39 protein-coding genes and 1 pseudogene (1 of these 40 running past the window's edge) are annotated in these 57,671 nt (G+C 67.5%); 8 read left to right on the forward strand and 32 right to left on the reverse strand.

Features of this window, described 5'->3' with window-relative positions; genetic code table 11:
- From DIE12_RS18360 to DIE12_RS18405, 10 genes and pseudogenes are all read right to left on the reverse strand, one after another.
- Nucleotides 1–264: pseudogene (locus tag DIE12_RS18360) on the reverse strand (c-type cytochrome biogenesis protein CcsB); the annotation flags it as partial.
- Between the two features lie 183 nt (nucleotides 265–447).
- Entirely contained in the window at nucleotides 448–1,128 is a 681-nt protein-coding gene (locus DIE12_RS18365) for a cytochrome c (protein ID WP_124487383.1), read from the reverse strand.
- A 43-nt stretch (nucleotides 1,129–1,171) separates the two neighbouring features.
- Nucleotides 1,172–2,557 carry a cytochrome C gene (locus DIE12_RS18370; protein WP_185500384.1) on the reverse strand — a complete coding sequence of 462 codons (1,386 nt, stop codon included), beginning with the start codon at nucleotides 2,555–2,557 and terminating at the stop codon, nucleotides 1,172–1,174.
- A 149-nt stretch (nucleotides 2,558–2,706) separates the two neighbouring features.
- Nucleotides 2,707–4,431 (reverse strand): c-type cytochrome, encoded by a 1,725-nt coding sequence (locus tag DIE12_RS18375; protein ID WP_185500385.1) that lies wholly within the window; start codon nucleotides 4,429–4,431, stop codon nucleotides 2,707–2,709.
- A complete protein-coding gene (locus DIE12_RS18380) occupies nucleotides 4,428–5,246 on the reverse strand; it encodes a hypothetical protein (RefSeq protein ID WP_124487384.1) in 819 nt (272 codons plus the stop codon). The genes DIE12_RS18375 and DIE12_RS18380 overlap by 4 nt, the downstream gene beginning before the upstream one ends.
- Before the next feature lie 27 nt (nucleotides 5,247–5,273).
- A complete protein-coding gene (locus DIE12_RS18385) occupies nucleotides 5,274–6,098 on the reverse strand; it encodes an outer membrane lipoprotein-sorting protein (RefSeq protein WP_409333456.1) in 825 nt (274 codons plus the stop codon).
- A 42-nt stretch (nucleotides 6,099–6,140) separates the two neighbouring features.
- Nucleotides 6,141–6,467 carry a hypothetical protein gene (locus tag DIE12_RS39065; RefSeq protein WP_409333457.1) on the reverse strand — a complete coding sequence of 109 codons (327 nt, stop codon included), beginning with the start codon at nucleotides 6,465–6,467 and terminating at the stop codon, nucleotides 6,141–6,143.
- Nucleotides 6,468–6,660: 193 nt separating this feature from the next.
- Entirely contained in the window at nucleotides 6,661–14,949 is an 8,289-nt protein-coding gene (locus tag DIE12_RS18395) for an Ig-like domain-containing protein (RefSeq protein ID WP_185500386.1), read from the reverse strand.
- A gap of 17 nt (nucleotides 14,950–14,966) precedes the next feature.
- Entirely contained in the window at nucleotides 14,967–16,499 is a 1,533-nt protein-coding gene (locus tag DIE12_RS18400) for a multicopper oxidase family protein (RefSeq protein WP_260426259.1), read from the reverse strand.
- Between the two features lie 85 nt (nucleotides 16,500–16,584).
- Nucleotides 16,585–18,153 carry a multicopper oxidase family protein gene (locus DIE12_RS18405; RefSeq protein WP_124487386.1) on the reverse strand — a complete coding sequence of 523 codons (1,569 nt, stop codon included), beginning with the start codon at nucleotides 18,151–18,153 and terminating at the stop codon, nucleotides 16,585–16,587.
- Nucleotides 18,154–18,883: 730 nt separating this feature from the next.
- Here DIE12_RS18405 and DIE12_RS18410 point away from each other — a divergent pair.
- The 4 genes from DIE12_RS18410 (at nucleotide 18,884) to DIE12_RS18425 (ending at nucleotide 27,897) form a co-directional block, all read left to right on the forward strand.
- Nucleotides 18,884–19,708 carry an IclR family transcriptional regulator gene (locus tag DIE12_RS18410; RefSeq protein WP_124487387.1) on the forward strand — a complete coding sequence of 275 codons (825 nt, stop codon included), beginning with the start codon at nucleotides 18,884–18,886 and terminating at the stop codon, nucleotides 19,706–19,708.
- 273 nt (nucleotides 19,709–19,981) lie between these two features.
- On the forward strand, nucleotides 19,982–21,349 hold the full coding sequence (locus DIE12_RS18415; protein ID WP_124487388.1) for an MdtA/MuxA family multidrug efflux RND transporter periplasmic adaptor subunit: 1,368 nt from the start codon (nucleotides 19,982–19,984) through the stop codon (nucleotides 21,347–21,349).
- Nucleotides 21,350–21,364: 15 nt separating this feature from the next.
- Nucleotides 21,365–24,484 (forward strand): MdtB/MuxB family multidrug efflux RND transporter permease subunit, encoded by a 3,120-nt coding sequence (locus DIE12_RS18420; protein ID WP_124521323.1) that lies wholly within the window; start codon nucleotides 21,365–21,367, stop codon nucleotides 24,482–24,484.
- Nucleotides 24,485–24,588: 104 nt separating this feature from the next.
- Nucleotides 24,589–27,897 (forward strand): efflux RND transporter permease subunit, encoded by a 3,309-nt coding sequence (locus DIE12_RS18425; protein ID WP_124521325.1) that lies wholly within the window; start codon nucleotides 24,589–24,591, stop codon nucleotides 27,895–27,897.
- A gap of 69 nt (nucleotides 27,898–27,966) precedes the next feature.
- On the opposite strand, the gene DIE12_RS18430 is transcribed toward DIE12_RS18425, so the two are convergent.
- The 4 genes from DIE12_RS18430 to DIE12_RS18445 form a co-directional block, all read right to left on the reverse strand.
- Complete coding sequence (locus tag DIE12_RS18430) at nucleotides 27,967–28,929, reverse strand: AraC family transcriptional regulator (protein WP_124487390.1); 963 nt, start codon at nucleotides 28,927–28,929, stop codon at nucleotides 27,967–27,969.
- Between the two features lie 31 nt (nucleotides 28,930–28,960).
- A complete protein-coding gene (locus DIE12_RS18435; protein WP_124487391.1) occupies nucleotides 28,961–30,055 on the reverse strand; it encodes a porin in 1,095 nt (364 codons plus the stop codon).
- An 88-nt stretch (nucleotides 30,056–30,143) separates the two neighbouring features.
- Entirely contained in the window at nucleotides 30,144–32,348 is a 2,205-nt protein-coding gene (locus DIE12_RS18440) for a molybdopterin cofactor-binding domain-containing protein (protein WP_124521327.1), read from the reverse strand.
- Entirely contained in the window at nucleotides 32,332–32,772 is a 441-nt protein-coding gene (locus DIE12_RS18445) for a (2Fe-2S)-binding protein (RefSeq protein ID WP_124487393.1), read from the reverse strand. Before DIE12_RS18445 ends, DIE12_RS18440 begins: the two co-directional genes overlap by 17 nt.
- A gap of 276 nt (nucleotides 32,773–33,048) precedes the next feature.
- Here DIE12_RS18445 and DIE12_RS18450 point away from each other — a divergent pair, with 276 nt between their 5' ends.
- Entirely contained in the window at nucleotides 33,049–33,432 is a 384-nt protein-coding gene (locus DIE12_RS18450) for a VOC family protein (protein WP_409333458.1), read from the forward strand.
- Nucleotides 33,433–33,536: 104 nt separating this feature from the next.
- On the opposite strand, the gene DIE12_RS18455 is transcribed toward DIE12_RS18450, so the two are convergent.
- Nucleotides 33,537–35,042 carry an NYN domain-containing protein gene (locus DIE12_RS18455; protein ID WP_124487394.1) on the reverse strand — a complete coding sequence of 502 codons (1,506 nt, stop codon included), beginning with the start codon at nucleotides 35,040–35,042 and terminating at the stop codon, nucleotides 33,537–33,539.
- A 252-nt stretch (nucleotides 35,043–35,294) separates the two neighbouring features.
- On the opposite strand from DIE12_RS18455, the gene DIE12_RS18460 reads away from it, so the two are divergent.
- Nucleotides 35,295–35,924, forward strand: a complete 630-nt coding sequence (locus DIE12_RS18460) for an SDR family oxidoreductase (RefSeq protein WP_124487395.1) — start codon at nucleotides 35,295–35,297, stop codon at nucleotides 35,922–35,924.
- A gap of 107 nt (nucleotides 35,925–36,031) precedes the next feature.
- On the opposite strand, the gene DIE12_RS18465 is transcribed toward DIE12_RS18460, so the two are convergent.
- Complete coding sequence (locus DIE12_RS18465) at nucleotides 36,032–36,583, reverse strand: peroxiredoxin (RefSeq protein WP_124521329.1); 552 nt, start codon at nucleotides 36,581–36,583, stop codon at nucleotides 36,032–36,034.
- Between the two features lie 279 nt (nucleotides 36,584–36,862).
- Here DIE12_RS18465 and cdpA point away from each other — a divergent pair, with 279 nt between their 5' ends.
- Both cdpA and DIE12_RS18475 read left to right on the forward strand, forming a co-directional pair.
- Nucleotides 36,863–38,602, forward strand: coding sequence for a cyclic di-GMP phosphodiesterase CdpA (gene cdpA / locus DIE12_RS18470; protein ID WP_193759872.1), 1,740 nt, complete (start codon nucleotides 36,863–36,865; stop codon nucleotides 38,600–38,602).
- A 27-nt stretch (nucleotides 38,603–38,629) separates the two neighbouring features.
- A complete protein-coding gene (locus tag DIE12_RS18475) occupies nucleotides 38,630–40,141 on the forward strand; it encodes an HDOD domain-containing protein (RefSeq protein ID WP_124521331.1) in 1,512 nt (503 codons plus the stop codon).
- Nucleotides 40,142–40,219: 78 nt separating this feature from the next.
- Here the strand turns inward: DIE12_RS18475 and DIE12_RS18480 are convergent, their stop codons facing one another.
- The 16 genes from DIE12_RS18480 to hpnI form a co-directional block, all read right to left on the reverse strand.
- Nucleotides 40,220–41,014, reverse strand: coding sequence for an ABC transporter substrate-binding protein (locus DIE12_RS18480; RefSeq protein ID WP_044849131.1), 795 nt, complete (start codon nucleotides 41,012–41,014; stop codon nucleotides 40,220–40,222).
- 355 nt (nucleotides 41,015–41,369) lie between these two features.
- Entirely contained in the window at nucleotides 41,370–42,428 is a 1,059-nt protein-coding gene (gene astE, locus DIE12_RS18490) for a succinylglutamate desuccinylase (protein WP_124521333.1), read from the reverse strand.
- Nucleotides 42,412–43,752 (reverse strand): N-succinylarginine dihydrolase, encoded by a 1,341-nt coding sequence (gene astB / locus DIE12_RS18495; protein ID WP_124487399.1) that lies wholly within the window; start codon nucleotides 43,750–43,752, stop codon nucleotides 42,412–42,414. Before astB ends, astE begins: the two co-directional genes overlap by 17 nt.
- A gap of 14 nt (nucleotides 43,753–43,766) precedes the next feature.
- Complete coding sequence (gene astD / locus DIE12_RS18500; protein ID WP_124521335.1) at nucleotides 43,767–45,230, reverse strand: succinylglutamate-semialdehyde dehydrogenase; 1,464 nt, start codon at nucleotides 45,228–45,230, stop codon at nucleotides 43,767–43,769.
- A gap of 7 nt (nucleotides 45,231–45,237) precedes the next feature.
- Nucleotides 45,238–46,269, reverse strand: coding sequence for an arginine N-succinyltransferase (astA, locus tag DIE12_RS18505; protein ID WP_124521337.1), 1,032 nt, complete (start codon nucleotides 46,267–46,269; stop codon nucleotides 45,238–45,240).
- Nucleotides 46,266–47,318, reverse strand: coding sequence for an arginine/ornithine succinyltransferase subunit alpha (aruF, locus tag DIE12_RS18510; protein ID WP_124521339.1), 1,053 nt, complete (start codon nucleotides 47,316–47,318; stop codon nucleotides 46,266–46,268). The genes astA and aruF overlap by 4 nt, the downstream gene beginning before the upstream one ends.
- Before the next feature lie 30 nt (nucleotides 47,319–47,348).
- Nucleotides 47,349–48,581, reverse strand: coding sequence for an aspartate aminotransferase family protein (locus DIE12_RS18515; protein ID WP_044849125.1), 1,233 nt, complete (start codon nucleotides 48,579–48,581; stop codon nucleotides 47,349–47,351).
- 954 nt (nucleotides 48,582–49,535) lie between these two features.
- Complete coding sequence (locus DIE12_RS18525) at nucleotides 49,536–50,579, reverse strand: GlxA family transcriptional regulator (protein WP_124487403.1); 1,044 nt, start codon at nucleotides 50,577–50,579, stop codon at nucleotides 49,536–49,538.
- 19 nt (nucleotides 50,580–50,598) lie between these two features.
- Nucleotides 50,599–51,399 (reverse strand): ABC transporter ATP-binding protein, encoded by an 801-nt coding sequence (locus DIE12_RS18530; RefSeq protein ID WP_124487404.1) that lies wholly within the window; start codon nucleotides 51,397–51,399, stop codon nucleotides 50,599–50,601.
- Between the two features lie 20 nt (nucleotides 51,400–51,419).
- Nucleotides 51,420–52,133: an ABC transporter permease gene (locus tag DIE12_RS18535; protein ID WP_044849122.1), complete on the reverse strand. Its 714-nt coding sequence runs from the start codon at nucleotides 52,131–52,133 to the stop codon at nucleotides 51,420–51,422.
- The gene (locus tag DIE12_RS18540; protein ID WP_044849121.1) at nucleotides 52,130–52,819 is read right to left on the reverse strand and encodes an ABC transporter permease; all 690 of its coding nucleotides are present in this window, start codon (nucleotides 52,817–52,819) and stop codon (nucleotides 52,130–52,132) included. The genes DIE12_RS18535 and DIE12_RS18540 overlap by 4 nt, the downstream gene beginning before the upstream one ends.
- Nucleotides 52,820–53,084: 265 nt before the next feature.
- A complete protein-coding gene (locus DIE12_RS18545) occupies nucleotides 53,085–53,642 on the reverse strand; it encodes a lipoprotein (protein ID WP_044849120.1) in 558 nt (185 codons plus the stop codon).
- Between the two features lie 88 nt (nucleotides 53,643–53,730).
- Nucleotides 53,731–54,771: an HpnL family protein gene (locus DIE12_RS18550; RefSeq protein ID WP_124521341.1), complete on the reverse strand. Its 1,041-nt coding sequence runs from the start codon at nucleotides 54,769–54,771 to the stop codon at nucleotides 53,731–53,733.
- A complete protein-coding gene (gene hpnK, locus DIE12_RS18555) occupies nucleotides 54,768–55,652 on the reverse strand; it encodes a hopanoid biosynthesis-associated protein HpnK (protein ID WP_124487405.1) in 885 nt (294 codons plus the stop codon). The genes DIE12_RS18550 and hpnK overlap by 4 nt, the downstream gene beginning before the upstream one ends.
- Before the next feature lie 3 nt (nucleotides 55,653–55,655).
- The gene (gene hpnJ / locus DIE12_RS18560; RefSeq protein ID WP_308234889.1) at nucleotides 55,656–57,098 is read right to left on the reverse strand and encodes a hopanoid biosynthesis associated radical SAM protein HpnJ; all 1,443 of its coding nucleotides are present in this window, start codon (nucleotides 57,096–57,098) and stop codon (nucleotides 55,656–55,658) included.
- Nucleotides 57,099–57,265: 167 nt separating this feature from the next.
- A protein-coding gene (gene hpnI, locus DIE12_RS18565; protein WP_124521343.1) for a bacteriohopanetetrol glucosamine biosynthesis glycosyltransferase HpnI crosses the window boundary here: on the reverse strand, nucleotides 57,266–57,671 show its end. Its footprint extends 770 nt past the window's final position; the window shows 406 of its 1,176 coding nt (coding positions 771–1,176); its start codon lies off the right edge, out of view; its stop codon occupies nucleotides 57,266–57,268.

The following is a 57,671-nucleotide window of genomic DNA, read 5'->3' on the forward strand; positions in this document are numbered from 1 at the left end:
CAGCCGCGCGGGCTTCCAGCGCCAGCCGAGCACGACGAGCGCCGGCACGGTGCCGATCATCACCGCCTTGTCGTAGTCATTCATGTGTTCGTTGTAATGCACGAACGCATGGCCTGCGCCCGCCACGAGTGCCAGGGCGAACAGCCAGTCGATGACCGACCGGCGTGCGAGGAACGGACGGTCGTCGCCCGGCCCGCACGCGCGAACCGCGGCCGGCGCGCGAAGTCGTCGAGGCAGCCGATACAGTGACGCGGCAACGGACATCATGCCGCCGCGTGACGATTGAATGGCTTTCATGAGCGTCACCAGGATGGAACCATCGGATGCAAATAAAAAGAGGCGCCCCGCCCCGGGGGAGACGAGACACCTAAACGATCGCCGCCGGCGCCGCTCGTCTGCCCGCCCCGCGGCACCTGCCGCATGTGACGCCGGTTCGGCGCCGGCGGCTCATTGCTCGACCGACGGGCTCGCCGGGCTCGCCGGAGCGTCGGCTTCCGGCGGAAAGGCCTCGACATAGGCCGCGACCGCGCGCATTTCCTGCTCGGTCATGTTCGCGCACACCCCCTTCATCACCGCACCGCGTGGGCGCGTGTCGGTTTCCCGGAAAACCCTCAGCTGCTTCAGCACGTAGTCCGCGTGCTGGCCGGCGAGCCGGGGAAACCCGGTCATGCCCTCGCCATGCTGGCCATGACAGCCGACACAGGCCGACACGCCCTTGTCCGGCAGTCCCGATACGAAGATCGCCTTCCCCGCGTCGAGCAGCAGCCGATCGCCGACCTCGCCGAGCACCGCCGGCTGGCTCGAGAAATAATCCGCGAGCTGGTCGATCTGCGCATCGGTCAGATGCGTGAAGCCCCACATGTAGCGCTTCGCATTCGGATCGGCGCGCGCGTGATGCTTGAAGTCGGTCAACTGGTCGACGAGGTATTCCTTGCGTTGCCCGGCGAGCTTCGGAAACATCGGCGATACCGACACGCCGGTCGCGCCATGGCAGTTCGAGCACACCTGCAATGCAATGGTCTTGCCCGACACGGCCGGATTGTCGACTTCCCGCGACCGCTCCAGGTCGTGACAACCCGATGCCGCCAGCACCAGCGCAAGCCAAGCGAAATGGGTCACCTTGTTCATGTCAGCGCTCTCCCTGCCGCAATGTCCGTCGCCCCGCCGGGTGTCAGAATGAAGCCAGCCATAGATAGATGAACAGCGTGTCGTTGTCCCTTGCATTGCGTCCGTTGCCGTCGTAGTTGGTCGTCGCGCCGAGGAACTTGGTGAAGTGCGTGTACTGGATACCGATTCGCACGTGCTGATCAGGTATCCAGAATATTTCCGGCGTCCACCCCTGCGTATTCGGATGGAAGTTCGCGCTCGCCGCATAGGCGGCGCTGTCCGCAGTCCCCGTCGTATTGAAGAACGACAGGCTGACGCCGTACTTCGACTGGTAGATGTACGACGCCTTGAGCCGCAACGAATTCAGGTTCGCCGCCGTGTTGTCGCTCACGACGAAGTTGTTCGGATCGTGAATGTTCTCGCGCACGTAGCGCGCCTGCGCGGTGATCGTGTGCGGCTCCAGCAGGTACTGGTACTGCGTGTCGAAACCGTAGTCGCGATAGCGCGTCACGCCCGTGCCGAAGATCGGGAAACTGTTCGGGTCGTTCGGATAGACGTTGACGCTCAGCCCGAACGCGCCGACCATCAGGCTGTGCGGCCCCCATTCGCGCGTCAGCGCGATGCGCGCATACGGGTTGTAGCCGCGCAGATAGACCTGCGGGTGGTCCGGGTTGCCCGCGTGGTTACCCTTGCTCAGGAACGACCAGATGCCGTCGGCGGTGCTGTAGGCGGTCAGCTCCGCATAGACCGTCTTGTTCCAGTACAGGTACCCGCCCATGCCGACGACCTGCATCGCGAGACCGCCCTCGATGATCGGCGTGACCGGAACGCCGGCCACCGGGCTGATCGCCGAGCCGATGTACGGATAGCTCCAGGCCGGCGCGGTATTGAATACATCCTGCACGGTCGGGTTGTTGTGGAGCGTCAGGCCGAGGATCAGATCGTTGGCCGGAGACATGATCCGGTCGACGAAGCGAAAGTCGGTGTTGTCCGATGCCCACCAGCCTTTCCATTTTCCGTTGGCATCCTGATGATCGTAGTTCGCATAGGTGAACTGTGCGAACCCGCCGAGATGGTCGGTGATCTTCCCGGCGAGGAACACGCTCGCGAAGTCGAAGATCGGCAGGCCGTTCTTCGGCGTGACCGGATTGCCGCTGGCGTCGCTGTTGGCTCGCGTCTTGCTCATGTCGGCGACGGCCATCGCCGCGAGCGGAATCGTGCGCTCGCCCAACGTATAACCGTTCAGCTTGAACATGCGCCCGTACGGCGTCAGTTCGGGAAACTGGCCGCCGGCGTGACACGCGACGCAACTTTGCCCGGTCTGGCGCGCGAAGATCGGCAGCGCCTGCCCGACGGACGCGTGCAGCAACGCGAGCGCCACGATCACGATCATCCAGCCGCGATGCGCCCGGCGATGACGCGTGTCATGCCCGACAAGAAACGTTGTCATGGCGGTTTCCCTCCTCACGCCGTGTGGCCCGCGCTGCGCCGGAACGTCGCGCGATGCCTTCATTGTGCGAAGCGTCCGCGAGACCCGGCATGGGGAGATTTCCTCCATTCGCGGTCTGATTCCTACTCCATCTCGACGCGCGCGGCCGCTCAGGGAACGATCCAGCCTCCGTCGGCGGCAAGCTTCGCGCGATCCGGCCCGGCGAACCGCGCGATATAGCCGCCCTTCGACGCGAAGCGCTGCCCGGGCGCGAGCGTCAGGCGCGGGTAGTAGCCGGTCAGGATGCGACGTTCGAGCATGTCCTCGATGCGCTCGACGAGATACTCGCCCACGAACGCATCGACCAGATGCTTCAGCGTCTCGGCGAGCAGGCCGCATGCGAGATACGTGTCGGCCTGCACCTGCGGCGCGACCATCGGGATGTGCCGGATCGTGAACCAGCCGAACGCGTAGTCGACGCGCACGCGCCGCCCTTCGGGCAAGTCGAACGGATAGGCGACGCGCGTCACGCCGCGCCAGCGCGTCGGCAGCGGCGTGCTGTCGAGCCCGCCGAGCAGCCCCGACATGAACACCGTGTCCGACGCGGGCGGCACATGCTCGAGCGCCGCGAGGTCGGGTGGCCGCAGCCACAGCACGAGTGCATCGTCGCGCGGCATCCCGTGCAACGCATGTGCGACATCCTCGTGAGGCGCAAGCGCACGGTTCGACACCGCGATGCCGTGCGCCTTCAGCGCGGCGGCCAGCGCCTGTGCGCCCCGCTCGCCGTTGTCGCCCGCGCGATAGACCTGCCTGACCGTCTTCACCGGCCGTGCACCGGCTTCGTCCAGGATGCGCTTCGCGATCAGGTCCGACTCGAGCAGCACGCCGCGCGAGAAGTACACGGAATAGAAATCGTGATCGGTCTCGACGGGCACCTCGACGTTCGGAAACAGGCACGGCACGGCCTGCTGTTCGCAGAAGTCGTGAACGGGCGCCCAGTTCCTGCCGCCGAGCCCCGACACGACGGCCAGGACCGGCTGTCGCGCGAAATACTGCCTGAGCTGCTCATGCCACGTGTCGGGCGGGCCGGTGAGCGACCAGACGTGCAGCTCCCAGCGCCGATTGACCATGAACATCATTTTTCGCGTCGAGCGCAGCGGCGGCGTCGCGCCGATCGGAAACGCGTTCTTGTCCGCGAAGTAGTGCTGCAGGACGTCGAGCATGCCCGCCCGCTTCACCGGGTCCGCATCGGACGTGACGATCGTCGCGAAATGCAGCACCGTGTCGGTCACGCCCGACGGCCGGCGGCGATCGAGGCGCTTCAGATAGGCCGTCAGCGCAGCCATGTCGGCATCGCCGAGCGCGTACTGCGGCATCAGCCTGCCGAGCGGCTGGCCATCCGGGGCGGTCCCGTCGCGCACGGCCCGCGCGAGCCGTTCCTCCGTGTACGGTTCGCGATCGGTGCGCATGCCGGCAACGTACGGGATGTCGAGATCCTCGTCGGTTTGCGCGCGCGGATGCGCCAGATAGCGCCACGTGATCGGCGGGACCGTGTTGTTGCCTTCCTTCGAACCGAGGCCGCTGCGCCGGTGGCAATTGATGCAGGCGGCCGCCGCGCCGCGCAGGCGCACGCCGTCCGGATGCACGGCTTCGAGCGGCGCGCCCGAACCGAGGATGCCGCGCTGGTAGATCGCCTCGCCCGCGTCCGCCCGCGCGACGGGCACGGGCACGGGCGCGACCGGCGCGACGGGCTCGGCGGGCGCCACCTCGTCGCAGCGCGCGTAACCGGCGGGCGCGCACAGCGCGGCCAGCAACATCCAGCGCGCCAGCCGGCGGCTCACGGCAAGCGGACGCGCCGCCACGAGGACGCGCAGCCGCCGCCGGATGCCGTTCATGGCCGTGCCGTCGGCAGGCCGGCACGCGGCGGCGCCGGCGACACGCTCGCATCGATCGCGACCGAACGGCGTCCGCCCGGCGACGCGGGCCGCGTGAAGATCGCATCGTCGAGCGGCGGATTCAGCGACACCTTGTCGATGACCAGCGTGTCCCTGTTCGGGGAAGCCGCCGTACGGCTTTCGATCCTGAACGGGATCTGCAGGCCGTCGACGCCCTTGAAATCGCTGTAGCTCACTTCGACGGTGACCAGGCCGCGCGGGCCGCGCAACTGACGGTCGATCTTCACGTCCAGGAACGTGCGGCCATCGATCCACACATGGCGAACCGCGCCGGAAGGCAGCGTCACCGCGAGGCGGTATGCATCGTGGCCGCCGATCTGGTCGACCCCTTCCAGCGCCACGCCGACGCCCTTCGCGTCGTGATCGATCAGCGGCCCGTCGATCACCTGCTCGTCACGCGCCGACCTGATCTCGTCGCCCGAATACGGCCGCGGACTCGCGCCCAGCTTCCAGCCTTCCCGGCCGTCGAAGACGCGCACACTCTTCTCGTTCAATACCGTCAGCTCGAAGCGCGTCTTGTTTGGCCGCTTCATCGCGAGGACGAACGGCATGTCCCGCACGGGGGCGTTCGCGCTGTCGACATGGCCGAACCAGACCATCGTCCGGACCTTGCGCCATGCGTCGAGCCCGCCCCGCGCGGCGACATTCTTCTCGACGATCTGGTCCGCGGTGAGACCCTGCCCCGGTACCTGCTTGCACGCGCACAAGGCTGCCGCCATGCAGGCGGCGAGCACCCACGATTCGATTCGCTTCATGGCCTCGGTCCTCGCCCAATCGTCCGGCTAGCGGCTCGACACCCTGGCCGCCCCGAGCTGCGGCTTGCCGAACGACGCATCGTCCACCGGCTGATTCACCGCCACGTGATCGATCGTCAACTTGTGCGTGCCCTTCACGCCGGCAACGGCCGTCTCGAGCGTGTGCGGCACGACGATTCCCCCCTCCTTGCGGAAGTCGCGGAAGAACACGGAGACGCCGTGCGTCCTGCCGTCGAGCACGCGCGGCTCGCCGTCGATCTTCAGCTCGAGGAACGTGGCCGCATCGATCCACACGCGACGCTCCGCGCGCTCTTTCGTCGTCACTTTCAACACGTAGGCGCGATGCCCTTCCACCGTTTCCGAGCCGATCAACTGAACCGTGCTGCCCTTGCTCGCGTAATCGACGAGCGGCCCGTCCAGTTCCGCGGACTGCGCCGCCGACTTCGCCTCGGCCGGCGTATAGGGCTCGACTTCGTCACGGCCGAGGAACGGCCGGACTTTCCAGCCCTGCGCACCGTCATAGACCTGGAACGCCGTCTGCCCGTTGAAGCGGACTTCGAAGCGACTCTTGTGCGGACGCTTCATCGTCATCACGAACGGCAGCGCGGTGTTCTTCTTGCCGCCGGCCTCCATCAGCCCCGACATCGTCAGCGTGTTGACCGTGCGCCACGCTTGCAGCCCGCCGCGCGCCGCCACGTTGCGCTCGACGATCTGCGCGGCGCTCGCTTGCCCCGCCGATGCTGCCTTGGCCTGGGCGGTGCCTGCCGCCGAGGCCGCGATCGAGTCGGGCGCCAGCGCAAGCAAACCCGCCAATGAGACCGCCCCCATTGCTACCGAAAGAAACCGGGTCATGAGTCTTCTCCTGTTCCCGTGCCGCGCATCGCGGCCGCATCGTCATTCGACCAGCAGCCCGTCGATATGCAACGATCCGATGATCACGTTCACGCGTTCGCCGACCTTGACGACGTTGCCCTTGTTCGAAAACACCATCCAGTATTCCCGGCCGGCTTCGAGCCGGCCGCTTTGCCGCAACTGGCCAATCTTGTCCATCACCGGCACCTCGAGCAGCGCGTGACTCGTCTGCCCGTACAGATACGGTGTCGCGCTCCTGTCGGCTAGCCGCTTCGCCGCGGCCGGATCGGTCACGCGGTAGCTGAAACGAATCAGGTTGTCCGATGTGATGCGGTGCACCTTCAGGTTGTCGATCCCCCTCGTCATCATGTAGTAGGTTCTCGCGCGCCGCGGAAGGTCCGGCCGGTATGGCGAATGCTTCGCACCGGCGCCGGGCGTAGCGGGCGCGCCCTGCTGCGCCGCGGCCGGCTCTGCGACGGCTGCGGCGGCGAGGCAGGCGGCGACGGCGTAAAGCGCCGCTCGCCTGCACGGCAAACGTGAACGGATCATGGCCCCCTCCCCTTCAAGGTCGATTCAGCGCCGCGCCGAACCCAAGCGGATTGTTTGGCAAGCCGCCCACGACACCGGCCGGCGCGGTCGGCGCCGCCAGCGGAGCGATCGGCAGGCCGCCCACGGCGCCGGCCGGCACGTTCGGCACCGCGAGCGGAGGGATCGGCAGGCCGCCCACCACGTCGGTCAGCACCGTGCCGAGCGCCAGCGGATCGATCGGCAGACCGCCCACGATGCCGGACGGCAGGAACTCGACCGCACCGATGTCGTACTTCCCCTGTTGCGGACGCGTCGTGCCGAAGAAATCATGATTCGGCGCACCCGCCTGCGTTCCCGCGTTGATCGCGGGCGAACCTGCGCGCGGCGAGTAGTTGCCGAGCAGCACGCCATACCCGGCGCTACCTGACGCGATCGACATGTTGAACAGCGACAGCGGGCCGTACGACATGTTGATCCACTGATTGCCCTCGTCCGGCACCGCCGATGGCAGCAGGCTGAACAGCGGGTTCGGAAGCACCGTGTCCGAGATGCCGGGCGGCACCGCGAAGCCGTTTCCGCCTCCTTCCGGCGGCACGCGCGCGCCATTGCAGTACTGGCTCACGACCGACGGGTTGGCCCCGCTGTTGTTCGCGCCCGGGTAGTCGCCCGCATCGGTCAGGATCGAGTACTGCGGGCTCAGCTTGAGACCCGACTGATGGTTGCCCGGGCCCGTGTCGCCATACGCACCGATGTCCCAATAAACCGCGTTCGGATCGCAATAGCCCGTCGCATGCCCGGCCTGGTTCAACGTCGGGTTCAGCGCAACCGTGTTCTGCAGCCCGGGTATGTTCGGATTCACTCCGGACACCGTGATGAAGAACGTACGGTTCTGCCAGAACACGTTGTTGGTCAGGATCGGGTTCGAGAACGTCGTGCAGTTCGGCAGACCCGCCGGACACGCGACGCCGGGCGCGGTGAACGCGGCGATGAAGTTCGCCGTATGCCGCGCGGTCTCGAGTCCGGCCGGCTGGTACGTCGACGTCGTGATCGGATTGCACGTCGTTTGCGCGCCGACCGTGGTGCAGTTCGGCGGCCCGACGTTCGCCTGGGTGGCCGCATCCGTGTTGAACAGCACGCCGGCGGACGCCGTCGCGTCGTTCGACATCACGGTGTTGTTGACGAAGCTCACGCGCACCGCGTCCTGCAGCGACACGCCGCCGCCGCCCCAGCCCGCCACGTTGTTCGCAATGATGTTGTTGATGACGCGAACCGTGTACCAATTCGCCGCATTGTCGGGGCTGCGCTCCACGTCCGTGCCGTTCACCTGCTGCAGCCGCAACCCGCCGCCCTTGCCGCTCTCCGCCGTGTTACCCATGATCAGGTTGCCGTCGATCACGAGCCGCGGCCCGATACCGTCGGACAGTTGCGGTGCGCAGTCCACGTCGACCGTCGAGTTTTCGCAGAAGGTGCCATCCGGCGGTACGCCCTGGGCGATGATGCCGCCGCCGTAGGTGGGCAGTGTCGGGTTGTTGCTCTGGTTGAACAGCACCCAGTTGTGCGAGATGTCGCCGGCATAGCTGAAGCCGAAGTGCGCGACGCCTCCGCCGTCGCCGCTGCTCATGTTGCCGCACACCCAGTTGTAGTTGAAGTGATAGTTGTCGGCGCCCGAGCAGAACACCACGCCTCCGGCCGACGACGGCGTGCTCGAATTGATTTCGTCGCCGTACGCCGCGTTCGACGTCACCGAGTTGTGATGCACGTTCACGGCCTTGTTGAAGCCGAACGGAAGCTGCGTGATGCCGTCGGCCGCGATCGTGCCGTCCGGGACCTCGACCTGGCCGACCGAGATGCCGCCGGAAAGCGTGCCCGCGTTCGCGAACACCCGGTTGTTCGACACCTCCATCAGATGGTTCCAGCCGTGCAGGAAAATCCCGCCGCCGCCTTGCGAGCTGTTCGTGACCGTGATGCCGTCGATGCGCGACGGATTGCACAGGAAGTTGCTCGGGTTATTCCGGCAATCCGGCGGGTTCGGCTGGAACCGCGTCGGGCCCGTGAGCGGCACGCAAATGCCGTTCGCGGTGCAGTTCGGGTCGGGTTGCGGCACGCCGCCCACCAGCACGTCCCGCACGCCCTTGCCGAGCACCGTGATGCCCGCGCCTTCGTACGCGCCCATCAGCGTCGGCTCGAGCAGCATTTCGCCAAGGTTGCCGTTCAGGTTCGAGTCCCACCCCACGGTCGGCTCGAACGGGATCGGGTCCACCTTGCGCTGCATCGCCGTCGGGCACGTGTACGTGCCGGTCGGATCGAACGGGTTCGATGCCGAGATCATCGCGCCGTTCATTGCGACACCGAACAGGCAGTCGACCTTCCTGCGCCACGCGTCCATCTTGCCCGACGGATGCGTGTTCGCGTTGATCACGACCGACGGGGCGCCGACGCCCTGCAGCCGCACCGGCTTCCACATCACGACCATTTCGTTGTAGGTGCCCGGACCGACGATGATCAGGTCGCCCGGGGTCGCGTTGTCGATCGCGGTCTGGATCGCGTCGTTGGTCGCGTTCTCGCCGTTCACGTAAGTCGGCGCCTTGCCGCCCACCGTCACGGTGACCGTATCGATCGTGTTCTTGCCGCTGGCGGTCGTGACGACCAGTTCGCCGCACGACGCCGGCGTCAGCACGCCGCGCTGGTCGACGGTGCAACTCGAGCCGATCAGCGGCGTGACGACGACATGGATCTCCGAGTCGGTCCACGACTGCACTGAAGCTACGTGGCCGCCGATCGTGACCTTCCCTTGCGTCGCACCGAAGCCATAGTGGCGCTTGACGAATTTCTGGTTGAACGGCGCGGCGGTCGCGGCTGGCCCGTTGTACGCGTTGTTCGGCACGACCTGGTCGCCGAGCGCCTTGATCGTCAGCTGGTGACCGACCGTGCTGACCCACGGGCCCGCCCCTCCGCCGCTCGAGTCGCCGGTCACGCTGGCGATCGCGGGCGTGCCGTCCGGGTACGCACAGTCAGGCGGGTTGTAGCCGGACGCAAACGCCTGCACCGGCACCACCGGCGTGTCCATGTACTGGGTCTGTCCGGGCATGAACGGGATCTCGTAGCAGAACTGGCTGTATGCCGGGTTGAACATCGGATCGCGGATCGTCTTCCCCGGATGCGCCGGGTCGGGCATGTCCGGATCGTTCATGCACGCGACCATCATCGTCGGCGCGTAGCCGGTCGGGTTCGGCGGGTTGACCTGCCACGTCGAATAGTTCAGCCCGTTGAAGATGCCCCACGAATCCGAATACGTACGCGCCACTTCATTGCCGGCGAAGTCCTTCATCGAGATCGGCACGTTCGGCACCGCGAACTTCTCGCCGAACTGCGGCGAGTACGGATCGAACTCGGACGAGAAGTCGTCGAGCATGAAGCCGGTGTAGTGCGCGGCGACATGCGTCGAGCTGAACAGCCAGAACTTCGCGAGCACCGACATCTCGTTCGTGAGCGTGACTTCCTTGCGGTCGCACAGGTGCCGCGAGGCACCCGCGAACGGCGCGACCTCCTTCGAGCCCGGGAACAGGCTGATGTAGTCCGGCACGATGCGCAGCGCGCCGACGCACGGCCAGAAGGTCTCGACACTGCCCGTGTCGCCTTCGTGCCGCGGTGTCGAACCGAGATCGGACGTCGGGTTCTGCGCATTGTTCGGGTTGAAGGTCGAATTCATCGCCGCCTGGTCGGGCAGGATGAAGATGTTGCCGAGGCCGCCGAACTGCTGCGTCACCGGGGCGATGTAGTTGTCGCCGATCAGGATGTTCTTGTCCTCCTCCTTCACGAGCTCGTAGCCCGGCGGCACCACCACCTCGACGACGTATTTCCCGGTCGGCAGCATCTTGGTTCCGTCGCCCGACGGATTCGCCACGCAGATCGTGCAGTTCGTGCCCGTCGGCAGGCCCGTCGACGGATCGCGCGACGTCACGCTCGGGAACTGGTACATCCCGTCGTAGGGCGCCGGCTGCACCTGGTTGAACGCATGCATGCCGTCATAGCACTTGAACTGCGAATTCGCAGGCAACGCGCGATGCGTCGGGTCGAGCCACTGAGGGCTGTTCTTCAACGTATAGAAGAACGGGTCGCTCGCCTCCTGCCCCGGGCAGTTCATGTTCGGAATGCCGTCGGAGCGGAAGCCCTGCGCCCAGTCGTCCCAGCTGCTCGTCTTCGTCGTGTCGACGAGCGCGAGCGTCGTCGTACCGTCCGTCGCCGTATCCTCCCGGTACAGGTTGACCGTCACGTTCGGAATGTTCGGCGTCCAGCTCGTGTGAATCAGCAGCGCCGGGTCGTCGAACGGCCGCGTCGACGCGTAGATCACCTCGCCCTTGATGCCGCCGTTCTCGGTCGGCCCGTACGGCTTCTTGCCGAACTCGATGAACGAATTCTGGCCGGAGAAGCCCTGCCAGCCTTCGGTCGTCACCCACGGCGGGTCGATCCGCGCGGTCGACGGGTTCGTGCCGGACTGGTCGGTGCAATCCGCGTCGTTGCAATACTTGGCGCCCGGCACGCGCAGGTTCGTCGGCAGATGCGCGGTCGAGGATTCGATCGTGTTGGCGAAATTCGCCGCGATGTTCGAGTTGCCGCCGCCAGGCGTGCCGTCGACCGGGCCGCCCGCGTCATACACCACGTGCACGCCCGTCTGTTTGTAGCGCGTCGTGTCGGCTTCGGCCACGTACCAGTTGAACAGCGGGAACACTTCGTTGAATCCGGCGAAGCCGTTCAGGTCCGTGTTGTTGAAATTCGAATAGCTCCCGTCGCGGAAACGGATGTTGGTCGGCACGAGCGTGAGCCCGGGCTCGCTGTCCTGCGACACGCCGTCGCCGTTCTGGTCGAAGAAGGTCCGCGTGTACAGATTCGTGTGCCACTGCAGCACGGGGATATCGCCGAGGTCCTTGGACTGTCCGCCCTTCAATTGCGTCGCCGTCGCCAGCCCGTCGACGATCTGGTCGTTCCACTGATCGAAGACCGTGATGCGGAACGTGCCGTCGGGCAGGCCGCTGATCTTGAACGTGCCGTCGGGATTGCACTTGGTAAAGGCGATGTCCTCGCCGTCGGTATCGCCGACGCTCACGTAGCACTGCGTGAAGCCGAGCGAATCGCGCGAGCCCGAGCCGTACAGGTTCTCGTTCGGCGGACGGCTGTAGTGCAGATTCGTGATCCGGCCGGCGACCGAGTTGTTGCAGATCGCGCCGGCGCATACCACCGGCAGCCGGTCGTTGATGATCTTCGGATTCGCGAAGCCGATCGACACGTGGAAGCCCGCGGGCCCGAACTCCTGGAAGTACGACGGGCCGCCGACCTTGATGAACGCGTCGTGCGCCTTCTGTCCGTCCAGCGTGTTGGTCTGCAGCCATTCCTCGCCGCGGCCGGTCCGGTCGGCGCCCGGCGTCGCGACGACGCCATAGCGTCCCGGCATCAGGTTCGCGATGACCGCCTGGCCGACCAGCGGCGACAGCGTCTTGCCGTCGGACTCGTACTTCGGGCAGGTCGGGATCATGCCGACGAGGCCGTCGGTCGACGTCGTCGAAATCGGGCAGGCGTTCAGGCCCGTGGCGGGATCGCGGGTGCCCTGCAGCGAGTTCGACAGCGGCATGTTGAACATGTCGTAGGTCATCTGCCCGGTGGCGTCGCCGGTGCCGCCGGCATCGTCGAACAGCTTGATCTCGAACCCGCCGAGACCCGGCTCATGCGCGCTGCCGAAGGCATCGTTGCCGCCGCTCACGTCCACTTCGCCGTTGACGGGCGCGTCGTCCTCGAACACGAATACCGAGATCTTCGCGGTCTGCAACGGCGTCTCCTGCACGAGCACGTTGACGTTCTTCTGGGCCGGTGCGATCGGCGCGCCGCCCATCGTATGACCGCAGGTGCCCGTGCCCGGCGCGAAATCCGCGCCGCCGGGGCCCGACGGGCAATCCTTTGAAATGTCGAACTGCCGCATCGCGCCGGTGGGGTTGTTCGGATCGACGGGTTTCGGGGCGCCCCCGCCATTCGAGAAACTGTTACCGGCATCGCCCGGCAGGATCGAGATGTAGTAGTGCTTGGTTGGATCGAGCGACACCTGGCTCGGATCGACCGGCACCTGCTGCGCGGCACTCGTGCGGCATGCGCCGTCGCCGATGTCGCACACCGCGGGCACGTGCGTGTTGGTGGCGGGATCGAACACCGTCTGCCCCGACTCGCACGCAACCGTGCCGACGCAACCCGCCGCGACCACCGGCATGTAGCTCGTATGGAAGCTGGTGCCGAGACTCGGCACCGGCAGCGGCGGACAGTTCGCGGGGCGCGGTGTCGTGTTCACCTGGCAGGCCGGGTCGATCTGGAACGTGCGGTCTTCCTCGATGATCCAGCGGTAGTCGGTGAGCTGCACGGGCGTCTTGCCCGGTGCCGTGCTCGGCCCGTCCAGCACCTTCACGGCGAGCCCGCTGCCGCCCTTGAACGTGACGGCAACGTTCGCCGGGGCGCTCGCCGTGTTCTGCGAGTTGACCGCCGTATACTTGAAGGTCACGCCCGCGGTCGCGGCGCCGACGGGCGGCGCGCTCGGCGTCACGGAGAACGAACCGTCCGCATTCAGCGTGACGGTGCCGCCGCTGACGCTGCCCGGCACCACTGCCGCGGTGAGCGGCAGCCCGCTCGGGTCCGTGTCGTTGACGAGCACGCCCGGCGCGCCGATCTGCAGCCGCGACGCGATGTTGCTCGTGTAGCTGTCGTCGTGAGCGACCGGCGGCCCGGACAGGCAGCCGGCGGCTTGCGTGCACGCGGCCAGCGTCACCATCGCGGTGACCGCGGGATTACCGTTCGCCTGATACACGAAGCTGTCCGACGTCGCACCGGCATTGGGCACGTAGCTGAACGTGCCGTCCGGGTTCAGCGTCACCGTGCCGTTGGCCGGCTTGGTCACGAGCTGCACGCCATAGACGCCGACGTCATTGGCGATCACCCCTTTCCCGGGGTCCGCCACGGTCAGCGTGTTGCCCGCCACGAGGAAGTACTTGTCGGGATTGGCGACGACGTTCTGGCCGCCTCCGCCTGCCGACGGAAGCGCGCCGTTGTTGATGCTGAGATATGCCTGCATGCCGCCGTCGCGCTGGTTGTTGGTGGACAGGCTCAGTTGCCGGTCGAACACCGGCAGCGCGGGCGCATTCAGGCCCGGCGCGGTCATCATCACGTCGTAAGTCTTGCCGGCCGCCAGGAACACGGACGACTGCACGCGCGGATTGCCGGGCAGCGGATTGCCGTCCTCGGCGACGAGCGTGAAGCCGGAGACCTGCGGGGTGCCGGTTTGCGCGCCGACCACCGACGGCACGTGCATCCGCAGGCCCGCGTTGACGAAGCGCAGGAGCACCTGGCCGGTCGACACGGAAGCCCTTGCGGGGAACGACGAGCGGTCAGGATGCGTACGATCGAAAGCGACGCCGTTGATCAGGTAATAACGCGGATCGTAGTTCACGGCCGGCGGATAGCAGGTACCGAACGATGAGGAGTGCGAATCCCCGCAGCCACCGGAAAGGCCGGACCATACCTTGGTTTCGCTGAAGCCGGTCGTCGCCACGGCCGCGGCGACCGCGGCGTTCTGCACCGGATCGATTTCGCTCAGCACGAGCGGGATGTCGGCATCGTATGGCACGCCCGGATATGCGACCGGTCGCGACGTTGCGGACGCCGGCGGCGTGCGCACCACCAGCACGCCGTAAAGGCCCATCGGCCCCTGGATCGACGGATGGGAGCCCGATTCGATCAGGTAGGTGCCGGGGCGCAGGTTGTTCCACGTCAACGCCGTCGTCGCGCCGTGCGCCACTTCGGTCGAGAACGACTGAACCCGCGGCCCTTGCGCGGGCGGCGTAAACGTCGCACCGCTGCCGGTGCCGGCGATCGGCCAGGTCGTCGAGGTCTGGGTCGGATGCACGGGGCTCGGGGTCGACGTCGCCGTCTTGCCGAGACCGCCGCCCAGCTGGCCGACGATCACGAGCGACGTCGGCACGGAGGCCGGCAGACTGTTCGTGAGGTTGATCGTCAGCGACGCGCCGGACGGCACGGTGATCACCACCGGCGACCAGCCCGATCCGGCGCCGGGATTGGCCGCCGCACAGGTTGCCGGCGCCACGGCGGCGGCCGAGCACGTGTAGCCCCACATCGGCACGATCTCGCCGTCGGGCATCGTGGCAGTCACGGCCTTCGCCGTCAGGTTCACGGTCTGGGCGAGCGATGCCTCGCTCGCTGCCAGCAGCATCGACGCGGCGAGGCTCGCCTTGGCCAGGCGGAGAAACGTCGCCTTGAACTGGATGAATCGCATTTCCGTTCTCCCCGCCTCTAGTTGCCTTCGTTGATCACGAAGACTTGTGGATCGACGAGCATCATCATCATCATTCCGCCCGGGAAGATGTTGTTCGTGGTGATCTCGCGTTCATTGTGCGAATGCCACATGAATGCAAAGCCCGCTTCGCTTCCCGGCGGATTCGCGATCGTGCCGCTCGGCGGCGTCGTGCCGGTCGGCGAGGTCGCGCGAATCGTCGCATCCGGTCCGAGATAGGGACTGCCGCCATACCACGCACCGTTCGTCAGGATGTGCGAGTCGGGCAGCGTGACCGGTCCGCCGCTGCCGACGTTGCCGAACGGATGCGCTTCGAGCGCCTTGTTGTGGTCCGCGCACCATTCGTAGTAGTTCGGCGCCGTCGGGTCCGCGGTGTAGTAGCCGTTCGCATCGGGAATGCAGACGCTGCCGTCGCCGGGCTTGTGCCCGTAGACGTCCCAGTTGAGCCCCTTGCCGGTCCAGTAGAAGATGCCGTCCAGGGTTTCGCCCGGCGTCGTGGTCGTGGTGAACAGCAGCGGGCCCGCGACCTTGGTCGCGTCCGTCTTGGCAAGCAGCAGGTTGCCGTCACGCGCGAGCACGCGGACGTGGTTGCCGTGCTCGTGGAACGGATGCTGCCAGCGGCCCGTGCCGATGATCCGCAACAGCACCAGCTCGCCGGGGTGCATGTGCGGATTGCCGTTGTAGGGCTGATGCGGATACTGCATCGCATAGTTCGGATCCATGTCGTCCGGCATCGAGCGGCCGTTGATCATGAAGTACGCGGGATGATAAGGCTCGGTCTCGACGGTCATGCAGCCCGTCGGCAGCGTGCACGTCTTCGCGGCCTCCTGCTCGGCCTGCGTATGGATGCGCGGATCCATTTCGGAGAACTGAAAAAGATACTCACGGTCGTAGCACGCCGAAACATGGTTGTATGCCGCCGCCGCGTTGCGGTAGTCCGGCTGGCCGTCGGGCAGCGTCGCGGCGACTGCGCGGCATCCGGCCGGCACGGCCAGCACGCCCGGCGCCGAGGTCGGCAATACGATGATCGCGCCATAGAGGCCCATCTCGATCTGCAGGTCGCCCCGTGTGCCGCTGTAGTAGGCATGCGTGCCGGGCGTCGCCGCGACGAAACTGTAGGTGACCGTGTTGCCGTGCGACGCCTCGCGCGTGAGCAGCCCGGGCACGCCGGTGAGCGCGGCCGGACACGAGCCGTCGGGATTGAGCGCCGCCGCGCACACCTGGAATCCCTGAAACAGGATCGACGTGTTGCCCGCGGCCGCGGGCAGGTTGTTCGTGAGCGTCACCGTGATCACGTCGCCCTGCCGCACGATCAGCGTCGGCCCGGGAATCTGCATGCTCGGGCAGTTCGCCCCCGTGATGCCCGCCGGCGAGAATCCCGCCGGCGCCGTGCGGCAGCCGTAACCCCACGAATAGACGCTCGTGCCGTCCGGCTGGCTGATGCGGCTCGCTTCCGCGCTCAGGTCGAAATGCGTGCCGGTGATGCCCGGCGCGGCGGCCAGAACCGGCCCGCAGAGCAATGCGGCAAGCATTGCCACGGCGAGCCGTACGAGCCGTCCGGCACCCGTGCACATAGCGGTCCGGATGTCATGAGTGAAGTGGCCCACGATATTTCTCCTAGATGCAGGACTTCGTAGCCGGGTTGAGCGCGGCCGGGCAGATGCGGACCTCCGTCATCAGCCCCCCGAAGTTCTCGGCGTCGTTCGACAGGTGATCGAGATTCGGCGTGTAGAGGTAGTAGACCGACCCCGGCGCGTACTTCGTCGTGTCGCTCGCATCGAGAATCACGTCGATGGATTCGCCGCCGCCGAGCGTGATCGAGTTCGTGTAGTAGGTCATGTCGTTGCCGGCCATGTCGCGCAGCAACCGGGCGTTGACGCCGATCACGTGCATCCTCACGCCCAGCGACGCGAGCGTCTGGAATTCGGTGACGTCGAGATCGGAAATCCTGAGCAGCGCGCGGCCGCCGGCCGGGATATTGATGATGGTCGGCAGCGGCTGGGAAACATGGGCCGTGCCGTCGGCCACCGGGGTCTGCATCGGCCCCTGGGTCACCGTGTCCGGATAGCTGCGCCCGTTCAGCATGAAGTACTTGTCCTTCATGTCGGTGAACGGTTCCGGGTTGAACGTCATCCCCACGAAATGGAAGTTCGGATCGAAGCCGTGGATCTGCACCGGATACTCGACGTCGTATGCAGTCGAACCGTCGCCGTCGTTGTACGCGTAGAGCGTCGGCTTGCCGCTCTTGTCGTTGACGTGCAGCACGCCATTCGAAGGCGGCAGCGGCGTCGAGCACAGAATGTCGTTGCCGCACCGCGTACGAAGATCGCCTTGCTGCGCCACCAGCGCGGCGTACAGCGAATGGCCGGACGGCACCCGGTTCTGGCGCGGCCGCACGAAGATCTGGCCGACCATCCCCATCTGGAGGTGCTCCGGCGGCGTGATGTGGCAGTGCCAGAAGTAGGTGCCGGCATCGGGCGCGAGATAGTAATAGGTGAAGCTGGCGCCGATGTTGATCGCCACCGACGCATCCGGCACGCCGTCATAGAACGACGACGCATTCGGATAACCGTGGAAGTGCACCGTGTGCTGCTCGAACAGGTCGGGGCGCATGATCATGCCGACGTTCGTGAGCGTCAGGAAGAACTCGTCGTCCTCGTCGATCGCCATCTCGGGCGCCGGCATGTTGCCGTTCATCACGCCGATGTCCATGATCGGGCGCGGATCCACATGGCCGGTCAACTGGCCCGGCGGCGACGATTCCGGGTCGGGCACGAGGCCGACCGCGCCGTTGTAGGTCGGGTCGGTTCTCGGATCGCCGACCGTGTTGAACACCGATGCGAATTCCGTACCGGCGCGGCCGGCCTGGATGTCGGCAATGCCGGACAACGGGCCGAAGGCAAACAGGTACGTCTGCGTGCCGTCGGCCATGGTGGCGTACCCGTCACCGCCCGAGATCTGCTGACACTTGATGGCGCCGTTGACGATACCGGTCGGCGTGGAGTTCAGCCCGGTGAAGGACGGTCCGGTGTAGGCGGGTTCCGCACCGCCGGCCGGCAGCGCCGTCGGATGGGACGGCGTGGTGAACGGACATTGAACGCGAAACGTTTGGGCAAACGAGGGAACGGCGCACATCAGGAGCAACAGTGCCGCCACACTGCTGCAACACGCGCGGGTACTGAACATATGACCTCCATCCAAGGGGTCCGCCAGCGACACGCGCTGGACGTCATGCTCTGCTGCAGACGCGGGCCGCGAAGCTTTCACGGCCCGTACCGGCATTCTGCGGACGCGCGCGCAAGGTCGGGATGGGTCACCCTCCTACTTTTGCATAGGGGGTCCCCGGCGAACGGGGAGCATCATTTGCCGCACGATCGGCGCACACCGCGCGGGCATGCCGGCGGCGCGGCCAGCCGAAAATCGAAATGACGGAAACGAGGGTCCGGCGCCGAACGACGCGGCGATTCGGGGGAGGATGGCTGGCGACGCGGTAGACTTCGCTGTGGCGCAACCGCGGCGTTCGGGCCCTGGTGGCGGGCTTGCCGGCCTGCGACAGGAAAACGACGGGCAAAAAAAAGCGCCACGGAGACCGTGGCGCTAAAAAAGTTCTAGCCATTCCGAGGGCCGTGCTAGAACCTGAGAGACTGCGCGAAACACCGTTGCCGGTTAAACTCCTGAAACGATGTTTCGAAAACGTGAGACATTCTTTCCGTTTCCGCCCGACAAGTCAAGCGGTATTTGCACCGGTTTGTTCACTTTCCGGCAATGCTCGTTTGAGCACTTTCCTAATAAACCAAGGGTGAACCCGTAAAATCGCATCGAATGAACGATTCACCCATGGAACATGCATCTTTTGACAATCATCCTACAATACCAACAAAATGAAATCGAGTTTCGGAAATAGAGAGAATCCCTCGTGTCGACATCTGTAACGCCTCCCGCGCCCCGAGACCGCGAATCGTCGCCGGACGAGATCACCGCGCTCGCGCGCGGCCTCGCCGTGCTGCGCCGCATCGCGGCCGCCGACGCCCCGGTCAGCAACCGCGAGCTGACCGAATTGACGGGCATCCCGAAGCCGACCGTGTCGCGCATCACGGCGACGCTCGTCAGCGCCGGCTTCCTGTTCCAGCTGCCCGACAGCGAGCGCTTCGTGCTGACCGCGTCGGTGCTGGAGCTGAGCCACGGCTTCCTGCGCAACTTCGACATCCGCGCGCGCTCGCGGCCGTTCATGATCGAACTCGCCGAGCGCACGTCGCTGTCGGTGCACCTCGCGGTGCGCGACCGGCTCGACATGGTCGCGATCGACGTGATCCGGCCGCGCTCGGCCGTGCTCGTCACGCGCCTCGAGATCGGCTCGCGGATGGACATCGCGCGCACCGCGGTCGGCCGCGCGTATCTTGCGGCGCTGGAGGACGACGAGCGCCGCACGCTGCTCGACGCGCTGCGCGCGACGGCCGGCGACGACTGGCCGCACGTATCGGCGCGCCTGACCCCCGGCCTCGAGGACGCGATGCGCGCCGGCCACGCGATCGCCATCGGCGAATGGCGCGAAGGGCTGAATGCGGTCGCGGCCGGGTTCGTCGGCCCGTCGGGCCAGCGCTATTCGGTGAACTGCGGCGGCGCATCGAGTCAGTGCCCGCCCGAATGGCTGCAGGAACACGTGGTGCCCGCGCTGCACGAGTGCATCGCGAAAATCACCCGCGAGATCGGCGGCGCGCCGGCCCGGCGCAGCGCCGTGTAATCGATCCGTCATCGCCCCGTCGCGTTCTGTAACGACCGTAACCCGTTGAAAGATAGACGACTGGACTGTAACGGGGACGGGACGTAGGATCATGCCCATCGTCGCGCCGCATTCGCGGCGCGCACCGCTCTTTTCTTTTTCCGCGCAGACCGGAAGGGCCCGGACCGAGCCGGCCTTCCGGCACCGCATGCCCCTGCGCCGCCCAGGCCCGTTTTCCAGCCCGGTTTCGAGCCCGTTTCCCGGCCTGCCGAGCCGTCTTCCTGACAGAACCCGATGGACAATCAACAAAAGCCCACGCCCCCTTCGAAGGATCCCGCCTCCCCCGCCGCGCGCCGACCGCGCCGCACGCTGGTGATCGGGACGCTCGCGGTCGTCGTCATCGGCGGCCTGCTGTGGTGGCACCCGTGGAACCGCACGCAGGCCGACGCGCAGGCGGCGGCCAGCGCGGCCTCCGGCGCGAGCGCAGGCGGCGGCCATCGCGGCCGCGGCGGCCCCGCCGCGATGGCGAACGTTCCGCAACCGGTATCGGTCGCGACCGCGACGCAGGGCGAGATGCCGATCGTGCTGTCCGCGCTCGGCACCGTGACGCCGCTCGCGAGCGTGACGGTCAAGACGCAGTTGTCGGGCTACCTGCAGTCGGTCGCGTTCCAGGAAGGCCAGATCGTCAGGAAGGGCGACCTGCTCGCGCAGATCGACCCGCGCCCGTACCAGGTCGCGCTCGAGAACGCCGAAGGCACGCACGCGCGCGACTCGGCACTGCTCGCGACGGCCCGCCTCGACCTGAAGCGCTACCAGACGCTGCTGTCGCAGGATTCGATCGCGTCGCAGACGGTCGACACCCAGGCATCGCTCGTCAAGCAATATGAAGGAACGGTGAAGACCGACCAGGCGGCGATCGATTCCGCGAAGCTGAACCTCGCGTACGCGCGCATCACGGCGCCGGTGTCGGGCCGCGTCGGCCTGCGCCAGGTCGACCCCGGCAACTACGTGACGCCGGGCGACACGAACGGGATCGTCGTGATCACGCAGCTGCAGCCGATGAGCGTGATCTTCACGACTTCGGAAGACAACCTGCCGCAGATCGTCAAGCAGGTGAACGCGGGCCGGAAACTGTCGGTCACCGCGTACAACCGCAACAACACGGTGCCGCTCGAGACGGGTTCGCTCGCCACGCTCGACAACCAGATCGACACCAGCACCGGCACGGTCAAGCTGCGCGCGACCTTCGATAACAAGGAAGGGCTGCTGTTCCCGAATCAGTTCGTGAACGCGCGGCTGCTGGTCGACGTGATGCGCGATGCGACGATCGTGCCGACGGCCGCCGTGCTGACGGGCTCGATCGGCCAGTTCGTGTACATCGTGAAGCCCGACAACACGGTGACGGTGCGCAAGGTCACGATCGGCCCGGTCGACGGCGAGCGCACGAGCATCGTCAGCGGCGTCGCGCTCGGCGAGCGCGTGGTCACCGACGGCTCCGACCGGCTGCGCGAAGGCGCGAAGATCACGATCCCGGCCGACAAGCCGAAAGGCGCGTCGGGCGCGCACGGCGCCGGCGCGGCGTCCGGCGCATCGGGCGCGGCCGCCCGCCGCGGCGGACACAAGCACGGCGCGTCGCAGGCAGCGGCCCCCGCGGCCCAGTAACGCGCGGGCCGCTCGATGAATCCCTCCCGCCTCTTCATTCTCCGGCCGGTCGGCACCGCCCTCCTGATGGCGGCGATCATGCTGGCCGGTCTCGTCGCGCTGCGCTTCCTGCCGCTCGCCGCCCTGCCCGAGGTCGACTACCCGACGATCCAGGTCCAGACCTTCTATCCGGGCGCGAGCCCGGAGGTGATGACGTCGGCGGTCACCGCGCCGCTGGAGCGGCAGTTCGGCCAGATGCCGTCGCTGAACCAGATGTCGTCGCAAAGCTCGGCCGGCGCGTCGGTGATCACGCTGCAGTTCTCGCTCGACCTGCCGCTCGACATCGCCGAACAGGAAGTGCAGGCCGCGATCAACGCGGCCGGCAACCTGCTGCCGTCCGACCTCCCTGCCCCGCCGATCTACGCGAAGGTCAACCCGGCCGACGCGCCGGTGCTGACCCTCGCGATCACGTCGAAGACCCTGCCGCTCACCCAGGTGCAGGACCTGACCGACACGCGTCTCGCGATGAAGATCTCGCAGATCGCGGGCGTCGGCCTCGTCAGCCTGTCGGGCGGCAACCGGCCGGCCGTGCGGATCCAGGCGAACCCGACCGCGCTCGCGCAGTACGGGATGAACCTCGACGACCTGCGCACGACGATCTCGAACCTGAACGTGAACACGCCGAAGGGCAACTTCGACGGCCCGACGCGCGCGTACACGATCAACGCGAACGACCAGCTCACCAGCGCCGATCAATACAACGACGCGGTCGTCGCCTACAAGAGCGGCCGCCCGGTGATGCTGACCGACGTCGCGAAGATCGTCGCCGGCTCCGAGAACACCAAGCTGGGCGCGTGGGTCAATGCGGAGCCCGCGATCATCCTGAACGTGCAGCGCCAGCCGGGCGCGAACGTGATCGCGACCGTCGACGCGATCAAGGCGCAGCTGCCGAAGCTGCAGGAGACGCTGCCCGCAGCGCTCGACGTGCAGATCGTCACCGACCGCACGACGATGATCCGCGCCGCCGTGCGCGACGTGCAGTTCGAGCTGCTGCTCGCGGTCGCGCTGGTCGTGCTGGTGATGTACCTGTTCCTCGCGAACGTCTACGCGACCATCATCCCGAGCCTGTCGGTGCCGCTGTCGCTGATCGGCACGCTCGCGGTGATGTACATGGCCGGCTTCTCGCTGAACAACCTGTCGCTGATGGCGCTCACCATCGCGACCGGCTTCGTCGTCGACGACGCGATCGTGATGATCGAGAACATCGCGCGCTACGTCGAGGAAGGCGACACGGGCCTCGAGGCCGCGCTGAAGGGCTCGAGACAGATCGGCTTCACGATCATCTCGCTGACGGTGTCGCTGATCGCGGTGCTGATCCCGCTGCTGTTCATGGGCGACGTGGTCGGCCGCCTGTTCCACGAGTTCGCGATCACGCTCGCGGTGACGATCGTGATCTCGGCGATCGTGTCGCTCACGCTCGTGCCGATGATGTGCGCGAAGCTGCTGCGCCATTCGCCGCCGCCGGAGAGCCACCGCTTCGAGGCGCGCGTGCACCGCGCGATCGACTGGGTGATCGCACGCTACGGGGTCGCGCTCGAATGGGTGCTGAACCGCCAGCGCTCGACGCTCGTCGTCGCGGTGCTGACGCTCGTGCTGACCGGCCTGCTCTACGTGTTCATACCGAAGGGCTTCTTCCCCGCGCAGGATACCGGCGTGATCCAGGCGATCACGCAGGCGCCGCAGTCGATCTCGTACGGCGCGATGGCCGAACGCCAGCAGGCGCTCGCGGCCGAGATCCTGAAGGATCCGAACGTCGCGAGCCTCACGTCGTTCATCGGCGTCGACGGCAGCAACATCACGCTGAACAGCGGCCGGATGCTGATCAACCTGAAGGCGCGCGACGCCCGCTCCGAATCGTGCGCGCAGATCATCCGCGACCTGCAGCAGCGTGTCGCGAACGTGACCGGCATCTCGCTGTTCATGCAGTCGGTGCAGGACCTGACGATCGACTCGACCGTGAGCCCGACGCAGTACCAGTTCATGCTGACGAGCCCGAACCCGGACGAGTTCGCGACCTGGGTGCCGAAGCTCGTCACGCGGCTGCAGAAGGAGCCGTCGCTCGCCGACGTCGCGACCGACCTGCAGAGCAACGGCCAGTCGGTCTACATCGAGATCGACCGCGCGAGCGCCGCGCGCTTCGGCATCACGCCGGCGACCGTCGACAACGCGCTGTACGACGCGTTCGGCCAGCGCATCGTGTCGACCATCTTCACGCAGTCGAACCAGTATCGCGTGATTCTCGAGTCGGAGCCGAAGGAGCAGCATTACGCCGAATCGCTGAGCGACATCTACCTGCCGTCCGCGGGCGGCGGCCAGGTGCCGCTGTCGTCGATCGCGTCGTTCCACGAGCGGCCGTCGCCGCTGCTCGTCGCGCACCTGTCGCAGTTCCCGTCGACGACGATCTCGTTCAACCTCGCGCCGGGCGCGTCGCTCGGCGAGGCCGTGAAGGCGATCGGCGCCGCCGAGCAGGACATCGGCCTGCCCGGCTCGTTCCAGACGCGCTTCCAGGGCGCCGCGCTCGCGTTCCAGGCGTCGCTGTCGAACCAGCTGTTCCTGATCCTCGCGGCGGTCGTCACGATGTACATCGTGCTCGGCGTGCTCTACGAGAGCTACATCCATCCGATCACGATCCTGTCGACGCTGCCGTCGGCCGGCGTCGGCGCGCTGCTTGCGCTGATGATCACCGGGCACGACCTCGACATCATCGGGATCATCGGGATCGTGCTGCTGATCGGCATCGTGAAGAAGAACGCGATCATGATGATCGACTTCGCGCTCGAAGCCGAGCGGGTCGAAGGCAAGCCGCCGCGCGAGGCGATCTACCAGGCGTGCCTGCTGCGCTTCCGGCCGATCCTGATGACGACGCTCGCCGCGCTGCTCGGCGCGGTGCCGCTGATCGTCGGCGCGGGTGCGGGCTCCGAGCTGCGCCAGCCGCTCGGGATCGCGATCGCGGGCGGCCTGATCGTGTCGCAGGTGCTGACGCTGTTCACGACGCCGGTGATCTACCTCGGCTTCGACAGCCTCGCGCGCCGCGTGCGCGGCTGGTTCGAGCGGCACGGCCCCGGCGCCGATGCCGGCAAGCACACGGGTGCGTAAATGAACCGCCCCCCACGCTCACTTCGTTCGCGTGGGGGGGCGCAGCCCCCCCATCTCCCGAAAACGCATCCGTCGGAACACGCGGCCGCCCAGCGAGTGCCAACATGAACCTGTCGCGCCCCTTCATCACCCGCCCCGTCGCGACGACGCTGCTCGCGCTCGGCGTCGCGCTCGCGGGCCTGTTCGCGTTCATCAGGCTGCCGGTGTCGCCGCTGCCGCAGGTCGACTTCCCGACCATCTCGGTGCAGGCGTCGCTGCCCGGCGCGAGCCCCGAGACGGTCGCGACCAGCGTGACGAGCCCGCTCGAGCGGCACCTCGGCTCGATCGCCGACGTCAGCGAAATGACGTCGACCAGTACCGTCGGCAACGCGCGGATTACCCTGCAGTTCGGGCTGAACCGCGACATCGACGGCGCCGCGCGCGACGTGCAGGCCGCGATCAACGCGGCGCGCGCCGACCTGCCCGCGTCGCTCAGGAGCAACCCGACGTACCGCAAGGTCAACCCGGCCGACTCGCCGATCATGATCGTGTCGCTCACGTCGGAAACGTCGTCGCCCGCGAAACTGTACGACGCCGCGTCGACGGTGCTGCAGCAGTCGCTGTCGCAGATCGACGGGATCGGCCAGGTGTCGGTGAGCGGCTCCGCGAACCCGGCCGTGCGCGTCGAGCTCGAGCCGCACGCGCTGTTCCACTACGGCATCGGCCTCGAGGACGTGCGGGCCGCGCTCGCGTCCGCAAACGCCAACAGCCCGAAGGGCGCGATCGAGTTCGGCCCGAAGCACTACCAGCTCTATACGAACGACCAGGCGTCGCAGGCGTCGCAGTACAGCGACCTCGTCGTCGCTTACCGCAAAGGCGCGGCCGTGCGGCTGTCCGACCTGTCCGAGGTCGTGGACGGCGTCGAGGACCTGCGCAACCTCGGTTTGTCGAACGGCAAGCGCGCGGTGCTCGTGATCCTCTACCGCTCGCCCGGCGCGAACATCATCGAGACGATCGACCGCGTGCGCGCGGCGCTGCCGCAGCTCACCGCGTCGCTGCCGGCCGACATCACGGTCACGCCGGTGCTCGACCGTTCGACGACGATCCGCGCGTCGCTGAAGGACACCGAGCACACGCTCCTGATCGCGGTCAGCCTGGTCGTGATGGTCGTGTTCCTGTTCCTGCGCAACTGGCGCGCGACGCTGATCCCGAGCGTCGCGGTGCCGATCTCGATCATCGGCACGTTCGGCGCGATGTACCTGCTCGGCTTCTCGATCGACAACCTGTCGCTGATGGCGCTGATCGTCGCGACCGGCTTCGTCGTCGACGATGCGATCGTCGTGCTCGAGAACATCACGCGCCACATCGAGAACGGCAAGCCGAGGTTGCAGGCTGCGTTCGACGGCGCGCGCGAGGTCGGCTTCACGGTGCTGTCGATGAGCATCTCGCTCGTCGCGGTGTTCCTGCCGATCCTGCTGATGGGCGGCATCGTCGGGCGGCTGTTCCGCGAGTTCGCGCTGACGCTGTCGCTTGCGATCGGCGTGTCGCTCGCGGTGTCGCTCACCGTCACGCCGATGATGTGCGCGCGGCTGCTGCGCGAATCTCACGAGGTGCAGGAGGAAGGCCGCCTCGGCCGCTTCCTCGAGCGCTTCTTCACGCGGATGCAGCGCGGCTACGAACGCTCGCTGTCGTGGGCGCTGCGCCGCCCGCTGCTGGTGCTGCTGATCCTGTTCGCGACGATCGGGCTGAACGTCTACCTGTACATCATCGTGCCGAAGGGCTTCTTCCCGCAGCAGGACACCGGGCTGATGATCGGCGGCATCCAGGCCGACCAGTCGACCTCGTTCCAGGCGATGAAGCTGAAGTTCGCCGAGATGATGCGGATCGTGCAGGCGAACCCGAACGTGAAGAGCGTCGCGGGCTTCACCGGCGGCACGCAGACCAACTCGGGCTTCATGTTCGTCACGCTGAAGGACCGCGCCGAGCGCAAGCTGTCGGCCGACCAGGTGATCCAGCAGCTGCGCAGGCCGCTGTCGGACGTCGCGGGCGCGCGCACGTTCCTGCAGGCCGCGCAGGACATCCGCGTCGGCGGCCGGCAAAGCAGCGCGCAGTACCAGTTCACGCTGCTCGGCGATTCGAGCGCCGAGCTGTACAAGTGGGCGCCGCTCCTGACCGAGGCGCTGCAAAAGCGCGCCGAGCTGACCGACGTGAACTCCGACCAGCAGCAAGGCGGCCTCGAGGCGATGGTGACGATCGACCGCGCGAGCGCCGCGCGGCTCGGCATCAAGCCCGCGCAGATCGACAACACGCTGTACGACGCGTTCGGCCAGCGCCAGGTCTCGACGATCTACAACCCGCTGAACCAGTACCACGTGGTGATGGAGGTCGCGCCGAAATACTGGCAGAGCCCGGAGATGCTGAACCAGGTGTGGATCAGCACGTCGGGCGGCAGCGCGAACGGCTCGCAGACCACCAACGCCGCGGCCGGCACCTTCGTCGCGACCTCGGCCGGCACGTCGAGCGCCGGCACGGCCGCGACGAGCGCCGCGGCGATCGCGTCCGATTCCGCGCGCAACCAGGCGCTGAACTCGATCGCGTCGAGCGGCAAGTCGAGCGCGTCGTCGGGCGCGGCGGTGTCGACGTCGAAGTCGACGATGATTCCGCTGTCCGCGATCGCGACCTTCGGCCCGAGCACGACGCCGCTGTCGATCAACCACCAGGGGCTGTTCGTCGCGACGACGATCTCGTTCAACCTGCCGCCGGGCGTGTCGCTGTCGCAGGCGACCCAGGTGATCTACCAGACGATGGCGCAGATCGGCGTGCCGCCGACGATCGTCGGCAGCTTCCAGGGCACCGCGCAGGCGTTCCAGCAGTCGCTGAACAACCAGCCGATCCTGATTCTCGCGGCGCTGCTGGCCGTCTACATCGTGCTCGGGATCCTGTACGAGAGCTACATCCACCCGATCACGATCCTGTCGACGCTGCCGTCGGCCGGCGTCGGCGCCCTCCTCGCGCTGCTGCTGTTCAAGACCGAGTTCAGCATCATCGCGCTGATCGGCGTGATCCTGCTGATCGGTATCGTGAAGAAGAACGCGATCATGATGGTCGACTTCGCGATCGACCAGACGCGCAACGGCAACAAATCGTCGTTCGATGCGATCCACGAGGCGTGCCTGCTGCGCTTCCGGCCGATCATGATGACCACGATGGCGGCACTCCTCGGCGCGCTGCCGCTCGCGTTCGGCCACGGCGACGGCGCCGAGCTGCGCGCGCCGCTCGGGATCGCGATCGCCGGCGGCCTGATCATGTCGCAGGTGCTGACGCTCTATACGACGCCGGTCGTCTATCTGTACATGGACCGGTTCCGCGTGTGGGGCGAAAAGCGCCGCAACCGCCGCGGCAATTCGGGCGGACCGGCGGTGGCCGGGGAGTAACGGCACGCGGCCGCTTCGAGAATCGCGAGCCTGCGCGCAAGCGCGGGCTCGCGATAGCGCGACGAGCCGTCATCCATGTCGCGCGAGGTCATACAGATCCTTTGCGTTGCGCGCATAGCGGCGCGGCGCCATTCCCGACCAGCGATGAAACGCGCGCGCAAATGCCTTCTCCGACGTGTAGCCGACCCGCTCGGCGACCTCGATCAGCCGCAGCTTGCCGTGCGCGAGCTCGCCGCTCGCCAGATACATCCGGTAGGCGGTCAGGTGGACGATCGGCGTCTCGCCGACCAGTTCCGCAAAACGCGCGCAAAAGCGCGAGCGCGACATGCCGGCCTCGGCCGCGAGACTCGCGAGCTGCCAGTTGCGGCGCGGGTCGCGGTGCATCAGCGCCATCGCACGGCCGATCTGCGGATCGGTCAGGCCGCGCAGCCAGCCCGTATGATTTGCCGACGACTGCAGGTGCGCGCGCAACAGCTGCACGAACAGCACGTCGGCGAGACGCGTCGCGGCGACGGCCCAGCCGGGCTGGCACGCCATCGACTCCTCGATGAAGCTCTGCAGCGTGCTCGCGAGCCAGGGCGCGACGGCCGCGTCGTTCGCGCGGACGTGGATCAGTGGCGGCAGCACGGATAACAGCGGGCTGCGCACGAGGTCGCGATAAATGACGATCCCGGTATAGAGGTCGCTGGTCGCGCCGCCGCCGCCCGCGGCAAATTCGAGCGGCGTGTCGAAGCGCGGCCGGATGCCCTTGTCCGCCATCAACGTATCGAACGGCACCGGTGGCTCGTCGAGCGACGACGCCATCACGTGCTCGTCGCCGTGCGGCAGCAGCACGAAGTCGCCCGGCCCCACGTGCACGGGCGCGGCACCGGCGACCGAGAGGAAGAACGGGCTGCCCGCGCAGGTGCGAAACGGTGCGCCCGCGACGGCCGGCTTGCGGATCGCCCACGGTGCGCTCAACGTGAAGCGCCCGGTGACGACCGCATCGGCCCGCAGATCGGCCAGCACGTCGCTGAGAAGATCAGTCGTCATCGTCGGAGTCTCCGTGGTGCGTGCCGCCGGCTCAAAAGCGCTGCTGGATGCCCGCCATCACGCCGACCTGGTTCCGGCCGGCGCCGACGGTGCCGCCGGCCGCCACCGCCGACGTGCCGAGTGCGCTGTTCGTCATATAGCCGACCGACGTATAGAGCATCGTACGCTTCGACAGGCTGTAATTGGCGCGCGCGACGAACAGGTTCGAGTCGTAGCGGCCGCGCAGCAGGTAGCGCACCGCCTGTGCGTCGAACGATAGCGCCGGCGTCGCGTAGACCGTGCCGCCCGCGAAGAAGATGTCCGACTGGCTGTGCGTCGCGGCCGCCGTGTTACGGCGGATCCAGCCCGCGCCGAGTTTCGCGATGCCGAATTTCACGTACGCGTCGACGATCGTGCGCGTGTCCGTATAGCCGGGGCTCGACAGCGGCGCCGACGCACCCGCGCCGCCGTGCATCACGTCGTACGAAGCGGCCGCGCCGAACTGCGGCGCGTCGTACGCGACCATCATCGTGTACTGGCGGCAGGCGACCGGATCGCCCGCCACGTTGCCCGCGCAGTTCGTGGCCGACGGGCCGGCCGGGCCCGCGCCGTCGCGCCCGGTGCTGTAGGTGCCGCCGAGCGTCAGGCCGCCGAAGTGGCCGAGATAGCCGACCGCGTTGTCGCTGCGCGCGTTCGGCAGATAGCTGTCGAAGCTCGCCATCGAATGAATCGACGGGCCGATCACGTCGGCGTTCAGCAGCACCAGCATCGACATGTTCATCTGCCGCCCGAGGGTGAGCGCCCCGTACGGCGATTCGATGCCGACGTTCGCCTGCCGGCCGAAGAGCCGGCCGCCGTAGTTCAGCGCGCCCGAGTTCAGCGCGAAGCCGTTCTCGAGCACGAAGAACACGCGATAGCCGCCGCCGAGATCCTCGACGCCGCGCAACCCGAAGCGCGACGGCACCTCGCCGGTCAGCGACGGCATGCCGGCGACCGAGCCGCCGCCCGCCGCGTTGTTGTAGTACTGGACGCCGGTATCGACGATGCCGTACAGCGTCACGCTGCTCTGCGCATGCGCGCCCGGCGACACGGCAGCGGCGGCCGCCGCGAACGAAACGGCCGTCGCGGCCGTGCGGAAGGTTTTCATGGAATTCTCCAGACCAGTCGTGTAGTTATGCTTGATATTGACCGGCGTCGCATCGCACGCCGCCGGCCTTGGGGGAACACCGGAAAGCTCAGGTCACGAGCGGCGTGGCGAACGGCATCGAGCGCGGCCGCTCGCCGGTCGCATGCCAGATCGCGTCGGCGACGGCCGGTGCGACCGGCGGCAACGCGACTTCGCCGCAGCCTTGCGGGTCGCGATCGCTGTCGACGATCACGACGTCGATCTTCGGCATCGCGGCCAGACCGAGCAGCGGGTAGTCCGCGAAATTGCGCTGCACGACCGCGCCGTGCGCGAACGTGATCTCGCTTCGGAACGTATTGGTCAGCGCGAAGCCGACGCCGCCTTCGACCATCTCGCGAATCAGCAGCGGATTGATCGCGCGGCCGCAGTCGATCCCGCACACGATCCGCTCGAGCTTCACGTTGCCGCCCGTCACGCGCACCTCGGCGATCGTCGCGACGTACGTGCGGAACGCGCCGCCGCGCCCCGTGTACAACGAATACGCGACGCCGCGCGACAGGCCGGCCGGCGCGCGGCCGAACCAGTTCGCGCGCGCGGCCGTCGCGTCGAGCACGCGCAGCGCGAGCGGGTCGTGCTTGAGCAACGCGCGCCGGTATCGCACGGGGTCGGCCCGCGCCGTGTGCGCGAGTTCGTTTACAAAGCTCTCGAGGAAAAACACCGTCGACGTGCTGCCGACGCTGCGCATGAAGCTGACCGGAATCGGCTGCATCACCGTGACCGAGTCGACCAGCAGGTTCGGCACGTCGTAGCAAAGGTCGTACAAGCCGTCGAGCATCGTCTCGTCCCAGCCACCCGCCTTCTCGTAGCGGTCGCGCTTGATCGCCGCATACAGCGAGTGGCCGGCGACGCGCGCATGCAGCGCGACCGGCAGCCCGTCGCTACCGAGCGCGGCGCGCAACCGCGCAGACGCGCACGGCCGATAGAAGCCGTGACGGATATCGTCCTCGCGCGAGCGGATCACCTTCACCGGCCGCCCCACCGCTTTCGACGCGACGGCCGCATGCACGACGAAATCGGGCACGTACTTGCGGCCGAAGCTGCCGCCGAGAAACGTCGTGTTGACGATGATGCGCTCGGCCGGCATGCCGAACAGCGCCGACAGCGCCCAGCGCACCTTGTCCTGCCCCTGGATCGGCCCCCACACCACGATCTCGTCCGCCCGCACGTGCACGGTCGCGTTGACGGGCTCCATCGTCGCGTGAACGATGTACGGCGTGTGGTAGTCGGCTTCGACGAGCGTGCCGGCCTCGGCGAGCCGGCGAGCGGGCTCGCCGATCGTCGTCGCGACCGCCGCGTGCTCCGCCTGCAGCGCGCCCTTGCACTGCGCGAGAATCGTCGCGCTGTCGAACGCCGGCGTCGGGCCCGCATCCCACACGATGTCCGCCGCATCGCACGCCTTCTTCGCCTGCCAGTAGGTATGCGCGACAACGATCACCGCGTCCTTCGCGAGCACGACGTCCGCGACGCCGGGCATCGCACGCAACGCATCGCGATTGTTCACGGCCGTCGGCCGGCCGTTCAGCGTCGGCGCCATCGCCAGCGCGCCGACCAGCATATCGGGCACCTGCACGTCGATGCCGTAGATCGCGCTGCCGTCGACTTTCGCGGGCACGTCGAGCTTGTGCAGCGGACGACCGATCAGCGTGTGCGCGGATTCCGGCTTCAGGCGCGGCTGCGGGTCGTGCGGCAGCTTCGCGGCGGCATCGACGAGTTCGCCATATGACAGCGACCGGCCGCTCGGCGCATGGATGACACGGCCGTCGCGCGTCACGCACTGCGTGTCGCGCACGCCGAGCCGCGCGGCACCGGCCCGCAGGAACGCCGAGCGCGCCTGCGCGCCCGCGATGCGCAGCCGCGTGTAGAACATCGTCGCCGACATCGATGCGCCGACGAACTGCTGCGGCGCCTCGTTCGCGGCGTCGATCCGGTACGCGTCGCGCCCCGTGACGAATTCGATCGTCACGCTGCGCCAGTCAGCATCCATCTCGTCGGCGAGCACCTGCGGCAGCCCCGTGTAGACGCCCTGCCCGACTTCGGCTTGCGACAGGCCGATGATCGTCGTGCCGTCAGCGTCGACGCGCACCCAGTCGTTGATCTCGCGAAAGCGTGCGCCGTCGCCGGCCGCCTGCACGACGTCGCCGATCGCGAGCGGCAGCAGCAGGCTGCCCGCCAGCGCGACGCCGCCCTTCAGGAATACGCGCCGCGATGCATTCGGCGTGTGCCGCACCCGCAGCGCGTCAGCCGGCCGCGACATGGATGGCCTCGCGAATGCGTTGATAGGTCGCGCAGCGGCACAGGTTCGTGACGGCCTGGTCGATCTGCGCGTCGGTCGGCTTGCGATGCCGCGCGAGCAGCGCGGCGGTGGCCATCACCATCCCCGACTGGCAGTAGCCACACTGCGGCACGTCCTTCTCGATCCACGCGCGCTGCACCGGGTGTGAGCGATCGTGCGACAGCCCCTCGATCGTCGTGACCGCGCGACCCGCGACGCTCGCGGCCGGCAGCACGCACGAGCGTGCGGCCTCGCCGTCGAGATGCACGGTGCAGGCACCGCACGCGCCGATGCCGCAGCCGTATTTGGTGCCGGTGAGCCGGGCCGTGTCGCGTATGACCCACAGCAGCGGCGTATCGGGATCGCCGTCGAAATCGAACGGCTGGCCGTTCAGCGTGAAGCGCATCGTCTGTCTCCCTGTTGCGCATCGCCGGTTCGTCATCCGGCGGATGGCGGCGATGGTTGACAGGGATTCTTGGCGGCGCAAAAAGCCACGCCAATGACCTTTGCTCCCGAAAAAGTAGCCGATCGTCCAGATCGTTGCAGACGACGATTCGCTGATGGCCGCCGCACCAGCCGCCGTCGTGGCCGCCGCGCTCGCCGCCCATCCGGCTTGCACGCCGGCGGTGATCGACTATCGTGTGTCCATGCCCACCCTCGCGCCCCGTCCCGGGGACCCGCCATGAACGTCCAGCTGAACCATACGATCGTCTGGTGCCGCGACAAGCACGCATCGAGCCGCTTCCTCACCGAACTTCTGGAACTGCCGGCGCCGACGCCGTTCGGCGCGATGCTGGTCGTCCGGCTCGACAACGGCGTGTCGCTCGATTTTTATGAAAAAGAGGGAGAGATCACGGCCCAGCACTACGCGTTCCTGACCGACGAGACCGGCTTCGACCGCGTGTTCGCGCGCATTCGCGCGCGTGGCCTGCCGCACTGGGCCGATCCGGCGAAGCGGCAGCCCGGTGAGATCTACCGCCATGACGGCGGGCGTGGTGTGTATTTCGACGATCCGGACGGTCACTTCCTCGAGGTGATGACGCGGCCGTACGTGCTGAACGGATAACGAAGCGCGTCGGCCGGTGTTGCACCGGCCGACGCGGCGGCGCGGGCAGCGCCCTCGGTCGGACGCCGTCCCGCCCGGACGCCCTCTGACGCCCGCTGACTCCGTTACTCGGCGGCGGCAGCCGTCTTGCGCGGACGGCGCGCGCGGGTCGCCGTCTTGCGGGCCGGCTTCTTCGGCTTGGCGCCGGCTGCTGCGTCGGCGGCCGCTTCAACGGTCGATTCGGCGGTCGGTGCGGCTTCGTGCGACGGCTGCGCGGCAGCCGCCGAGGCACCGTACTCGCCGGCCGTCGGCGCCGCGTGCTGCGCCGCGACGTGCCGGTCCTCGCCGTGCTCCGCGTCGCGATGTGTCGCTTCTGCATGCTTGCCTTCCGCATGCTTGTCGCCACCGTGCTTCGCACCGCCGTGCGCGGCCTCGTCCGGATTCGCCGCCGTGTGACGGCCGGCCCCCTTCGCATCGCCCGCCTGCTTCACGCCGGCCTTCTTCGCCCCTGCCTTCTTCGCCGCGGTCTTGCGCGCGCGCTTGCGGCCATCCTTCGCGTCACCGTGCGTGTCGGCCGCCTCATTCGCGTCGGCCGTCGCGGCCGGCACGAGCGCCGCTTCGTTCACGAAGTCGACGACGTCCGCCTCGTCGACATCGGCCCGCACGCTTTCGCCGACAGCCGCTTCCGCCCGCTGCCCGCGGCGCCGCGGCTCGCGCTCGGCCGTTGCGGCTTCCCCGTGGCGCCCGCCGTGACCGTGCTGGGCGCCGCCCGTATCGCGCGCCGCCGCCACCGGCTCGGCCGCCGCCGCGGACTGGCGCGGCCGCGACACGAACGCGCCCGACTTGTCGTCGCGTCCCACCTCGAGCAGGCCGCGCGCCTGCGCTTCGTCGAGCAGGTTGCCGAATGCGCGGAAACCGTAATACGACTCGTTGAAGTCCGGCTTGCGGCGCTTGATCGCGCTCTTGAGCACCGACGCCCAGATCTTGCCGACGTCGTCGCGCTCCGACGCCAGCGCATCGAACGTCTCGACCGCGAGCGCGATCGCCTCGCTGCGGCGCACTTCCAGTTCCGGCTTGCGCGACGGCTCGTCGGCGCGCTTCGCGCCGCCGTTGCCGGTGCGCTGCTGTTCGCGCTTCGCCAGCGCGCGCTGCTGCTCGCGCACCAGGTCGTCGTAGAAAATGAATTCGTCGCAGTTCGCGACCAGCAGGTCCGACGTCGACTTCTTCACGCCGACCCCGATCACCTTCTTCGCGTTCTCGCGCAGCTTCGACACGAGCGGCGAGAAATCCGAGTCGCCGCTGATGATCACGAACGTATCGACGTGCGACTTCGTGTAGCAGAGATCGAGCGCGTCCACGACGAGCCGGATGTCGGCCGAATTCTTGCCCGACTGGCGCACGTGCGGAATCTCGATCAGCTCGAAGCTCGCCTCGTGCATCGAGGCCTTGAAGCCCTTGTAGCGCTCCCAGTCGCAATACGCCTTCTTCACGACGATGCTGCCCTTCAGCAGCAGCCGCTCCAGGACGGGCTTGATGTCGAATTTCTCGTACTTCGCGTCGCGCACGCCGAGCGCGACGTTCTCGAAGTCGCAGAATACGGCCATGCTGACGTTGTCCAGGGGTAATGCCATGTGTACTCCAACCGGTTGGTCGCCGCGTTGTATTGCCTGGCGGCGAAAAATGCATCGCGCACATGATAGCCGGTCGGCGGGGCGATTCCGCGATCCGTGCGCGCGAGCGCGCGGAGACGGGGCGCCGCGCCGGCCGTTTCGGTGCGGTACAGCCCCAATTACCCGAGCGCCGCCGCCCCGATCGACATACACTTGAGTATCGGTCGTCCGTCCCTATCTGGAAGGACGACGCATCGAGCAAGGAGCGGTTTCATGACGACGAAGGTATTGCTGATTGGCGCGACCGGCCGCACCGGCCGGGCCTGCGCGGATCTGCTGCTGGAGCAGCCGGAATTCGAGGTGACTGCGCTGGTGCGCCGGCACGGCTATGCGCTGCCGGGCGCGAAGGTCGTCGAGGCCGATCTGACGGGCGATTTCTCGCACGCGTTCCAGGGCATCACGCACGTGATCTACGCGGCCGGCTCGGCGGAATCGGAAGGCGCCGCCGAAGAGGAGCAGATCGACCGCGACGCGGTCGCGCGCGCGGCCGAGCATGCGCTCGCCTACAACGTGCAGAAGCTGGTCGTGATCAGTTCGCTGACCGCGTACTGGCCGGAGCGCAGCGGCGACGCGCTGCGCCACTACTCGCAGATGAAGCGCGAAGGCGACGACCGCGTGATCGCGTCGGGCATCGATTACGTGATCCTGCGCCCCGGCCCGCTCGCGGACGGCCCGGGCGTCGGCAAGATCGCGCTGACCGAGGAGCCGCTCGACGCAGCGCCGCCGGTGTCGCGCCAGGATGTCGCGTGGGCCGCGATCGAGGCGATCAAGCTGGGCATTTCGCGCAAGGTCATCGGCTTCGTCGGCGGCAGCGTGCCGATCGAACAGGCATTGCGCGCCTGACGCTTGCCCGGCCTGCCCGCGCCGCCACGGGGCGGCCGCGTGTCATCGCGCCTGCGGCCCGCGAAGCGGGCCGCTTTACGGCGGGCTGACCGCCTGCGGATGGCTGCTTACGGCTTCGGATGCGCGTCGGCCCACGCCTTCACCGCGCCGAGCGTGTTCTCGACATGCTTGTCGGGCGACAGGCTCGTATATTGGTACAACACCTTCCCTTCCGGCGAAATCACGTAGGACACGCGGTTCGCGCGATCGAGCGCGGGCAGCTTCGCGTCGTATTCGCGGATGATCTTCGCGTCCGGATCGGCCGCGACCGGGAACTTGCTGCGGCACTCGCTCACCGAGAACTTCGTCAGCGTGTCGATGTTGTCCGCGGATACGCCGATCACCGTCGCGCCGTAAGCCTTGTAACGATCGACCGCATCCGCGAACGCATGCGCCTCGATGGTGCAGCCCTTCGTGAACGCGGCCGGGTAGAAGTACAGCACGACCGGCCCGTGCTTCAGCGCATCGGCCAGCGAGTACGTGTAAGTCTTGCCGCCCAGCGACGCCTGCGTCGTGAAAGGGGGCGCCGCGGCGCCCGGCTTCAGTTCCGCCTGCGCGACCCGCGCATGGCCGGCCACCAGCAGCGCCGCCGCGGCGCCCACCCATAGTTTTCGCTTCATCTGCGTCCTCATTTCTTATAAAGTCAGCCTCGATGTAGGCCGTATCGGCGTTCGCCTGTCGAACGCCGATGTGCGCGACCCGGTCCAGCGGCCGTGCCAGCCGCGGCCGGCCGGTTAAAGATTTTGCGCAGCCTGCCGTTATTTCTTCCGGACAACCAGTTCCAGCCCTTCACGTCAGCGAGACACATGGAAGCCAACAGGAAACAGACGCCACGCAAGGGCTCCTGGCGCAATGCCTTGCATACGCTGCGCCGCTTCGCCTGGTCGGGCGGCGCGCTGATGCCTGCGCGCGCCGGCGCGCCGCGCCGCGACGACACCGTGCGCAACTGGCTGGAACAGACGGTCGGCACGGTGGACTTCCTCGCCCATGTCGACCGCGAGCTGCGTTTCCTGTACGTGTCCGATGCGAGCCTGCGCTTCATCGGCTATCACCGCGACTACCTGCACACGCTGACGCTGCGCGACCTGATCGCGGAACAGGATACCGCGACGCTCGAAGGCCTGCTTGCACGCGCCGCGCGCTCCGGCCAGGTCGAGAAGGCGACGATGTGCATCGTCAAGTCGCTCACCTATCCGCTCGACGTCGAGGTCCGCGCGTTCAAGAGCCGCCACCACGGCGTCGACGGCTTCGCGATCGCGGCGTTCGACGTGTCGGCCTGGCGTGCGCTCGAGGCCCGCCTGACGTACGAGATGCACCACGACCCGATGACGGGGCTCGGCAACCTGTCCGCACTCGTGCCGGCGCTGATGCGCGCCCAGCAGGCCGCCGACGAAAGCGGCACCTGTGCCGCCCTGCTGCTGCTCGACCTCGACGACTACCAGCGCATCAACCGTGCGCTCGGCTACGACGCCGGCGACACGCTGTTGCGCGACACCGCGCAGCGGCTGCAGGCGCTCGTCGCGCCCGGCGAGCAGCTCGCGCGTGTCGCGAGCGACAAGTTCGCGGTCGTGCTCACCGCACCGGACCGCGCACACGCGAGCAATGCCGCGGACGCGCTCGCGCGCCGCCTGCAGGCCGCGGTGCGCGAACCTTACGCGTACCAGGGGCAGACCGTCCACCTGTCCGCGAGCATCGGCATCGCCGTGTACCCGGACGAACGGGCTGCGCCCCATCGCGCGCAGCACCACAGCCCGCTGCTGCGCCGCGCCGACCACGCCCTCGCGCAGGCGAAGGCCTCGGGCGGCAACGCGCTCGCGTTTCACGCGCCGGTCGACGATCCGGCCGACGCCGAGCGGCTCAAGCTCGAAGCCGACCTGTACGACGGCGTGCGCAACGGCGAGTTCTCGCTCCACTTCCAGCCGATCACGCGCAGCCAGTCGGGGGCGGTGGACGGCGTCGAGGCGCTGATCCGCTGGCGTCATCCGGTGCACGGCCTCGTGCCGCCGGCGACCTTCATTCCGCTCGCCGAATCGATCGGCCTGATCAACTATCTCGGCAACTGGGTGCTCAAGGCCGCGTGCATGCAGCTCGTCGCCTGGGATCGCCAGGGGCTCGCGCTGCAGTACGTGGCGGTCAACGTGTCGCCGCAGCAGTTCCGCGACCCGCGCTTCACGCAGAGCGTGCGCGAGGCGATCGCGCTGACGGGCATCGATCCGCGCCGCATCGTGCTGGAAATCACCGAAAGCCTGCTGATGCACGACCCCGTGCAGGCAAAGGGGCTGCTCGAGGAGCTGACCGAGCTCGGCATCCGCTTCGCGATCGACGATTTCGGCACCGGCTATTCGAGCCTCGCCTACCTGCAGCGCTTCCCGCTCGCGAAGCTGAAGATCGACCGCAGCTTCGTCGAGAACCTGCTGACGTCGCGCAACGACCGCGCGATCGTGTCGGCGGTGGTCGGCCTCGCGCAGACGCTCGATCTCGAACTCGTCGCGGAAGGCGTCGAGACCGAGGCACAGCGCGAACTGCTGACCGAGATGGGCTGCAACCACATCCAGGGCTGGCTCGTGTGCCAGGCGCTGCCGTCCGAGGAACTCGCACGGCGCTTCGAGGCGCAGCAGCTGCGCCTGCACGCCGCCTGACGCGCGCGGCGAACCGGATAGATCCGTATGTCAATCACCGCACACCTGCCCCGCACGGCGCTGCTCGACAAGCTGTGGGCCCGGATGAACGAACGGGGCGACTTCCCGCTGCTGTCGGAGTCGCTGCGCGCGACGATGGCCGCGATGAAGAACGACGACCTCGACTTCACCGCGCTCGTGCGCGTCGTGCTGTCGGATTTCGCGCTCACGCAGAAAGTCCTGCGGCTCGCCAATTCCGCGATGTACATGGCGTTCGGCGGCAACATCACGACCGTCACGCGGGCGCTGATGGTGCTCGGCATGGACACGGTCGGCCATCTGGTCGTCGGGCTGAAGCTCGTGGACCACTTCCACCACAGCACGCCGCGCCGCATCGACGCGAAGCTCGAGCTGAACCGCGCGCTGCTGTCCGGCTGCGTCGCGCGCAAGCTCACCGAGCATGCGGAGCTGCGCGGCGGCGAGGAAGCCGTCGTCTGCACGCTGATGCGCCAGGTCGGCAAGCTGCTGGTGGTCTGCTACCTCGACAGCGAATGGGACCGGATCCGCCGTCGCGCCGCCGAGCTGGACGGCGACGATGCGGCCGCGTGCATCGACGTGCTCGGCGTCGGCTTCGACGAGATCGGTATCGAGGCCGCCGCGAACTGGCGGCTGCCCGACGTGATCCGCGCCGGGATGGCCGACGGCGACGGCAGTACCGCGCATGCCGCGAGCCTCGACGAGGACGATGACGACGCCGATCGCCAGCGCTCCCGCGACGCGTGCGCCGACGACAGCCCCGGCCGCGTACGCTGGCTGCGCGCGGTGAGCCGCTGCTCGACCGATGTCGCCGGTGCGCTCGCGATGCCCGCGGGGCCGCAGCGCGACGCGCACATCGCGGTGCTCGCGCAGCACTACAGCCAGGAGCTGGACATCGACGCCGACGCGCTGGTGGCGATCGCCGACCGGCTCGCATCCGAGGAAGCGAGCGACACCGTGATGCGCGAGATCGTCGAGTTGCGCGCGAACGCCGACGCGATCGCGCGGGCGCAGCCCGATCCCGAGGCATGCCTCGAGGCCGGTCTCGCGGACCTGCGCGCGCTGCCGTCCGAGCACGTGCTGACGCCGGTGCTCGCGCTCGCGTCGGAAAGCCTGCTCGCGGGCCTCGCGTTCACGCGCACCGTGATGTTCGTGCGCCGGGAAGACGGCGCGTTCGCCGCGCGTCTCGGCTTCGGCCCGGGCGTCGATGCGGCGCTCGACCGGCTGTGCTTCGACGAGCGCTTCGAGCCGGACGTATTCCATCTCGCGATCACGAACTCGGTCGGCATCTTCATCGAGCAGGCGCAGGACCCGAAGATGGTGAAGCGCCTGCCCGCGTGGTATCTCGACGCGCTTCCGGACACGCGCGCGTTCGTGCTTCTGCCGGTGCGCGTCGGCGCGAAAACGGTCGGCCTGCTGTACGGCGACTGGGCCGGCGCGCAGCCGGCGCGCAAGATCACGCAGCAGGAGATGAGCGTGCTCAACGAACTCGCGCGCGAACTGGGGCGGTTCTTTCCCGCGTAATCGGCGTGATGCGGGCGGCGCCCCAAAAGCAAACCGGCCGCAAAAGCGGCCGGCTGCAGGTACGACGGATCGAAATGCTTACTTGAGCGTGACCGGCACGCTGAAGTACTTCTTCGCGAGGTTGTCGATCGTGCCGTCGGCCTTCAGTTCCTTCAGCGCCTGATCGAGCGCGGTCTTCAGCGCCGCGTCGTTCTTGCGCAGACCGAAGCCGACGCCCGAACCGAGGATCTCGGCATCGCTGACCGTGCCGCCGGCGAAGCCGAAGCCCTGGCCTTGCGGCTTCGACAGGAAGCCCTTCGAGCCCGCCTCCGAATCCTGGAACGCCGCGTCGAGACGGCCCGACTTCAGGTCGGCGTAGGCGAGGTCCTGCGTCTGGTACGGCACGACTTCGACGCCGGCCGGCGCCCACTTCTTCTTCGCGTACGCTTCCTGGATCGTGCCCTGCAGCACGCCGACGCGCTTGCCCTTCAGTGCTTGCGGGGTCGGCTGCAGGCCGCTGCCCTGCTTCGCGATCAGCTGGTTCGGGATCGTGTAGATCGGATCGGTGAACGCGATCGCGTGCTTGCGCTGGTCGGTGATCGTCATGTCCGAGTTGATCGCGTCGAACTTGCGCGCCTGCAGCGCGGGGATCAGGCCGTCGAAGTCGTTCTCGACCCACACGCACTTCGTCTTCAGCTTCGCGCACACCGCGTTGCCGATGTCGATGTCGAAGCCGGTCAGCTTGCCGTCGGGCGTCTTGTATTCGAACGGCGCGTACGAGGCCTCGACGCCGAACCGGATCTCCTTCAGATCCGCTGCCATCGCGCTGCCTGCCGCCACGGCCGATGCCGCCACTACCGCGTGCGCGGCCACTTTACGCCAATCCAACTTCATCAGGTGTTCTCCTCGATACTCGAATGTTCCGGAACTACGGGCGCATGCATCATCGCAGGGTCGGATGACGACGCCAATGCCGATGCCGCGCCTTGATGCGGCGCAACAGCCGCAAGGCCGCGATTGTACCAATCCGCGGGGCCCGGCACGGCAAAGCGGCCGCCGGCCCGCGATGCTGCGCTGCGTGCACGATGACGGCAGGATGCGCCGTCGAACTTGCAAGACGATGTCGCAAATACGCAAGCGCGACGCACGGGCCATCCGCGCGGCATGCGGGCGTCGATCGCAAAAAAGGAAATGCGGCCGGACGATGCGCGTGCCGCGGCCCCCGCAGCCACGCGCCACCGGCCTTGGATCAGACGAGTGCGGCCAGCGTCTCGCGCGTCGTATCGACCACCAGCAGCCCCGCGCGCAGGCCCGGCTTCACGGCCGGATTCGGAAACACGATGCGCTCCTCGTCGTGCTGCACCGTGTAGCGGTAGTCGCCGTCCTGCGCGAGTACCGTGCCGCGCGCGAACGCGGTGAAATTCGCGACGTCGGCCGCGACGAACAGCTCGAGCGCATCGCTCTGCTTCGTGATCTGGTCGATCACGGTGAACACGCGCGGCAACGCGGCGTCGACGTCGCGCGGCGCACCGGACACGAGCTTGCGCACCGCACGGTCCGCCGGCGCGAAGCGCGACAGGTCGTTCTGGCCGAACGGCCGCACCTTGCCGAGTTCGAGCGTGCACGCGAGCGCGCCGCAGTGCTCGGCCGTGTAATGCGAATACGTGTTGCCCTTCGCGGTATGCAGCAGCACGGCCGCGATGCGCGCATCGCCGAGCCATTCGACCATCTTGCGGGCCGGCGGCGTGCCCGTGTGGGGCAGCAGCGCGAACTGTTCGAACACCGATGCGCGGATCGCCGTGTGCATGTCGACGTGCCAGCGCGCGCTGCCGGCCGGCGCGTCCGCGAAGAACGCGGCGGCCGCCGCTTCGAGCTGCACCGCGCGCGGCGCTTCGCGGCTCGCGGGCACTTGTGCGTGACGGCCGCTGAACAGGCGGTTCAGGTCGTCGTCGAGATAGCGTGCGCCCGCGCGCATCGCCGGCACGTTGCCGAGCACGACGAGCAGGCGGCACGCGAGCGGCAACGTGCCCGCCGCGAGATCGCGCACGAGCATCGACAGCAGCTCGATCGGCGCGGTCTCGTCGCCATGCACGCCGGCCGACACCAGCACGCTCGCACGCGCCGCAGCGCCCGCTTCATTCGCTGCCGGCTCGAGCGCGAGCAGCCCGTCGCCGAGCCAATGCCAGCGCACCGCGCCGTTCGCGCACGCGCCGACCTTCACGGCCGGCGCGTCGCCCGCGAGCGTGAACGCGAGGAAGTCGTCGAGCAGCACGGCGGCCGGCACGCGGGACTCAGCGCTGGAAGTCATACAGCGACCCGACGCGCAGGATCTGCGTGAGCTCGTCGAGCGCCGTGCGCGATTCGTCGAGCAGCGTCGGATCGGCGAGGTCTTCCGGTGCGAGACGGTCGCGGTAGTGCTTTTCGATCCACGCGTCGAGCGACGCGAACAGCGTGTCGTTGATCCACACGTTCGACGTGACGGCCGCACGCTCGGCGTCGTTCAGCACGACGCGCAGGCGCAGGCAAGCCGGGCCGCCGCCGTTCTTCATGCTTTCGCGCAGGTCGAACACGAGCACGTCGCGGATCGGGCCGTTGCCGGCCGCGAGCTGGTCGAGATAGGCGGCAACGTTCGCGTTCTCGCGGCATTCCTGCGGCACGACGAGCACCTGCGAGCCGTCCGCGCGCGACAGCAGCTGGCTGTTGAACAGGTACGACGTGACCGCATCGTTCACGCTCACGGCCGCATCGGGCACCTCGATCACGTTCAGCCGCGCGCCGCGCGCGTCGAGCGCGGCCGTCAGCGTGTCGTAGATCGCCTGCTTGTTGACGAACGCGCGCTCGTGCGTGAACAGCGTGTCGCGGTTGCCGACCGAGATCACGTCGTTGTGGAACACGCCTGCATCGATCACGTCCGGATCCTGCTGCGCATAGACCGTCGCCGTTTCGGCGAGACCGTGGCGATGCGCAACCGCGCGGCTCGCCTCGAAGGTCTGGCGCGCCGGGAAGCGCTTCGGCTCCACGCCGCGGCGGTATTCCGCGCGGCCGTACACGAAGAACTCGACGCCCGGCAGGCCGTATTCGGCGCAAAAGCGCGTGTGGTTGGCCGCGCCCTCGTCGCCGAGTGCCGGCGTGCCCGTCAGCGCCTCGTGCACCGCGAAGTGCGCGGGATCGGCGAACAGCGTCGACAGCGTGCGGCGCGTCGCTTCGTGCTCGATCGCGCGATGCAGCTTGCTGCACAGGTTGGCCGGCGTGAAGTGCACGCGGCCGTCGCTCGTGTCGGCCGACGGGCTGACGGTCGCCGCATTCGCGGTCCACATCGCCGACGCCGAGCTCGCCGCGGCGAGCAGCTCCGGTGCCTGCTTCGCGGCCTTCGCGATCACGTCCGCATCCTTGCCGGAGAAGCCGAGCTCGCGCAGCAGGCGCAGCGACGGACGCTCCTGCGGCGGCAGCACGCCTTGCGCGAAGCCGAGGTCCGCGAGCTGCTTCATCTTGCGCAGCCCCTGCTTCGCGGCGGCCTTCGGATTCGCGGCCGACTTCTCGTTGTTGAGCGACGCCACGTTGCCGAACGACAGCCCGGCGTAGTTGTGGGTCGGGCCGACGAGTCCGTCGAAATTGGCTTCTTGTGCGTTCATCGTCGTTCCCTCGATCAGAAATGCAGGCCCGGCGACAGGCTCGCGGGCAAGGTCAGTTGGGTGCTTTCCACCGACGCCATCGGATACGCGCAATAGTCGGCCGCGTAGTACGCGCTCGGCCGATGGTTGCCCGAGCGGCCCGTGCCGCCGAACGGCGCGGCCGACGATGCGCCGTTGGTCGGGCGGTTCCAGTTGACGATCCCCGCACGAATCGTGCGGCGGAAGTGGTCCCATGCGTTGGCGTCGTCGGCGAGCAGGCCGGCCGACAGGCCGAACGCCGTGTCGTTCGCGCGCTCGATCGCTTCGTCGAACGTCGCGTAGCGGACGATCTGCGCGAGCGGGCCGAAGTGCTCTTCGTCGGGCAGGTTCGCCACGCCGGTCACGTCGATGATCGACGCGTTCACGAAGCCCAAGCGCGGATCGCGCTGCGTCATCGCGATGATCGGCTGCGCACCCTGCTCGATCAGGCGCGACTGCGCGTCGACGAGCTTGGCGGCCGCGCGTGCCGAGATCACCGCGCCCATGAACGGCTGCGGATCGGCGTCGAACACGTCGGCCGTGATCTTCGACGTGACGTCGGCGAAGCGTGCGAGGAAGCGGTCGCCGAACGCGCCGTGCGGCACGAAGATGCGGCGTGCGCACGTGCAGCGCTGGCCGGCAGACAGGAACGCCGACTGGATCGTGTGATGCACGGCCGCGTCGACGTCCTCGACTTCGCCGATCACGAGCGGGTTGTTGCCGCCCATCTCGAGCGCGAGCACGATTTCCGGACGGCCGCCGAACTGCTTGTGCAGCAGCGTGCCGGTATCAGAGCTGCCGGTGAAGAACAGCCCGTCGATCTGCCGGTGATTCGCGAGCGCGATGCCCGTGTCCTTCTCGCCCTGCACGAGGTTCAGCACGCCGGCCGGCAGACCGGCTTCCTGCCACACCTCGACCGTCGCGCGCGCGACGCCCGGGGCGAGCTCCGACGGCTTGAACACGACCGCGTTGCCCGCGATCAGCGCCGGCACGATATGACCGTTCGGCAAATGGCCGGGAAAGTTGTACGGACCGAACACCGCGACGACGCCGTGCGGGCGATGGCGCAGCACCGCGACGCCGTCGGCCATGTCCTGGCGCTTCTCGCCGGTGCGTTCCTGGTAGGCCTGGATCGAGATGCCGACCTTCGCGGCCATCGCCGCGACTTCGGTGCGGGCTTCCCACAGCGGCTTGCCGGTCTCGCGACCGATCGCGGTCGCGATCGCTTCCTTGCGTTCGGTGAGCAGCGCGGCGAAGCGCTTGACGATTTCGCAGCGCGCTTCGAAGTCGAGCGCCGACCAGCCGGCGAACGCGCGGCGCGCGCTCGCGACCGCGCGGTCGACGTCGGCCGCCGACGCGCTTTCGCCCTGCCATGCGATCGCGTCCGTGCCCGGGTTGCGCGAAGCGAAGACGGGGCCCGAGCCTGCGACCCAGGCGCCGTCGATGAAGAGTTCCGTCATGATTCGTTTATCCCTGTTTGACTTTGAGCGGCAGCACGCGGACCGGATCGCCGGCCTTCACGTCGAGCGCGGCGGCATCGTCGGCCGACAGCACGAATGACCCGTTCACGACCACGCCCGGCGCGACGCCGACGCGGAAATCGCCGAGCGACGTGTTCGATACGAGCGACTTCGGCATATCTTCCCGCACGTCGGGCACGCCGATCGCGACCGGCACGACGACGCTCTCGCGCACCGTGCGCAGGTCGTTGATGTGGCATTCGAGCACCGGGCCCGCGTCGAAGATGTCGACGTGGTTCTGGTAGCGCAGCCCTTCGGCCTCGAGCATCTTGCGGGCCGGCAGCGTGTCGCGGTGCGTGAGGCCGACCGCGTCCTGCGCGTCCTGCGGCAGCAGGTCGACGTACACCGGATAGCGCGGCATCAGTTCCGCGAGGAACGACTTGCGGCCGTGCGAGCTGAGGTAGTCGGCCGCGTTGAAATCGATCTGGTAGAAGTGCGAACCGACCGCGCGCCAGAACGGCGACGTTCCGTCCTCGTCGAAGTGGCCGCGCAGTTCCGCGCAGATGCGTTCCGGGAAGCGTTCGCGGAACTGCGCGATGAACATGAAGCGCGAGCGCGACAGCAGGCCGCCGACGCCGCCCGTGCGGTAACGCGGGCTCAGGAACAGCGAGCACACTTCCGCGTAGCCCGTCAGGTCGTGCGAGATGTTGAGCGCGGACATCCGCGTCCACACACCGAGCTCCTGGCTCGCGTGCACGACCGTGCTCACGCGATAGTTGTAGAACGGCTGTTCGAGGCCGACCTGCGTCTCGATCCCGCACACGCCCGCGATGTCGCCCGTCTTCGATTCTTCCATCACGAAGAAGTAGCCGGCCTCGCCCGGCGCGGCCTCGCCGTCGAGCGTGCGGCGCGTGCGTTCGATGCGCGCGGCGAGCGCGTCGCGATCGGGCTTGAACGTGGTCAGGCCCGGCCCGGTTTCCTTAGCGAGCGACACGAGCGCGTCGACGTCGCCCGTTTGTACGACCCGAACGACGATCATGCTGCGTCTCCCTTCATGTCTTCATCGTCGCGGCGGTGCAGCGGCACGCAGCGCACGACATCACCATCCTTCACATCGAGCGCCGCGCGCACGTCGCCGGCGAGCGGCGCGTCGGCCGTATCGCCCGGCAGGTCGGCCAGCACGCAGCGGAACGATTCGCCGCTGCCGGTCGACACTATGTACGCGACGTCGCCCTGCTGATGCGCGGCTTCGCGCACCGTGCGCTCCGCGCCGTGCTTCACGCATGCGGTGCGGTCGACCTGCGCGGTCAGCACGGGGCCCGCGTCGAAGATGTCGACGAAGCGGTCCGGCTCGAAGCCTTCCTCGAGATGGATGTCGTACGCGAGCAGCGCCGTTTCGTTCGGCTCGCCGAGCACGCGCTGCGCGGCTTCCGGCAGCAGCGGCACGTAGAGCGGATACGCCGGCATCACTTCCGCGATGAACGTGCGGCTGCGGCCGCCCGACGCGATGTCGACGTCGGTGAAGTTGCGGCCGAAGAACTTGCGGCCCACCGCTTCCCAGAACGGCGATGCGCCCGTGCTGTCGCTCACGCCGAGCAGCAGCGTGAACACTTCCGGCGTGAAGCGGCGGCGGTTCGCGGCGATGTACATCATCCGCGCACGCGAGATCAGGTGCGCGGCCGCGTCGCCGCGCAGCGACGGATCGACGTAGAAGCCCGCCAGCCGGCTCTTGCCGGTCAGCTCGTGCGACATCGTGAGCGCGTGGATCTTGCGGTTCACGTGCAGCTCGCGCGACGCGTGGATCAGTGCATCGTTGCGGAATGCGTAGAACGGTTCCGAGTAGCCGGCCGCGGCCACGATGCTCGCCGTGCCGAGCAGCTTGCCCGTCGACGAATCCTCGAGCACGAAGAGATAGAACTCCTCGCCGGCGAAGTCGACGTCCGCGCGAAACGAATCCTCGGAGAGCGCCACGCGCGCTTCGAGCGCCGCGCGATCGTGCGGCAGCGAGTGCAGGACCGGCTGCGCGGTGCGCGCCATGTGCGCGAGCGCATCGAGATCCGTGAGTTTGCCGGGGCGAACAAATAGCATCGTCGTTCCTGTCTGCGATGGGCGCGCCGCTCAGCGCGCGGTGGCTTCCTGGGCCGCGAGCACCTGCTCGACTGCCTTCTCGAAGCGCTTCACGCCTTCGTCGAGCAGGTCGAACGGGATCACGAGCGACGGCACGAAGCGCAGCACGTTCGGGCCCGCGATCAGCATGATCAGGCCGTTCTCGGCGGCGGCGGTGACGAAGTCCTTCGCGCGGCCGTCGAATGCGGCGGTGAGTTCCGCGCCGACCAGGAGGCCCTTGCCGCGGATGTCCTTGAAGATGCCGAAGCGTGCGTTGATGCGTTCCAGCGCGCCCTTCAGGCGCACGCTGCGTTCGCGCACGCCTTCGAGCAGCGCCGGGTCGCCGATCAGCTCGACGACCTTGTCCGCGATCGCCGACGCGAGCGGGTTGCCGCCGTACGTCGTGCCGTGCACGCCGACCTTGAAGTGGGCGGCCAGTTCGTTCGTCGTCAGCATCGCGCCGATCGGGAAACCGTTGCCGAGTGCCTTCGCGGTCGTGAGGATGTCCGGCGTGACGCCCGTGTCCATGTATGCGTAGAACTGGCCCGTGCGGCCAACGCCCGTCTGCACTTCGTCGAAGATCAGCACTGCGTCGTTGGCGTCGCACGCTTCGCGCAGTGCCTTCAGGAAGGCCGGATCGGCCGGGATCACGCCGCCTTCGCCCTGCACCGGCTCGACGATCACCGCGCAGGTTTGCGGGCCGATCGCGGCCTTGGCCGCTTCGATGTCGTTGAACGGCAGGTGCTTGATGCCTTCCGGCACCGGGCCGAAGCCTTCCGAGTATTTCGGCTGGCCGCCGACGCTGACCGTGAAGAACGTGCGGCCGTGGAACGACTGGACGAACGACACGATTTCGTACTTGTCGGCGCCGTGGCGGTCGAATGCGACGCGGCGCGCGAGTTTCAGCGCGGCTTCGTTCGCTTCCGCGCCCGAGTTCGCGAAGAATGCGCGGTCGGCGAAGGTCAGCGCTTCGAGGCGCTTCGCGAGGCGCAGCACCGGCTCGTTCGTGTAGCCGTTGCCGATGTGCCAGAGCTTGCGGCCTTGTTCGTCCAGGACCTTCAGCAGTTCCGGGTGGCCGTGGCCGAGCGACGTGACGGCGATGCCGCAGGCGAAATCCACGTATTCGCGGCCGGCCGTGTCCCACACGCGCGAGCCCTCTGCACGGTCCGGCACGAACGGCGCGGGGGAGAATACCGGCACCATCACTTCGTCGAATGTCTGGCGGGTCACGGTCGAGGTCGTCATGGTCGTTCCTTTCGGTTTCGTAAGAGGGTTCAACAGGATCAAGTTTAGGTAAGGGTGACGCAAGCGTCTTGCGGAATTGCGACGGGTTCTATCGGAAGCGGATAGGGCGCTTTATTTTGCCTCTCCCCGGCGGGGGGCGTGGCGTTTTGTGCTTGGTTGCTGTTTCGCGGTTTTTTGGCGGTGCGCTCGCCGTTTGGCGTGAAGCACCTGCGATCGTGTCGGTCTATTAGCGTCGCCCCTGCGCGGGGCGGCGGTTACTTTTCTTTGTCTTGCCAAAGAAAAGTAACCAAAAGAAAGGCGCCCGGATAACGCATGACTTCCCGGTGCCGTAGTCCACCAAGTGGCCCTCGCCTAAGTGTCCGCGCCAGTCGGGAACCCGGAGTGGTTCGAGCAATGGTTCTGACACCACTCCCTACGCAACGGAGCGGTATACCGCCCGCTAGCTCCATCCTCGCTATGCTCGGCTGCAAGGTTCTTCGGCCGCATTCATGCGCCCGCGCCACGCATGGACACCCACTGATCAGTTCCCCAAATCAGTGAGGGGCCGCTGTACCACAACGACGATTTCAATTTATTCAATTCATGCGTCGCTTGCCGCAATTGTGCAAATCAATCGACCGACAGCTTTGCGAAGCGGGACGTGTGGACCTGTCGACCGAGCGAAGCGAGGGCGGAGCTAGCGGGCGGTATACCACTCCGCGGGGTGGTGAGTGGTGTCGGAACCATTGCTCGAACCACTCCGGGTTCCCGACTGGCGCGGACACTTAGGCGAGGGCCACTTGGTGGACTACGGCACCGGGAAGTCATGCGTTATCCGGGCGCCTTTCTTTTGGTTACTTTTCTTTGGCAAGACAAAGAAAAGTAACCGCCGCCCCGCGCAGGGGCGACGCTAATAGACCGACACGATCGCAGGTGCTTCACGTCAAACGCAAGCGCACCATCAAAAAAACAGAATCAATCCTTAGCCCCCCGCTCAACAAGCGCGCCCCCGCGAGGCTCTCCCCCACCGCCGGTCTGCTTCTCGAGCCAGGCTCTCCGATCCTCCCGAGGCGTGACCCCAAACCTTTCGCGGTACGCATTAGAAAAGTGCGCAGCAGAAGAAAACCCACAGGCGAGGCTCACCTGAACGACCGACTTGCTGGTCCGCTGCAACTGCGTGCGAGCCTTGAGCAACCGGAGATTGAGGTAATACTTGGAGGGCATCGCCCCGAGATACTGCCGGAAGAGCCGCTCCAGCTGCCGCCGCGACACGCCGACGAGCCCGGCGATCTCATCGGTCGTCAAAGGATCCTCGACATTGGCTTCCATCAAAAGCAACGCATCGTTCAGCCGAGGATGCCGCTCACCGGGCGCGGTCACAAAAGGAATCCGCTGCCGCTCCTCGCCGCTGCGCAGCGTGCCGGCCCCGAGCGCGTCGGCAATGCGCTCACCCAGGTCCGCCCCGTGTTCCCGGCCGATCATGGCCAGCATGAAATCGACGGTCGCCTGCCCGCCCGCACAGGTCGCCCGATCGCGATCGATCTCGAAGATCTGCTGCGTGACGATCGAGCGCTCGAACTGTTCGGCAAACTGCTGATACGTCTCCCAGTTCACGCTCACGCGATATCCGGAAAGCTGCCCGGCCATCGCGAGCCACCACACGCCGTGGTGAATCCCCGTGACGACCGGCGTGCGCTGCCCCACCCGCGCGAGACTCGCAAGAAACAACCGATAGTCGGCAAACTGCTGAAACCGCTCCGACACGACGATCAGCCAGTCGCACGCGATCGCATCGTTGAACGCCGCATCGGCATGCCACTGCGCGCCGCCGGCGAGCGGCACCGGCCGCCCGTCCCACGAACACACCTGCCAGCGATACAGCAAGCGCCCGTCGATCTCGTTCGCGAGATGCAACGCATCGACGATCGGACCCACACCCGACATCGACACGGGCGGCAATGCAACGATCGCCACCTGCGTCGTGCGGGTGGCGCCTGCGGGACGAGACACCGGTACCACGTATGAAACGCCCTTCGCGTTACTTGAGGCTACCCGACAGGAACTGCTTCAGACGCTCGCTCTGCGGACGCACCAGCACCTCCTTCGGATCACCCTCTTCCTCGGTCCGCCCCTGATGCAGGAACATCACGTGATTCGACACGTTGCGCGCGAAACCCATCTCGTGCGTGACGACGATCATCGTGCGGCCTTCCTCGGCCAGCTTCTGCATCACCTTCAGCACTTCGCCGACCAGTTCCGGGTCGAGCGCCGACGTCGGCTCGTCGAACAGCATCACGTCCGGATGCATCGCCAGCGCCCGCGCGATCGCGACACGCTGCTGCTGGCCACCCGACAAATGCGACGGATACTGCTTCTCGACGCGCGGCGGCAAACCGACCTTCTCCAGGTACTCGCGCGCACGCTCCTCGGCTTCCTTCTTCGCAATGCCGAGCACGTGCACCGGCGCTTCCATCACGTTCTCGAGCACGTTCATGTGCGCCCACAGATTGAAGTGCTGGAACACCATCGCGAGCTTGGTGCGGATGCGCTGCAGCTGCTTGTGATCGGCCACCTCGAGCGCACCGGCGCGGTCGGTCCTGGTGCGCACGGCCTCGCCGTCGACGACGATCTGCCCCGCATTCGGCCGCTCGAGAAAATTGATGCAGCGCAGGAACGTGCTCTTGCCGGAACCGCTGGCGCCGATGATGCTGATGACGTCGCCGGCCTTCGCGTTCAGCGACACGCCCTTGAGCACCTCGTTGTCGCCATAGCGCTTGTGAATGTCGACCGCGGCAAGCTTGGTGGAAGCGGACGCGCTCGTTTGAGTGATCTCGGCCATCTGGCTCTCCTCGAATGAAATCAATGACGGCCGGCCGCGAGATACGCGAGCCAGTGGCGCTCCGCCCGGCGAAATGCCGCGACGAGTGCGAACGATACCGCAAGATAGATCAGTGCGGCGATCCCGAACGACTGGAACGCCATGTAGGTCGCGGAATTGGCGTCACGCGCGACCTTCAGGATGTCGGGCACGGTCGCCGTGAACGCAACGGTGGTCGCGTGCAGCATCAGGATCACCTCGTTGCTGTACAGCGGCAGCGCACGGCGCAGCGCCGACGGCAGGATCACCCGGCGGTACATCGTGAACGGCGACATCCCGTACGCACGCGCCGCCTCGACCTCGCCGTGCGGAATCGCACGAATCGCACCCGCGAAGATCTCGGTCGTGTACGCGCAGGTGTTCAGCGCGAACGCGAGGATCGCGCAGTTGAAGCCGCTGCGGAAGAACGCGTCGAGCAGCGAGTGCGAGCGCACGAACTCGAGGCTGTACATGCCCGTGTACAGCAACAGCAGCTGCACGTAGAGCGGCGTGCCGCGGAACACGTACGTGTAGAACCGCACCGGCATCGACAGCCACTTCTTCTTCGACACGCGTGCGACCGCGAGCGGCACCGCGCACACGAAGCCGAGCGAAATCGACGCGACGAGCAGCCACAGCGTCACCGCAAGGCCGGAGAGGCGCTGGCCGTCCCAGTAAAGGAACGCCTGGCCGAATTCCTGGAGGATCTCGATCATAGTTCTGCGTGGCGCACGCCCGTGGAATAACGTTTCTCGAGCTGGATCAGCACGAGGTTGGAAACGGTCGTGATCGCGAGGTAGATCAGCGCCGCAACGAGGATGAAGAAGAACATGTTGAACGTGCTCTTGCCGGCGTCCTGCGCCGCCTTCACGACGTCCGCGAGACCGATGATCGACACCAGCGCGGTCGCCTTCACGAGCACCTGCCAGTTGTTGCCGATGCCAGGCAGCGCGAAGCGCATCATCTGCGGAAACATGATCCGCACGAACACGCGCAGCCCGCTCATCCCGTACGCCGAGCCGGCCTCGAGCTGGCCGCGCGGCACCGACAGGAACGCACCGCGGAACGTCTCGGTGAAGTACGCGCCGTAGATGAAGCCGAGCGTCAGCACGCCGGCGACGAACGGGTCGATGTCGATCTGGTCCCAGCCGACGAGGTCGGTGAACTGGTTCAGCCAGATCTGGATGCTGTAGAACAACAGCAGCATCAGGACGAGATCGGGCACCGAGCGGATCAGCGTCGTATAACCGGTCGCGACCGCTCGCAGCACCCGGTTGTGCGACAGCTTCGCCACCGCGCCGATCAGCCCCAGCGCCACCGCAGCGGCGAGCGACAGCACCGACAGCTCGATGGTCTGCACGGTGCCGGCCCAGAGGACAGGACCAAAGCCGTAAAGGAACACGCGCGTCTCCAGTGTTGATGTGAACACCGGCGCGCTCACTGTCCGGCGCCGGGCTGACGCGGATAGTCGCAAGCGAAATTGTTTGCCTCAAATCACCGTGCGCGCGATTGCTGCGTCGCAGCAATTCACCCTACCATTTGCAGGCACGGCCTATCGCGCTGTTTCAAAAGGAAAAAAGCCGCTTCCTGACAGTCGGATGACACGCAGGGAAGCGGACTTTTTGCAATTTTCCGGTCGCTTTTTCGATATAGCGCCGGACGCGGGTTCAGCGCCCTTTCAGGATGTCGGAGCGCGAAGTCGTATAGACAAGCCCGTCCGGGCCGAAATGGACGTTGAAGAACGCGTCGGTGTTGACGCCGTCCTCGAGCCAGCGCCAGCTCCATACGGTCTCGGGCTTCAGCGGATACTGCGCGACGTCGCCCGGCTTGCCGAGCAGGCGGCGCACCTCGTCCTCGGTCATCCCCGGGCGCACCTTCGCGAAGTTCTCGGCGGTCAGCACCTGCGTCGCGCCCGTGTAATACCCGCCCGGGTCGAGGTCGACGAACCAGGTCTGGTTGCCCATCGGGCCGCGCGGGTATTCGAGGCGCTTCGAGCCGTCGGTGAACGCGCGCTCGGTCTCGGGCTTGCCCATCGTGGCGCGCACGTCGGCTTCGGTCGAGACGCCGGCCTTCAGCCCCTTGAGCAGCAGCGGCGCCGGCTTGATCGCGTTGAAGAAGTCCCTGATACGTTGCACGTCGAGATTGCCTTGCTTGTCGTCGCAGCCGGTCAGCGCCAGCGCGGCGGCCAGCATCGTGACGGGAAGCAGCCGGAAACGGAAGATCATCGGAAGAAATGCGCGTCGAGAAAACACGCGGCAAGGATACCCGCGCAACGCCAAAAGCGCGAGACGGACCGCGCGGCCCGTCTCGTGATCAATGCGTCGTTTCGGTTTGCACCTGGGCCTCGCGGCCCGCTTGCGGGGTGCGCGGCCCGGCCGGCACCGCCTTGATCCGGTGGCGCGTGCGCACCAGCTCGGCCAGTTGCCACGACCCGAGCGCGAGACAGCCGAACAGCACCTCGCGGCCGCGCTTGACCAGCGCGAGCGACAGCGCCGTCTCGCGATCGACGCCGAACATCTGCGCGAGCAGCACGACGGTCGCCTCCTGCACGCCGAGACCGCCCGGCACCATGAACGCCGCATGCCGCACGGCCTGCGTCATCGCCTCGATCGCGATCGCGCCGCCGATCGAGACCGGATGACCGAGCAGCGCGAGCGCCCAGTAGATTTCGAGCGCGCCGAGCACGTAGCCGGACAGCTGCCAGAAGAACGCACTGAACAGCAGCGGCGTGCGCGACATCAGCGCGTCGATGTCGCCGTCGAGGCGGCGGCCGTCGACGCCCTGCAGCAACCGGTGCGAATCGCCGAGCAGACGCCCCGCGAACCGCTCGATCGCATGGAAGATCCCGCCGCGCCGCATCAGCACGACGCCGAGCACCGGCAGCGGCAGGGTCAGCAGCAGCGCGAGGCCGATCGTGCCGCCGCCCATGTCGTGCGTCGTCGCGAGCAGCAGCACGAGGCCGAGCGCCGCGAACGCATACTGGACGACGATCGTCACCAGCACCTCGACGATCACCGACGCGGTCACGCGGCTCGCGTCGGGCACCTGCCAGCGCGCCATCCGGATCCCGACCAGCTCGCCGCCGATCCCGACGACCGGCAGCAGCCGGTTCACCGCTTCACGCACGGTCGCGACCCACCACAGGAACGACAGCGACGCGCGCCGGTCGAGCAGCTGGTGCCACGCATACGCGTCGAGCAGCAGCGGCAGCGCATGGAACGGCACGAGCCACAGCAGCGCGAAGCCGGCGCGCTCGAGCATCCGCGTCACGTCGCCGATGCCTTCGTGCAGCCCGAGCGCGAGCAGGATCCCGATGCCGATCGGCCAGCCGAGCCATTTGATCCACTTGGTCATGACGGCTGCGCCCCCGCTTCGCGCGACGCGTGCGTGCCGCGCCGCGCCGCCGGCTGGCCGAACACGTCGGCAAAACCGCCGGTCGCGACGCCCGCGGCCTTCAGCGCGGCCGCGACGCGCGGCGACAGCAGCGCATCCAGTTCGTCGACCGGCCGGTAAGCGGCCATCGTCGGCGTGATCGGGCCGTCCCCGGCTTCCGCCGGATGACAGTAGATCTCGCCGACCCCGGGCGGCAGCGCCGCGAGCGCGTCGAGCAGCACGCGCTCGTCCATCGCGCCCGTATGCTCGATGCCGACCACGTAGTCGTTGTGCGCGAGCCCCGCACGGTCGAGCCGCGCGCGCACCAGCGCGATCCACGGCTTGAGCAGCGCGGGCGCGCGCGTTTCGTACGGCAGCCGCACCGCACGCAGCCCGTAGTCGCGGCCGATCTCGATGATCATCGACAGCACGGTCGGATGCAGGTGGAAATGCTTGTGCGCGTTCACGTGGTCGAGCGGCAGGCCGCTCGCCGCGAACGCGTCGAACTGCGCGCGGATCTCGCGGCGCAGCTGCGCACGCACGTGCGGCAGGAAGAAGAAGCGGCAGCCGTCCTTCGCCATCGCATCGCCGAAGCGCCCGTCGCGGCCGACGAGCGCGGGAATGTCATGCGCGGGCAGCGTGGCCGGCCCGTCCGCGAGGACGAGATGCAGGCCGACCGCGAGCGACGGCAGGCGCCGCGCGCGTTCGATCGCGTCCTGCGCCGCGGGCGCACCGACCATCAGGCTCGCGGCGTTCAGCACGCCGTCGCGATGCGCGCGCTCGACCGCCGCGTTGACGCGCGGATGCAGCCCGAAGTCGTCCGCGGTGAAGATCAGCGCCCGCGCCGCCCGCTGCGTCGCCACGAATCAGGCCTCGTGCGCGCGCAGGAAGCGGAAGAACTCGACGCCTTCGCGCAAGCGACGCTTCATCATGTCCCAGCTCGTCAGCATCTCGCGGACGATCTCCCAGATCTTCGACGGGCGGAAGTAGAACTGGCGATAGAACTGCTCGAGATGGTGATAGATCTCGTCGCGCGACAGGTGCGGATAGCCGATCGCCGCGAGCTGCACGCCTTCCTTGCTGACCAGGTTGATGGTCTTGTTCTCTTCCATCCAGCCGTTCTCGACGGCCTGCTTGTAAAGCGTCGTGCCCGGATACGGCGCGGCGAGCGACACCTGGATCGTGTGCGGATTGATTTCCTTCGCGTACTCGATCGTCTTCTTGATGGTGTCCTGCGTCTCGCCCGGCAGGCCGAGGATGAAGGTGCCGTGGATCTTGATCCCGAGCTTCTTGCAGTCCGCGCTGAAGCGGCGCGCGAAATCGGTGCGCACGCCCTTCTTGATGTTCACGAGGATCTGGTCGTCGCCGGATTCGAAGCCGACCAGCAGCAGGCGCAGGCCGTTTTCCTTCATGATCTTCAGCGACTTGTACGGCACGTTCGCCTTCGCGTTGCACGACCACGTCATGCCGAGCTTGCCCAGGCCGATGGCGATCGCTTCGGCGCGCGGCAGGTCGTCGGTGAAGGTGTCGTCGTCGAACATCAGCTCCTTCACTTCCGGCATGTTGTCGCGGATCCACTTCGCTTCCGCGAGCACGTTCTCGACCGAGCGCGTGCGGTAGCGGTGGCCGCTGACCGTCTGCGGCCACAGGCAGAACGTGCAGCGCGACTTGCAGCCGCGGCCCGTGTAGATCGACACGTACGGGTAGTTCAGGTAGCCGATGAAGTAGTTGTCGATCTTCAGGTCGCGCTTGTAGACGGGCGCGACGAACGGCAGTTCGTCCATGTTCTCGAGGATCGGACGCGCTTCGTTGTGCTCGATCGAGCCGTCCTTCGCGCGCCAGCTCAAGCCCTTGATCTCGGGGAACGGCTTGCCTTCGGCGATTTCCTTGCAGGTGTAGTCGAATTCCTCGCGGCACACGAAGTCGATCGCGTCGCTCGCCGTGAGCGAGTTGTGCGGATCGACCATCACCTTCGCGCCCACCATGCCGACCAGCATCGACGGCTTCATCTTCTTCAGATCCTGCGCGAACATCGCGTCGGTCGGGAACGACGGCGTGCTCGTGTGGATGATCACGAGATCGTAGTCGTTGGCGATCTTCAGCGTTTCCTCGACCGACAGGCCGTCGGCCGGCGCGTCGACGACGCGGCTGCCCGGCACGAGCGCGGCCGGCTGCGCGAGCCACGTCGGGTACCAGAAGGAACGGATTTCGCGCTTCGCCTGATAGCGCGAGCCGGCTCCGCCGTCGAAGCCGTCATACGAAGGGGCCTGCAAGAACAGCGTTTTCATGAATGCTCCGGTAGCCTGCATAGTTCGATTCGTTTCAACGATTCAGTCAATCAACCGCGGGCCGCCCTGCCGGCGCCCGCCTCTCTGTCATGTCGCGTCGCGCGACGTGGCCGCGCAACGCGTCTCGGCCTTCGGGCCGGATTCGATCGGGACCGGGCGCATCGCCGGTTCCCTTCGGGGAACGTACGTCAGCGGCCGTCCCCGCCCTCCACGATCACCGTCGCGCGTTCGCCGCCGACGACCGTCATCCGCGCGCCGCGCCACACGACGTGCGTGCCGAACACGGCCGCGAGCCATTCGAGCGCGAGCAGCGTGTCGCGCACCGCGACGAGCGGCAGGTCGCGCCAGAACGCGCGCCAGCCGTCCTCGCCGCGCGCGTGCAGCACCAGCCGCCCGAACGCGCCCACCACGGCCGCGCCACCCGCCAGCGTGCCGGCGATGGTGCCGTCGAGACGCAGCGCGAGCGCCGCGCCGATCGCGAGCCACGGCGCGGTAAACGTGATGAACAGGAACGCGAAGCCGGCCGGGTTCAGCGAACGGATCGTGCGCAGCCAGCGCGTCTCGCGGTGCCAGAGCGGCCCGAACGACGGCTCG

The organism is Burkholderia sp. Bp9015 (assembly GCF_003853505.1).
Classification (GTDB): Bacteria; Pseudomonadota; Gammaproteobacteria; order Burkholderiales; family Burkholderiaceae; genus Burkholderia.

Excerpts from the sequence above, each read along its gene's own strand:
- DIE12_RS18365 (WP_124487383.1), bottom strand. The coding sequence starts at position 1,128 with ATGAACAAGGTGACCCATTTCGCTTGGCTTGCGCTGGTGCTGGCGGCA.
- DIE12_RS18370 (WP_185500384.1), bottom strand. The coding sequence starts at position 2,557 with ATGACAACGTTTCTTGTCGGGCATGACACGCGTCATCGCCGGGCGCAT.
- DIE12_RS18375 (WP_185500385.1), bottom strand. The coding sequence starts at position 4,431 with ATGAACGGCATCCGGCGGCGGCTGCGCGTCCTCGTGGCGGCGCGTCCG.
- DIE12_RS18380 (WP_124487384.1), bottom strand. The coding sequence starts at position 5,246 with ATGAAGCGAATCGAATCGTGGGTGCTCGCCGCCTGCATGGCGGCAGCC.
- DIE12_RS18385 (WP_409333456.1), bottom strand. The coding sequence starts at position 6,098 with ATGACCCGGTTTCTTTCGGTAGCAATGGGGGCGGTCTCATTGGCGGGT.
- DIE12_RS39065 (WP_409333457.1), bottom strand. The coding sequence starts at position 6,467 with ATGATGACGAGGGGGATCGACAACCTGAAGGTGCACCGCATCACATCG.
- DIE12_RS18395 (WP_185500386.1), bottom strand. The coding sequence starts at position 14,949 with ATGCGATTCATCCAGTTCAAGGCGACGTTTCTCCGCCTGGCCAAGGCG.
- DIE12_RS18400 (WP_260426259.1), bottom strand. The coding sequence starts at position 16,499 with ATGCTTGCCGCATTGCTCTGCGGGCCGGTTCTGGCCGCCGCGCCGGGC.
- DIE12_RS18405 (WP_124487386.1), bottom strand. The coding sequence starts at position 18,153 with ATGTTCAGTACCCGCGCGTGTTGCAGCAGTGTGGCGGCACTGTTGCTC.
- DIE12_RS18415 (WP_124487388.1), top strand. The coding sequence starts at position 19,982 with ATGGACAATCAACAAAAGCCCACGCCCCCTTCGAAGGATCCCGCCTCC.
- DIE12_RS18420 (WP_124521323.1), top strand. The coding sequence starts at position 21,365 with ATGAATCCCTCCCGCCTCTTCATTCTCCGGCCGGTCGGCACCGCCCTC.
- DIE12_RS18425 (WP_124521325.1), top strand. The coding sequence starts at position 24,589 with ATGAACCTGTCGCGCCCCTTCATCACCCGCCCCGTCGCGACGACGCTG.
- DIE12_RS18430 (WP_124487390.1), bottom strand. The coding sequence starts at position 28,929 with ATGACGACTGATCTTCTCAGCGACGTGCTGGCCGATCTGCGGGCCGAT.
- DIE12_RS18435 (WP_124487391.1), bottom strand. The coding sequence starts at position 30,055 with ATGAAAACCTTCCGCACGGCCGCGACGGCCGTTTCGTTCGCGGCGGCC.
- DIE12_RS18440 (WP_124521327.1), bottom strand. The coding sequence starts at position 32,348 with ATGTCGCGGCCGGCTGACGCGCTGCGGGTGCGGCACACGCCGAATGCA.
- DIE12_RS18445 (WP_124487393.1), bottom strand. The coding sequence starts at position 32,772 with ATGCGCTTCACGCTGAACGGCCAGCCGTTCGATTTCGACGGCGATCCC.
- DIE12_RS18450 (WP_409333458.1), top strand. The coding sequence starts at position 33,049 with ATGAACGTCCAGCTGAACCATACGATCGTCTGGTGCCGCGACAAGCAC.
- DIE12_RS18455 (WP_124487394.1), bottom strand. The coding sequence starts at position 35,042 with ATGGCATTACCCCTGGACAACGTCAGCATGGCCGTATTCTGCGACTTC.
- DIE12_RS18460 (WP_124487395.1), top strand. The coding sequence starts at position 35,295 with ATGACGACGAAGGTATTGCTGATTGGCGCGACCGGCCGCACCGGCCGG.
- DIE12_RS18465 (WP_124521329.1), bottom strand. The coding sequence starts at position 36,583 with ATGAAGCGAAAACTATGGGTGGGCGCCGCGGCGGCGCTGCTGGTGGCC.
- cdpA (WP_193759872.1), top strand. The coding sequence starts at position 36,863 with ATGCCTGCGCGCGCCGGCGCGCCGCGCCGCGACGACACCGTGCGCAAC.
- DIE12_RS18475 (WP_124521331.1), top strand. The coding sequence starts at position 38,630 with ATGTCAATCACCGCACACCTGCCCCGCACGGCGCTGCTCGACAAGCTG.
- DIE12_RS18480 (WP_044849131.1), bottom strand. The coding sequence starts at position 41,014 with ATGAAGTTGGATTGGCGTAAAGTGGCCGCGCACGCGGTAGTGGCGGCA.
- astE (WP_124521333.1), bottom strand. The coding sequence starts at position 42,428 with ATGACTTCCAGCGCTGAGTCCCGCGTGCCGGCCGCCGTGCTGCTCGAC.
- astB (WP_124487399.1), bottom strand. The coding sequence starts at position 43,752 with ATGAACGCACAAGAAGCCAATTTCGACGGACTCGTCGGCCCGACCCAC.
- astD (WP_124521335.1), bottom strand. The coding sequence starts at position 45,230 with ATGACGGAACTCTTCATCGACGGCGCCTGGGTCGCAGGCTCGGGCCCC.
- astA (WP_124521337.1), bottom strand. The coding sequence starts at position 46,269 with ATGATCGTCGTTCGGGTCGTACAAACGGGCGACGTCGACGCGCTCGTG.
- aruF (WP_124521339.1), bottom strand. The coding sequence starts at position 47,318 with ATGCTATTTGTTCGCCCCGGCAAACTCACGGATCTCGATGCGCTCGCG.
- DIE12_RS18515 (WP_044849125.1), bottom strand. The coding sequence starts at position 48,581 with ATGACGACCTCGACCGTGACCCGCCAGACATTCGACGAAGTGATGGTG.
- DIE12_RS18530 (WP_124487404.1), bottom strand. The coding sequence starts at position 51,399 with ATGGCCGAGATCACTCAAACGAGCGCGTCCGCTTCCACCAAGCTTGCC.
- DIE12_RS18535 (WP_044849122.1), bottom strand. The coding sequence starts at position 52,133 with ATGATCGAGATCCTCCAGGAATTCGGCCAGGCGTTCCTTTACTGGGAC.
- DIE12_RS18545 (WP_044849120.1), bottom strand. The coding sequence starts at position 53,642 with ATGATCTTCCGTTTCCGGCTGCTTCCCGTCACGATGCTGGCCGCCGCG.
- DIE12_RS18550 (WP_124521341.1), bottom strand. The coding sequence starts at position 54,771 with ATGACCAAGTGGATCAAATGGCTCGGCTGGCCGATCGGCATCGGGATC.
- hpnJ (WP_308234889.1), bottom strand. The coding sequence starts at position 57,098 with ATGCAGGCTACCGGAGCATTCATGAAAACGCTGTTCTTGCAGGCCCCT.